We start from the raw sequence: 56,470 nt of genomic DNA on the forward strand, positions 1-56,470 counted from the left end.
CGGCACCGGGGGGACCAGCGCGGTGCTTCCGGTGGCCAGCACGACGGCGTGCCTCGCGGTCAGCACGCGTTCGGTGGTCTCCTGCCCGTCTCGCGTGGTCACTCGCACCCGCTTGACCCCGTCCAGCCGCCCCCGGCCCCGGACGAACTCGACGGGCACGTTCTTGATCCACTCAACCTGCCCCGAGTCGTTGTAATTCGACACGGCCTCGTCGCGCCGGGCGAGCACCTTGCTCACCTCGAGCGGGCCGAGCGACATGCCGGGCACCCGGCTCACCTCGGCGGCCAGGTCTATCGGGCGCAGCAGCGCCTTGCTCGGGATACAGGCCCAGTAGGAGCATTCGCCACCGGCCAGGCGGTCCTCCACGATGGCGGCGGTCAGACCACCGCGCACGGCTCTGGCCGCGGCGTTCTCGCCGGCGGGGCCGGCGCCGATCACTATGACGTCGAACTCGTCGGTCATGCCTACCTCTCCCGTAACGCTCGCCCCGCTACCGCGGCTCTCACCAGCAGTCTCCCACCGGCCCTCTGCCCTCTCGTCAAGGGGAGGCACCGACTGACGGGTTTCGCCCGGCCGCCCAGGCTGAGCGCCCTTGGGGACGGCCGGTAGTTGAGCGGACCAGTAGTCAGGGCTACCGGTTCTGCCTGGGCGCAGCGCCCCGGGCGGGCACCACCCCGGGCGGGCACTGTCTGGACGGGCACCCTTTGGATCACAGGTCGCAGGTCACAGGGCGCAGGGCGCAGGGCGCAGGGCGCAGGGCGCAGGGCGCCGGACGCCGGACGCCGGACGCCGGACGCCGGGCGCGCTGGGTCAGTTCTGTTCCGGTGCCGGCTCACTTGTCCGGTTCCGGTCGGGTACCGGTCCGGGCGGCCAGTGGTTCTCGGGCGTCGTACTGAGGGGGTCGGCGATGACGAGCATCTCGTTGCCACCGAAGTCGCCGACGACCTGGAATCCGGCCTGCGCGAGGATCGTGCGCAAAGCGAGCTGTACGGCGGTGCGGATGGTCTCGTACTTCACCATGTCGGCCTTGGCGAGATCGGGAGACGCCTCCCACGAGACGACCACCCCGCGACCAGGCTCGCGCCGGAGGCTGAGACCGCCTTCACCCGAGGGCCCCGACGACCCGGATGGCCCGTTTGACCTGGGCGGCTTCGGGGATTCAACGGTGAACCCCGCGTTGGTTAACTCTTGACGGATGAGATGTTCCAGGTTCGCGGGGTCGTACCGTGCGGGGTTCACGTGATCCTGCTGCCCCAACACCGCCTTCTCATGCGGGTTTCCCGTCGTGCGGCGGGTCGGCTGGCGCGACCGGTCAGAGCGGTGAAAGTGAAAGGGCCTGGGAGAACGTGCGGCCGGACCCGCCAACCCGGCTCCATCGCCGCGGGCTCGGCCAGAAGGAGGTTGGAGGTCGGGTCCGCCCTACCTTCCAACCTCGCCGTCAGCTTTGGCCGGACAGAGACGCTGAGGGTTTCTGGAGCTTTGGCCGGACAGAGGCGCTGAGGGTTTCTGGGATCACCTCGGTGTTTCTGGGATCACCTCAGCGCGGACAGGCCCCACAGTTCGGCGATGCGTCCGTCCTGCACCCGGAAGATCTCCAGCATCGTCGGCGGAGACTGCTCGACGACATCGGCCGGGAGCCCGTGCAGGGTCGTGCGTACGGCGACCTTGTCCCCGTCGATGAGCATGTCCTCGACGATCACCTGAACCTCGGGGAACCTCTCGTGGAACCGCGTCCACGCTCGGACGACGCTCTCGGCTCCGGTGGTGCCCAACGGGTGGCTGACGAAATCCGGAGCGAAGATCGTCTCGGCGGCCCCGAAGTCATGGGCGTTGAACGCCTCGTACATGCGCTGTCCGATAGCTCGCACGTCGTCGCTCATCTGCCTGCTCTTTCCTGGGGTTATCAGGGTTCTTGTGGGTAGCACGGGCCATCAGCCGACCGGGTCGATGCGGGCCATGTTGGCGCGCAGGTGCTCCAGGGCGCGCAGCACGATCTCCCGCTCTTGTGCGCTGATCCCGTCGAGCAGTCGCACCTGGTAGGCCTGGTGAGACCGCTCGAGGTCGGCGGCCGCTCGTTCGCCGGTGGATGTCAGGCTGGCCAGGGTGTAGCGGTTGTCCGCCGGATCGATGCGACGGCTGACCAGTCCCTCGGCCTCGAACTCTTTGATCAGCCGGGTGACGCTCGCCCCATCGAGGGACAGGCCCTGACGCAGGTCGCTGTGGCTGGTCTCCCCGTTCCTCCACAGCCGCATCAGCAGCTGAAGCCTTGAGGCGCTCATCCCCACATGCCGGGCGAAGGCCTGGCGCGTCTCACCACAGGCACCACCCAACTCGCGGAAGAACCTGTCTTCGGGAGTCTCCACACGTGCTCTCTCCGCTGTCGGCGCCCCCGTCCCCGCTGGAAGAGCGATCACCTCTACTCTTTCTATCAACAACTCTTGATGCCATCAAGAGTATGAGGCGTCAAGAGGCCACCGAAACGACGTGGTGCACGGACGTGGGATCCGCGGCCAGCGCGAGCAGGCAGTGGGCCGTGTCGGCGCGGGTCGTACTGAGGCCGCCCTTGATGTTGGTGTCCCACGCCGTGCGGTAACGGCCCGTCAGCCCGCGGTCGGTCAGGCGGCTCGGCCGCACGATGGTCCAGTCGAGGTTCGTCGCGCGCAGCCGCCGCTCGGCCTCCCGGAGGTCGGCGTAGGAGTGCTTCAAGAGCCGCTGCACGAAGAGCGGCTTGAGCACGTAGCGGGTGAACACCCCGTCGCCCGCGTCGGCCACCAGACCGCTGGCGCTGGTCATGAGCAGGCGCCGCGTACGGCCTCGCGCCATCGCCGTGGCGATGGCACTGATGCTGTCGGAGTACACCGTGGTGGGCCCCCGGCTGCCGGAACCCATCGCCGACAGTACGGCGTCGCGGTCCCTGACGGCGGGCGCGATGGCGTCCGGGTCCATCAGGTCGGCCTGGACGATGTCGAGGCCGGACGGCAGATCGGCGGGCAGCCGCCGGGGATCGCGGACCACGGCGGTCACCTCATGCCCGGCGGCGAGCGCCTGGCGAAGCAACTCGATTCCAGTACCTCCGGTAGCTCCGAAGATCGTCAGCTTCATGGGCCCTCCTCAGCTCCCGCCCATAGTGAGTGAACGCCCACTCACCCGTCAAATCAGAGAAACGGCCGGTCGTCAGGATGCGTAGGACACTCGCGCACTCGTGTCAGCCGCGCCACTCGAGTGCTCGGACCGCTCGGACAGCTTGGGCCGCTCGGACAGCTTGGGCCGCTTGGGCCGCTCGGACAGCTGCGTCAGCCGATGGAGCTCTTCGACGAAGTCCAGCCGCGGCTGGCTGTGCGGGGCTCAGGTGGTCCCGGCCGTGAACGAAAGCCCTCGCTGTCGGTCCAACAGGCGCCAGGGCAGGGGATCTCCGCTGTATCGCTCACGCTGTGCAGAATCCACGCCTCACGATGGCAAACCGCATCTAGGCCACCCCGCAGGTCGCTTCTACGTTCAGCGGAATCTGGCGTGGAACCCCGGGCGTTTACGCCCGGGGGAAACGACAGCGCGGGAGGGCCCCCAGGCCCGGGCGGTGTCGTGGCGGCCGGTTCATGTGAGCGGATCAGTCCGGCCGTTTCTGGTTGTCGATGTAGTCCTTGATGATCGACGGTGGAGTGCCGCCGCAGGAGGCGGCGAGGTAGGACGGGGACCAGAGGTGTCCGCCCCACAGGTGTTGACGCATGTGCGGGGCGAACTCTTTGCGCAGGAGCCGGGCCGAGGCGCCCTTGAGGAGTTGGCCAGGACTGACAGGGCGACTTTGGGCGGGTGGTGGACCAGCAGGTGCACATGATCGTGCTCGCCGTTGAACGCGACCAGGACGGCGCCGAAGCTGTCGCACACCTCGATCATGATGGCTTCACAGCGGCGCAGCATCTCCTCGGTGAACACATTCCGCCCGGTATCTGGGCATGAAGACCACATGGGCGTGGAGGCTGCAGACGACGGTGCGTCCCCTGCGGATATCGGGATCGGTTTCCCAGCGCGGTGACCTGGACAGAGCGATAGTGTGTTCGATTGTGAGGCTGGTGGTGCAGGTGAAGCTGCTGCCGACGCGCGAGCAGGCGGCGGCGCTGGAGGCGACCCTGCGCGCGGTCAACGCGGCCGCCTGCCAGGTCTCCCGCCAAGCCCACGCCCTGCGCACGTTTCGCAACTATGACCTGCGTAAGCACACCTACACGCAGATCAAGGACGGCTACGGGCTGGCCGCCCAGGCCGCGCAGCACGTCATCAAGAAGGTCGCCGACGCCTACGCCACCCTGCATGCCAACATCCGAGCCGGGAACCTGGGCAAGGCAGGCTCTGCCCGCCGGGTACGGGCCGAATCCACGCCGATCGTCTTCCGCGCTGAGGCCGCCCAGCCGTTCGACGACCGCTGCCTGTCCTGGCAGATCGACGCGCGGACGGTGTCGATCTGGTCGGTGGCCGGGAGGCTGAAGAACCTTCAGTTCACCGCGTCCGCCGAACAGCTCAAGACCCTGTCGGCACACCGCAAGGGCGAGTCCGATCTGCTCTACCGGGACGGCATGTGGTTCCTGATCGCGACCTGCGACCTGCCCGAGCCCCGCATCAAGGACCCGGACGCCTTCCTGGGGGTGGATCTGGGCATCGTCAACATCGCCACCACCAGCGACGGAGCCCGTCATTGCGGCAAGGGGCTGAACGCGGTCCGGCACCGCCACCGCGAGCTGCGCCGCCGGTTGCAGGCCAAGCGCACCAAGTCCGCCAAGCGGTTGCTCAAGCGGCGCCGTCGTAAAGAAGCGCGGTTCGCCGCCAACACCAATCATGTCATCGCCAAGCAGATCGTGACCGAGGCAGAACGCACCGGCCGAGGGATCGCTCTGGAAGACCTCCAGGGCATCCGGGACCGGGTACGGCTTCGCAAGCCCCAGCGGGTCACGCTGCATTCCTGGAGCTTCCACCAGCTGGGAGCGTTCATCGGCTACAAGGCGGCCCGGGCCGGGGTCGCCGTCATCCACGTCGATCCGGCTTTCACCTCCCAGCAGTGCTCCTCGTGCGGGCATGTGGACCGCAACAACCGGCTCGATCAAGCCTGTTTCTCGTGTACGTCGTGCGGCTTCGCTGAGCACGCCGACGTCAACGCAGCCCGCAACATCGCCGCACGCGGTGAGGCGGGCTGGGCAGTCAGTCACGCTGCCTGACGCGGACCAGACCATCGAAGCCATCGACGGCGAGGAACTGCAAGCTCGGTCGCTTACGGCTGAGAAGCTGACAGCATGCCCCTCAAACGCCTCGCCGCCGCAACCGGCGCCGCTCTGCTGGTCGTGGCCCTGACCGCTGCCCCCGCCCGCGCGGACGGATCACACGAGTGCTTCTCCGGCACCCGCACGTCGAACGGCGACTCCTTCAAGTTGAGCGGCTGGGTGTGCGGCGGCTCCGGCTTCTACCAGGTCACCGTCGTCATCAGGTTCGGTGAAGCCAAGGGCACCTACTCCTGCCCCAGCGTCTTCTCGTGGAATGGGGACCTGTCCGGGGACAATTGCCGCTTGACCTAGGCGACATTTCACGTAATGGCGGTCAACGAGCTCCTCGGCGGGACAGAGCCTTCGCGCGGCGCACCGCGAAGGTGCCGCATGAACCCATGCGGCACGGGCGAGAATCCCCGGGAGCGCGTCAAGCGCGGACGTCGAAGCCCAGTGCGGTGGCCACGACGGTCGCCTGGAAGGAGTCGATGATCGCCTTCTTCAGTGTGACCGTCGACGGGTCCAGGTCGGACAAGTCGCTGCCCCGCAGATCGCAACCCGTGAGGTCCGCGCCGCTGAGCCAAGCCCCGGAAAGATCGCTCCGTAGCACCTCGGCCTTCTCCAGCCGGGCGCCCGTCAGGTCGGCCTCGCGCAGCCGCACCCCATGAAAGGCGCTCCCCCGCAGGTCGGCGCCGGGCAGGCCGGTGAACGACCAGTCGCCGCCCTCGACCTTCAGCAGCCCGTAGGAGCAGCCGTCGAACATGCTGCCCGTCAGCTTGCATCCCTTGAACGTCGTGTCGAAGAACGAGCACCGCGAGAACGTGCAGTTGAGGAACATCGCGTCCTCGTGCACGGACACGTTGAAACGGACGCTGCTGAACGTGCACTCCTCGAAGACGCACCCCGTGTTGGTCAGCTCCGTCATGTCCACGTCGACGAACAGGACCCGATGGTAGGTCTCCTGGGTCAGCTCGCGACCGTCCCAGTCGGCCGAGCGGACCGTCGTGGTGGTCGGGGGCGCTGACCGGCCGTGCTTGCGGCCGGCCGTCATCCGGCGGCCTCCGTCGGCTCGACGACGACCACGGGCGACTCCACACGTCTCTGGTCCGGCCCGACGAGAAGTCGCCGCCGACCTACCTCGGCCTGCTCGGCCATCCAGCCCATCGGACCATCTGCGCGGGTGTCCACGTAAGCCCTCCTTCCGCGTCCCCGCGAGCCTCCCACGCGTCACCGACAGAATCCGCCGCACCGGCCCGCGCAACAAGACACCGCCGACCCGCGTAGCAAGGGACCGCTGGCCCGGGGGTTTCTTCGCGCCCGGTCCGCCGTTGGTGTCGGTCGTGATGTGCCAGCATGAGTCGGTGAACGAGCCATTGCCGCGGCCTGGCGAGGTCGGTCTTCTGGAAGTCGGCCGGCTCCGCCTGATCGAGGACGCCGCGCCGTGGGTGCCGCCTGCTGAGCGGGCGGCCATGGATCGCCTGTGGGAGGAGGCGGTCCAGGCCAACCCCTGTCTCTTCGATGGGCCGGTGGTAGCGTGCGCGGGGCTGGATCGGGATGGGCCGCACAGCTTGGTTCTCACCTGGGCGAGGACGACTTACCGGCACCGCGCTCTGGGGCGGGTTCCGGGGGCCACCTCGTGGCTGCCGTCTCTTTTCGTCACTGTCGCGCAACCGGCGACTGATGATGGGAGGCTGCTGGTGGGGCGGATGTCGGCGTCGACGGCCACTCCTGGTCGCTGGCAGCTACCTGGTGGAGCGGTCGAACCGCCCGCCGAGGGTGCGGGCCTCGATACGGCGGCCCTCCGCTGGCACGCCGCTCGGGAACTGGCCGAGGAGACCGGCCTCGGCACAGCGCCGAGTGAGCTGTCCCTGTGGCTGGTCGCGCGCTGCGAGAACGGGAGCGTGGGTGTGGTGTTCCTGGCCCCGCACCGGCCGGCGTCGCTGCTGCGCGAGCGGTTCGCCGCTCTGACGTCCGCCGAGGCGGCGCAGGGGCGCGATCCGGAACTGGAGCAGATCGCTTTCGTCCGCTCCCCGGCCGAGGTGGCAGGCCTCAAAGGCACGTACGTGGACTACCTGGGGCCGCTCGTCCGCCACTACGTCAACTCGGGCTCCTAGAAGCGGACGAACCGGGAGGCCACGGGCCGTTGCCGGCGCATTCCGCCGGAGTCCGGGCCGCGCCCAAGCTCAGGTGAAGTTGACGTCGCTGCAGATGTAGTACGTCTGGTCCATGTGCGAAGCCTTCCAGATCGTGTAGATGACGTGGCGGCCGGTGCGTCCGCCCGCGGTCAGGTTATTGATCATGTACGTCTGGCTGGGCGCGTACTTGGGGGTCTCGCGGACCAGTTCCAGGTGGTTCCAGCCCAGGGCGGTGGTCGTGGCGTTGTAGCCCTGGCGGGTGATGTAGACCCTGATGTAGTCGGCGCCATGGCTGGCCTGGTCGTTCAGGCGGATGTTGAAGGTGCTGCCGAGGTTCGTCATGGTCCAGGCGCCTGGCGTGTCCATGGACCGGTAGCGGCCGTCCTGGGTGTGGCCCGCGCTGCACAGTTGGCCGTTGGGGATGACCGCCTGGTGGTTACCGCCGACGTTGTCGCGGTAGAGCCCGTTCCAGTTCCACATGGCGTTCGTGTTGTCCTGCCATGCCTGCCAGCACATGGGGTCTCGCTGCTGCATGGCGGGGTTCTGGAAGTCGCTGCCCCAGCGCAGCCAGCAACCGTAGTTGCGGGATGCCGGGTCGACGACGGATCCATGCGCTGAAGCGGTGCCAGCCGGCGAGATGGCGTAGAGCGTCGCCGCGAACAGCAGTAGGGCCAGGGCGCGGAGCGCCCAGCGCGGTGTACGGACTCGGGCGTGGGGCATGGTGCGGTCTCCGTTTTCCGGTGGGGGTCTCGGTTATTGGGAGCGCTCCTGCATGGCGGCGACGGTAGATGACTGCATAAGTGAAGACAATGAAAGGTGAGAGTCAACATGGTCGCCGTCGCAGGCGTGCCGCGGTCGATTCGGGGGGCGAGCAGCGGAAAGGCAGTTCCGTGGCCGAGCCGGTGATGTTACGAGTTTGAGTGAAAGTTTCAGCCGCCGATCGACGCCCTCTCGTCGCAGTCCTGGAAGAAAGCGTCATGAAAGCTTTATCGGCGTCTTCTGGTGAATATCTGCCGCAAGATTTTCTTTCACCAGAATTGGCCACATAGACACCGAAAACTGCTCGCTGGTGCTCGGGTGGGCCAGGGGAAAGCAACAGTGCCTGCGCCGCGCATCGGGCCGCCAAAAGTGTCACGTGAAAGTTTCACCCGATCTCGGCTGTTTCCGCTGGTGCAAGCAGGCGGGCCGGGATGGGGTGGCGAGCGGGCAGGGGAAATGGCGGAGCGCTGGCCTAGAGTCGATATTGGGAGCGCTCCCAATATCGATCTCCAAGACTCTACGCACTGACCAAGAATGGCGGGCCATGAGAAACGCGAGCATGAGATGGACGGCGCGGGCGGCCGTGACGCTGCTGGTCGCCGCCGTGCTGGGCGTTCCCGGGGGACCCGCCACGGGCGCCGGGCCGGCCGTTTTCGCGTCGGCAGCGTACCCGTACCAGGATCCGAGCCTGCCCGTGCCGACCCGGGTGGCCGACCTGATGGGCCGGATGTCGCTGGAGGAGAAGCTCGGCCAGATGACGCAGGCCGAGCGCGGCTCGGTCAGCGCCGCCGACGTCACGACGTACCGGCTCGGCTCGGTGCTGTCGGGCGGCGGCTCCGGGCCGTCCCCGAACACGGCCGCGGCCTGGGCGGACATGTACGACAATTTCCAGAACGCGGCCCTGGCCACGCCGCTGGGCATCCCCATCCTGTACGGCGCCGACGCCGTGCACGGCCACAACAACGTCGGCGGCGCCACGATCTTCCCGCACAACATCGGGCTCGGCGCGACCCGGGATCCCGCGCTGGCGCAGCGGGTCGGCCGGGCCGTGGCCGAGGAGGTCTCCGGCACCGGCGTGGACTGGGATTTCGCGCCCTGCCTGTGCGTGGCACGCAACGACCGGTGGGGCCGCACGTACGAGTCCTTCGGCGAGACGCCCGAGCTGGCCTCGTCCATGGCCACGATCGTGACCGGCCTGCAGGGCACCGTCCTGAACGGTCCCGCCTCCGTGCTGGCCACGGCCAAGCACTACCTCGGCGACGGCGGCACCACGGGCGGCGTGGACCAGGGCGACACCCAGCTGTCCGAGGCCGGCCTGCGGGCGATCCACCTGCCGCCGTTCAAGGCCGCGGTGGAGCGCGGGGTGGGCTCGGTGATGATCTCGTTCAGCAGCTGGAACGGCGCCAAGCTGCACGGTAACCAGTACCTGATCACCACGGTGCTCAAGGGCGAGCTGGGCTTCTCCGGCCTTGTGGTCTCCGACTGGGACGGCATCGACCAGATCGACGGCGCCGCCGGCACCTCCGCGCTCGACGTGCGCACGGCCGTGAACGCCGGCATCGACATGGTGATGGTTCCGACGGCCTGGCGGCAGTTCATCGACCTGCTGCGGGCCGAGGTGCAGGCGGGCCGGGTGAGCACGGCCCGGGTCGACGACGCGGTCCGGCGCATTCTGACAAAGAAGTTCGAGCTCGGCCTGTTCGAGAAACCGCTGACCGACCGGTCCTACACCGCGACCGTCGGCAGCTCGGCGCACCGCGCCCTGGCCCGCGAGGCGGTGGCCAAGTCGCAGGTCGTGCTGAAGAACGGCGGGAACATCCTGCCGCTCGCCCGGGGCGGCAAGATCTTCGTGGCGGGCAAGAGCGCGGACGACATCGGCAACCAGAGCGGCGGCTGGACGATCTCCTGGCAGGGCTCGTCCGGCGCCATCACCCCCGGCACCACCATCCTGCAAGGCATCAGGAACAGCGCGGGCTCGGCCACCACCGTCACCTACAGCCGCGACGGCAGCGGCATCGACGGCTCCTACCGCGTGGCGATCGCCGTAGTCGGTGAGACGCCGTACGCCGAAGGCCAAGGCGACCGACCGGGCGGCCTGGGCCTGGACACCACCGACCTGAACACCCTCGCCACCCTGCGCGCGGCCGGGGTGCCCGTCGTGGTCGTACTGGTCTCGGGGCGCCCCCTCGACATCGCGGCCCAGCTGCCCAACTGGAATGCCCTGGTGGCCGCCTGGCTGCCGGGCACCGAGGGCCAGGGCGTGGCCGACGTCCTGTTCGGCACGGCGCAGCCCACCGGCAAGCTGCCCGTGACCTGGATGAGCGGCGCCGCCCAGCAGCCGATCAACACGGGCGACGGCAAGACGCCGCTGTTTCCGTACGGCTTCGGCCTGACATACGGGCAGCCGCAGGACGACACCAGCCCGCCCACCGCGCCCGGCACCCCGGTCGCGTCCGAGATCACCTCCTCGTCCACGAGCCTGTCGTGGTCCGCCTCGTCCGACAACGTGGGCGTGACCGGCTACGACGTGGTCCGAGTGCAGCCGACGGGCGAGACGACGGTGGCCACGGCCGCGACCGCCACGGCCACCGTCACCGGCCTGGCCGCGAACACGTCCCACACCTTCGCCGTCTACGCCAAGGACGCCGCCGGCAACCGCTCGCCGCGCTCGGGGACGGTCACCGTGACCACGCGCGCCGACGGCGGGACGGGCGGCTGCACGGTCACCGCGACGGCGCAGAGCCAGTGGAGCACCGGGTACGTCATCCAGGCGGCGGTGACCAACACCGGCACGAGCGCCGCGAACGGCTGGGGCGTCACCTTCACCTTGCCGTCCGGCCACCAGATCACCGGGTCGTGGAACGCCGCCCTGACGGTGAGCGGCCAGGCCGTCACGGCGGGCAACGCCGCGCACAACGGGACGCTGGCGCCCGGCGCGAGCACGTCCTTCGGCTTCCAGGCCAGTCGCCCGGCCGGCGACACTCACCTGCCATCCGGCTACGCCTGCGCGTTGAAAATTACATCGTAGGAGGCGACGAACGCGCAGCTCGCGGGGCAGGCACCGCGACAGGTGGTGGATCAGATCATTGTTGACGCGTCGAAAACTGCGTAGCGTACGAGTCCCCCGTCATTGACGATGATCTCGACAGATCGGTCAAGGAGCCCGCCATGCGCGCGCGAACGACCCCGTCCCTGATCATGATTCTCTTGGCCGCCGTGGGACTCGTGGTCACGAGCCCCACCGCCGCGCAGGCGATCGGCGGCTTCGACTACTCCCGGGCGCAGGCGTCCGCCACCGGCCTGCAGGTGCCGTGGGGGCTGGCCTTCCTGCCCGACGGCAGCGCGCTGGTCTCCGAGCGCGGCACCGCCCGGATTCTCCAGGTACGCCCGGGACAGACCCCGGTTCGGGTGGCCACCGTCAACGGGGTCGCCGCCTCCGGCGAGGGCGGGCTGCTCGGCATCGCCGTGTCGCCGACGTACGCCCAGGACCAGTGGGTCTACGCCTACTTCAGCACGAGCAGCGACAACCGGCTGGTACGGTTCCGGCTGACCGCGCCGCAGACCCAGAACGTCCTGTTCTCCGGCGTGCCGCGGGCCTCCATCCACAACGGTGGCCGCCTCGCCTTCGGCCCCGACGGCCAGCTCTACGTGTCCACCGGCGACGCCGGCAACACCGCCAACGCACAGAACCTGAACACCCCGGCGGGCAAGATCCTGCGCATGACGCCGAGCGGCGGCGTCCCGGCGGACAATCCCTTCGCCGGCTCCCGGGTCTACAGCTACGGCCACCGCAACGTGCAGGGGCTGGCCTGGGACGCGCAGGGCAGGATGTACGCCAGTGAGTTCGGCCAGAACACCCGGGACGAGATCAACCGGATCGTCGCGGGCGGCAACTACGGCTGGCCCACCTGCGAGGGCGTCTGCGGCAACCCGTCCTTCCGCGACCCGATCGTCACGTGGTCGACGGCCGAGGCGTCGCCGAGCGGGCTCGCGTACGCCAACGGCACGCTGTTCGCCGCCGCCTTGGGCGGGACCCGGCTGTGGACCGTCCCGCTGACGAGCGCCGGCGGGGCCGGGACGCCGGTCGCCGAACTGCGGGGCACCTACGGGCGGCTGCGCGCGGCCGCGGTGGGTCCGGACGGATGGCTGTGGGTGACGACGAGCAACCGCGACGGGCGCGGCGCCCCGGTGGCCCAGGACGACCGCATCATCCGCATTCCCCCCACTGGCACGCCCTGAGCGTCAGTGTCCGGCGTGCTCCTGGGGCTTGGCCACCACCCAGGCCCGCGCGGAGCCCACCTGGCGCTCCAGATCGGAGAGGAGGGCGGCCAGGTTCTCGTGGTCCATGTACGCGGTCTGCTCGATGCTCGATCGGTGTGTCTCCACCTGCCCCGCCAGGCTGTTGATCTTGCTCAGGGTGTCGCTGAGGTCCCGGCTTTCCTGCTGACTCAGATCGCACATGCCCTCACAGTAAAGACGGCCCCTCCCGCCGTACATATATCTGGCAAGTAGGTTGTGCGTGCCCCGAGGCTGGAAGGATGGGCGCATGCGCTTCGCCCGGGCTCTGGTCTTCGCGGTGGTGTGTGCCGCCGTGACGGCGGCCGGGCATGCCTTCGCGGGTGGCGCGGCGGTCGCGCCCGGCGTCATGGTCCTGGGCGGGCTGGGCGCACTCGGCCTGGCGTACGGCCTGGGCGGGCACGAGCGCGGCCCCGAGGTCGTGTTCGGCGCCACGGTGGGCACGCAGGTGGCGCTGCATCAGCTGTTCGGGGTGACCACGCCCAGCAGCGGGCACGCGCATCTGACCGTGGGCATGCCGCTGGTGCACCTGACGATCGCGGTGCTGACGGGCTGGTGGCTGCATCGGGGTGAGAGCGCGTTCTGGCTCATGCTGCGCCTGGCGGGCCGCCCCCGGCTCGCCCTGCCGCGCCCGCTTCGCCCGGTTCCCGCCCTCGCTCCGATACGCCGGGCTCCGGCGCGGGCGCCGCTGCGGCCGTCGATCACGGTCCAGATCGCGACCGCGGAGCCACGCAGAGGGCCTCCCACGAGGGGAGTCACCGAATCGCCAACACTTCCCTCGTCATGGAGTCCACCTTGCCTATCCTTCTTCCCAGAACCCTGGTGCTTCGCAGAACCCTCGTGGCGGTGATCGGGTGCGGGCTGTTCCTTGCCGCCACCGCGCCCGCCGCCCTCGCCCACGACAGCCTCAAGAGCAGCTCACCCGCCAAGGGCGCCACCGTGTCCGGCGTCGAGACGATCGAGCTGGAGTACTCCTCCCGCGTCCGCTTCCCGCTAGTGGTGCTGCGCACCGCCGCCGGCAAGACGATCCAGCTCGGCGAGCCGCAGGCCGACGGCCCCAAGGTGCGGACCGCCGTGCCCACCCAACTGGCGGGCGGCCCGTACGTCATCGCCTGGCGGGTGGTCTCGTCCGACGGCCACCCGATCGAGGGCGAGATCCCCTTCACCGTGAAGGGCGCCGCGGCCGGCACGACGGCGTCCGCCACCGAAGCCGCCCCGGCCGCACCCGCCACCTCGGCGGAGAGCACCCGACCTGCCGCTGCGGCGCAGGACGGGGGCGGCATCCCCGGGTGGCTCTGGGGCGGACTCGCCGCGCTGGTGGTGGCCGGCCTGGCGGTCTGGCTGCTGTCCAGACGAACCAGCGGCCCAAGCGGGCCCAGCGACCCTGACAGCCCCGTCGGCCCGGCCGGTCAGCCGACCGCACCGACGGAGCAACCGGACGTACCGGCGGGACCGTAGACGTACCGGCCGGACTACCGGGACGTACAGGCCGTAGCCGACCCACCCGGTGTCAGGGCACCATCCACCCCAGCACCGGCGTCGACTGCAGGAACACCAGCACGCAGAGGATGAGCAGCAGCACGGCGCTCCAGCCGATCACCCGGCGGAACAGGTTGCCCTCCTCCCCCACCAGGCCGACCGCGGCCGTGCCGATGGCCAGGTTCTGGGGCGAGATCATCTTGCCCATGACGCCGCCGGCGCTGTTGGCCGCGCCGAACAGCTCCGGCGGGATGTTCAGCTGGCCCGCCGCGGTGGTCTGGAGCTTGGCGAACAGGGCGTTGGCGCCCGCGTCCGTACCGGTGATCGCGACGCCGAACCAGCCGACGAGCGGTGACAGGAACGCGAAGAACGCGCCCGCGCCCGCCAGGAACAGCCCGAGCGTCTGGATCTGCCCCGAGAACTGCATGACGAAGGCCAGCGCGAAGACCGACAGGATGGTGACGATGGCCCAGCCGAACTGCCGGATCGTGGCCCCGTAGGTGGCCAGCGCCGAGGCCGGGCTGATCCGCAGCACGAGGAGCGTGAGCAGCCCGGAGACGAACAGCAGTGTCCCCGGGTGCGAGGCCCACGGCAGTTCGTAGACCACGGGCACGGCCTTGCCCGCCGGGTTCACCATGTCGAACCCGGGCCAGGCGGGCTTGACGGTGAAGCCGGCGAGGTAGGTCTTGATCGCGGGGATCTGCGCGATGGAGAACAGCGCGATGATGATCGCGTACGGGGCGAATGCCGCGATCTTGTCGCCGGTGGTGTCGCCGCCGGGGCGGCCGTGGGTGCGGACGAACGCCGGGTCGTCCACGGACCCGCCCGCGATCGGGGTGGGGGTCGGGGTGAACCCGACCGTCTCGGCCGGCTTCCAGATCTTGCCGAACGCGACCAGCACGATCGCCGAGACCAGGGCCGCCGCGATGTCGGTGAGCAGGTAGTTCACCTGGGACATCAGGATCTGCGTGACGCCGAAGCTGAGCCCGGCGACGAGCGCGGCGGGCCACGCCTGGCGCAGGCCGCGCCGCCCGTCGGCGACGAAGATCAGGATGAACGGCACGAGCAGCGCGATGAACGCGGTCTGCCGGCCCGCCATCGCGCCGAACGGCTCGGGCGGCAGCTCGGTGACGCTGCCCAGGATGGTGATCGGGTTGCCCATGCCGCCGAAGGCGACGGGCGCGGTGTTGGCGATGAGCGCGATGACCGCGGCGCGCATCGGCTCGAAGCCGAGCGCGATGAGCATGACGGCGCAGATGGCGATCGGTGAGCCGCCGCCGGCCAGGGCCTCGATGAGCGCGCCGAAGGAGAACGCGATGACGATGGCGGTGATCCGCTTGTCGTCGCTGATGCCCTGGAAGGCCCGGCGCAGCACCGCGAAGTGGCCGCTGCGCTCGGTCATCTTGTAGATCCAGATGGCGTTGAACGTGATCCACAGGATCAGCAGCACCGCCCTGGCCGCGCCGTACAGGGCGGAGTCGAGCGCCTGTGCGACCGGCATGCCGTACGCGAAGGGCAGGATCGCGATCAGGAAGCCGACGACCAGGCCGGAGATGCCCGCCCAGTGCGCCTTCCACTTGAAGACGCCCAGCAGCACCAGCACCGCGAGCAGGGGCAGGGCGGCCAAAAGGGCGGACAACCATAGGGAGCCGGTGGGGTTGAAGTTCTGCTGGTACACCGCGCGCCTCCGGGGGGTGGGCGTTCCATTGGATAGAACAGTGTTCCGTGTCTAGGATCGTAGGACGCCGAACAACCGGAGGGAAGAGATGGAAATACGGCATCCCACCGCACCCGACCAGATCCGCCATTTCGGCACCGCGGAACTCCGCGCCCGTTACCTCGTCGAGGGCCTGTTCGGGCCGGAGGTGGACGGTGTCTACACCCACCAGGACCGGATGGTCGTCGCCGGGGTCAGGCCGAGCGGGAAGGCCCGGCTGGCGGCGTTCGACCCGCTGCGGTCGGCGCACTTCCTGGAGCGCCGCGAGCTGGGCGTGATCAACATCGGGGAGACGGGCACCGTGGAGGTCGACGGCGTGCCGTACGAGCTGGACCCCAAGGACTGCCTGTACGTCGGCCGGGGCGCGCGCGAGGTGACGTTCGAGCGCGGCACGTTCTACCTGGTCTCCGCCCCGGCGCACGAGACGTTCCCGACCACGCACGCGCGGCTGAAGGACGTGGATCCGGTACGGCTGGGCAGCGCCGACGGCTCCAACGACCGGACCATCTACAAGTACATCCACCTCGACGGCATCCGCAGCTGCCAGCTCGTCATGGGCGTGACCGTGCTGGAGCCCGGCAGCATGTGGAACACCATGCCGTGCCACACCCACGACCGCCGTACCGAGGTCTACCTGTACTTCGACCTGCCGAGCGACGAGCGGATCGTGCACCTGATGGGCCGCCCCGACGAGACCCGCAACCTGATCGTGGCCAACGAGCAGGCGGTGATCTCGCCGAGCTGGTCGGTGCACTGCGGGTTCGGCACGCGCAGCTACGCGTTCGTGTGGGCGATGGCCGGGGAGAACCAGGCGTTCGACGACATGGACCAGGTCGCGATCACGGAGATGCGGTGACGGATGGAGCTGTTCTCGCTCACCGGCCGCACGGCGCTGGTCACCGGGGCGCGGTCGGGGATCGGCCGGGCGATCGCGGTCGGCCTCGCGCGGGCCGGGGCCGACCTGATCCTGCACGGCCATCGCGACGACCTCGACGAGACCGAGCGCCAGGTCAAGCCGCTCGGCGCAGACGTACGCAAGCTCGTCCTCGACCTGGGCGACCCGGCCGCGATCAGGCCCGCGCTGGAGCCGGTCCTGGCCCAGGGCGAGGTGGACATCCTGGTCAACAACGCGGGCACGATCAGCCGGGGCTCGACCAGCCTGGACGACTGGCGGCGGGTGATGGCCGTCGACGTGGACGCCGTGTACGTGCTCAGCCAGGCGCTGCTGGAGCACGGCACCACGAAGGTCATCTCGATCGCGTCGCTGCTGTCGTTCCAGGGCGGGATCAACGTGGCGTCCTACGCGGCGGCCAAGCACGCGGTGGCCGGGCTGACCAAGGCGCTGTCCAACGAGTGGGCGCCACGGGGCGCGCAGGTCAACGCCATCGCCCCCGGCTACATCGCCACCGACGTCACCACGGCCCTGCGGGAGGATTCAGGGCGCGAGCGGGAGATCCGGTCGCGGATCCCGGCCGGGCGCTGGGGCGAGCCCGCGGACCTGGAGGGGGCGGCCGTGTTCCTCGCCTCGCGCGCCTCCGACTACGTCACCGGCCACGTGCTCGTCGTGGACGGCGGCTGGCTGGCCCGCTGAGTATGCTTGATCGGGTGGACCCCAGGCCGAGCACCGCCATCGACAAGGCGCTTTGGGTGCTGGAGGCCCTCGCCGAGCACGAGAGCGTCACCAAGATCGCGACAGCGACGGGCCTGCCCAAGTCGACGACCCACCGCATCCTGCAGTCGCTGGCCGAGCACGGCTTCGCCCGGCCCGACGGCGCCGGCGGCTACCTGCCGGGTCCCAAGATCCTCACGCTGGCCGGCCGGATGCTGGCCCGCTTCGATCCCGTACGCCAGGCCTCGCCGGTGCTGCAGCGCCTGCACGACCAGACCGGCTACACCGTGCACCTGGCCGTGCTCAACGGCGACGAGGCCGTCTACGCCGCCAAGCTGGAGGGCCGCAAGCCCTACCAGATGCCCTCGCGCGTCGGCATGTCGCTGTGGCTGCACTCCAGCGGGATCGGCAAGGCGATGCTCGCGGCCATGTCCGACGACGAGGTGGCCGGCATCGCCAGCCGCACCGGGCTGACCCGGCGCACGCCCGCCACGATCACCACGCAGGCCGCGCTCCGCCGCCACCTGGCCCGGATACGGGAGTGCGGCTTCGCGATCGACGACGAGGAGAACGAGGCGGGCATCCGCTGCGTCGCCGCGGCCGTCTTCGACCACATGGGGCACGTGGTGGCCGGCGTGAGCATCTCGACGCTGACCCACGAGCTGTCGGTGGCGGACGCCCAGGAGCTCGGCCCGCTGGTCGCGGCCACCGCCCACGAGGTCTCCCGCACCCTGGGCGCCCCGATGGAGCTGTTCACCGGCTAGGCGGCCCGGTGGATATTCAGTCATAGCTGAGCACCAGGCTGGTGTGCCGCTTGGCGATGACGGCCGCGCCCTCCGGGGCCGGGCCGAGGTAGGCGTCGATGCGCAGGTCGCAGGCTTCCGGGCGGCCCGCCGCGTCCCACGCCCGGACGTGCGCGATCAGCTCCGCCGCCAGCGCCGCACCGCCGGGCCCGTACCCGCGGGCGCGCAGCTCCCCTTCGGCCGCCAGTACGGCCAGACCGTCCCGGCCGACGATGCCCACCGTCATGCCGTAGCCCCGGCTGGTCACCGGTGCCCACCGCAGCCGCCCGGCCAAGGATCCCCAGCGGGGCTCGTGCAGCGCCAGCCACAGGCCCACCCCGCCGCCCATCAGCGACAGGCGGGGCAGCGGCGCCACACCGTCGGCGGCCACCTCGGCGACGGGCTCGTCCAGCATCGCCAGGACGTCGCCCACCTCGCGCGGCTCGGGCAGCGTGAGCGCCAGGTCGGCATCGCCGTCCAGCATCAGCGTGACCTCGGGCCCGGCGGAGGGGCCGCGCATCCGCATGAAGCCGCAGGGCTCCACCGACCGGCTGGACCAGTGGTCGCCGGCGTCCTCCATGGCCACGGACACCTGCACGCCGCGCAGGTCCAGCGGCACCACGAGCCGGCCGCCGGGCGCCAGCTGCTCCAGCCAGGCCGGGGCCAGGTCCCACACGCCGACGGTGGCGATCACCCGGTCGTACGGCGCCGCCTCCGGGAAGCCGGCCGCGCCGTCGGCGCACTCGACGCTCACCTCGGGATAGGCGGCGGCGTCGAGATGCCGCCGCGCCGCCGCGACCACGTCGGCGTCGATGTCGACGCTGACCACCCGGCCCTCCGGCCCGGCCAGGTGGGCGAGCAGGGCGGCGTTGTAGCCGGTGCCCGCGCCGATCTCCAGCACCCGGTGGCCGGGCCGGACGTCGAGCTGGTCGAGCATGATGCCCATGATCGCGGGCTGTGAGGAGGAACTGATCGGCCGGCCCTCCGCGTCGCGTTTGGTGACGATGGGCTCGTCCCGGTAGGCCGCCTCCGGGTCGAAGTCCGGCAGGAACCGATGCCTCGGGACCAGCCGGAACGCCTCCGCGACCCGCTCGCTCACCTCCCCGCGTTCGAGCAGCTGGGCGACCATGGCCTCGCGGTACTCGTCGAACTCCATACCCGAGATGATTCCCGCGAGCGGGCAAGAATGCCTGGCAAAGAATTCGAGTCAGGAGGTTTGACCGGCCCAATGAGGGAAGGGCAGGCAGTTCATGTACGTCGATCGTGAGGAGGAGCCGTAGTGCTCACCCTGACAAACAACGCAGCCCAGGCGATTCGCGACTTGACCGCGGCCGCGCCCGAGCCTGCGCAGAGCGGTATCCGCATCTCGTCCCAGGGCGAGGGCTCGAGCTCGCTGACCCTTTCCCTGGCCACCGCGCCGGAGCCGGCCGACGAAGTCGTCGAGGCCGAGGGCGCGCGGGTGTACCTCGACCCGGTGGCCGCGACCGTCCTGGAGGACAAGTCTCTGGACGCGGGAGCGGACGACCAGGGCTCCGTGTCCTTCCTGGTGACCGACCAGCCCGTCTAGACGGGCCATATCGGCCTGGCGAGCGGCCAGGCCGGCTGAAACGGACCACCACCGGTCCGGTACGCACCTTTCGTCGGGCCGTACCGGACCAGTGGTTCGTCAGGCTGTACCGGTCAGGCGCCGGCGAACAGCTTGTGCAGGTAGCGGATCTGCTCCTCGTTCTGGAAGCCGCCGCCGCCCTCGTGGCCGTTCCACGGCCAGACGCTGATCTCCTTCGGCCCGCGCCAGTGGTTGTAGGCGGCGAAGACCGTGGACGGCGGGCAGATCTGGTCCATGAGCGCCACCGAGTAGAGCGCGGGCACCTGCCCGCGGGCGGCGAAGTTCACGCCGTCGAAGTACGACAGCGTGCGGAACACCTGGTCGGCACTCTCCCGCCGGGTGGACAGGAACCGGACGATCTCCTGGTACGGGTCCCGGTCGGTGATCTCCACGGCCCGGCGGAAGTGTGTCAGGAACGGCACGTCGATCAGCGCCGCCTTGATCGCCGGGTGCAGTGCGGCGGTCGCCTGCGCGATGCCGCCACCCTGGCTGCCGCCCGAGGCGACGATCCGCGAGGCGTCCACGGCCGGGTGCGCGGCGGCCACGTCGACCGCGCGGACCGCGTCGGTGAAGACCCGCCGGTAGTAGTACTGGTCGGGGTTGAGGATGCCGCGGGTCATCATGCCGGGGGCCTGGGCATGGTCGCCACCGTACGGGTCGCCGGTCACGCCGGGGCTGCCCGGGCTGGCGCCGCCGTGACCCCGGGTCTCCATCACGAACACCGCGTAACCCGCGGCGGGCCAGGTCAGGTGGTGGTGCGGGAAGCCGCGGCCGCCGCTGTAGCCGATGTAGTGCAGCACACACGGCACCGGCCCCTCCGCATCGCGCGGCACGAGGAACCAGCCGTTGATCCGATGGCCGCCCCAGCCCGCGAACGAGACGTCGTACACCTCGACCGAGTCGAGCGGCAGGTCGTACGGAGTGAACTCCGCCGCCGCGTCGAACTCGCGTGCCTCCGCGAGCGTGCGCGTCCAGAAGTCGTCGAAGTCGGCGGGCTCGTCGCGGTCAGGGAGGTAGGAACGGAGCTGCTCAAGCGGCAGGTCGAACAGGGCCACGTAGGTCTCCAACCTTCGTAGAGGGTGGAGCCATTTCATCGCATCTGTTGGTGTTCGCGCTATTTGGGCCCCTCTACGGGGTTGACTGGGCTTTGACGGAGTGGTCCCATCTCCAGTTGTTAGGAAGCCTTCCTAACGAATTCGGCAGAAGGGCCAGCCGTGCACTCTCCAGCTCGGGCTCGCTTGCGCTTACGCCCGCTGATCCTGCTCCCCCTCCTCACTCTCCTGGCCGCCACCCTGACCGCTCTGCCCGCGCGGGCGGCCACGGTCCGCTACGAGGCCGAGAACGCCACCGTCGTCCAGGGCGTCGTCGAGGCCAACCACACCGGCTTCTCCGGCACCGGCTTCGTCAACGGCGACAACGTCGTGGGCCCGTACACCGAGTGGACGGTCAACGCCCCCGCGGCCGGCACCGCGACGCTGGCCATCCGCTACTCCAACGGCACCACTTCGGCCCGCACCGCCGACGTCTCGGTGAACGGCACCGTCGTCTCGGCCGGCCGCTCCTTCGGCACCACCGCCAACTGGAACACCTGGGCCACCTCCACGCTCACCGCGACGCTGAACGCGGGTGACAACACGATCCGCGTCACCTCGACGAACGCGGGCGGCAACCCGAACCTCGACTACCTGGAGGCCACGGTCGCCGACGCCCCCGCCAACGAGTACCAGGCGGAGGCGGCCACCCTGTCGGAGGCCAGCGTGGCGACCAACCACACCGGCTACACCGGCACCGGCTTCGTCGACTACGTCAACGCCGTCGGCGGGTACATCGAGTGGAGCGTCAGCGTGGCCGACGCGGGCACCCACACCCTGACCTTCCGCTACGCCAACGGCACCACGGCGACGAGGCCGATGGACATCGCGGTCAACGGCTCCGTGGCCGCCGCCGGAGTGAACTTCGCCAGCACCGGCAACTGGGACACCTGGGCCGACGGCCAGGTCACCGTCACCCTGAACGCCGGCGTCAACACCATCCGCGCGACCGGCACCTCCGCCAACGGCGGCCCGAACGTGGACCGGCTGTCCGTCAGCGGCTCCGGCGGCCCGGACGGCCAGGCGCCGAGCGTGCCCGCCAGCCCCCGCGTGACCGGCACCTCGGCCAGCAGCATCTCGCTGGCCTGGAACGACTCCACGGACAACGTCGGCGTGACCGGCTACAAGGTCTACGAGGGCACCACCGTCGTGGCCACCTCGCCTACGGCCAGCGCCACGATCAGCGGCCTGACCTCCGGCTCCACCCACAGCTACACGGTCACCGCCGTCGACTCGGCGGGCAACGAGTCCGGCCACAGCGCCACGGTCACCGGCACCGCCACCGGCGGCACCACCGGGCCCACGGCCGACCAGCTGCTGGCCAAGGTCACGGCGTGCAGCCAGATCTCCAACGGCAAGTACAAGACCGACTCCGACGTCAGCACTTCGACGGTGGCGGTGTGCGAGAAGACCGGCGCGGTGTTCTGGAAGGGAGACATGGACATCGACTGCGACGGCGTACGCACGACGCAGTGCAACGAGGACACCGACTGCTGCTTCCAGAACGAGACGTTCTGCCAGACCAGCTCCGGCGGGCCGCTCAACGCGGCGCAGCTCGCCTACATGGTGGTGCCCAGCGCCAGCAGCATCTGGGACTACCGGACCAAGGGCATCGGCTGCGGGACGGTGGTGGCGATCGTCTACAACGGCCAAGTGGAGTACGCCGTCATGGGTGACACCGGGCCGACGGGCATCATCGGTGAGGCGTCCTACCGTACGGCCGCCGACCTCGGCATCAACCCGGACCCGAGCAACGGCGGCACCGACAGCGGCGTGACGTACATCGTGTTCACCGGCTCGGGCACCAAGGTCTCGACCATCGAGAACCACACCCAGGCCACCACCCTGGGCAGGACGCTCGCCCAGCAGTTCCTCAACAACAACTGAAACCGCGCGGCCGGGGTAGAGGCATCCGGGTGAACTATCACGTGATCAGGATCCCGGAAACCCACCTCTCCCCCGGCCTCATCCTCGACGCGCCGGCCGATCCGGTCGACTTCCTGCTGGTGTTCGGCGACGACGACGCGGAGTCGCGGGCGCGGCTCCTGACCGACGACACCGGGCGTCCGGTGCTCCGGGTGGGCGGATACGTGACCGGCCGGGGCACCGTCGTGCAGGAGCGGCTGTGGGCGGTGCGGGAGATGGCGCCACGCGACGGCCACCTCCGGCTCCGGCTGGGCCACTCGCTCTCCTGATCTGGGGTGCCGTTAGCGGTTTCGGCTGCCCGTACGGGCGGTTTGGGATAGTTTCGCCCTGTGCGTGCTCTCGCCAGACGGGCCGGTCGGCTGCTGACAGGACTCGCGATCCTGGCGCTGTCGCCGATCGCGGGCCTGGCGGCGCTGGCCGGCATGGCGACGATCGGCGCCCCGCCGGACGTCTTCGCCGTCACGGGGCTCGCGGTGTTCGCGTCGGTGCTCTTCCTCGGCCTGCTGCTGTGCGTGCCGAGACCGCGCCCGGTCTGGGGGCGCTGGCTGCGGGCCCTGGTCATCCTGTCGGTGGAGGCCGCCGTGGTCTGGCAGGTCACGGCCGCCACCCTGCACGCCCCGCCGGACGCCTCCGCCCCGCTGCCCGCCGTGGCCGGGCAGCGGGAGTGGCGGCTGGCGACGGGTTCCGAGCTGGCCTACGTACGGGTGGCCCCCAAGCGGGCCACGCGGCCGGATCCGGTGGTGTTCCTGCACGGCGGGCCGGGCGCGGCCGACCTGGCGGGCGACTCGGCGTTCCTGGCCGGGCTGAGCGCCGACGGCTACACCGTGTACGCCTACGACCAGCTGGGCGCGGGCCGGTCGGCGCGGCTGGCGGACCCGCGAGGGTACGGCCTGCCCCGCGACGTGGCCGACCTGGAGGCGGTACGGCAGGAGATCGGCGCCCGGCGGCTGATCCTGATCGGCCAGGACTACGGTGCCCGGCTGGCCGCCGCCTACCTGGCGGAGCACCCGGATCAGGTGGCCAAGGCCGTCCTCACCTCCCCGGCCCCGCTCGACGGCCAGGAGGCCGCCTCCCCCTTGCCGCTCAACCCCTCGGCGGCACCCGTCGGCCCTCCGGCGACGGCCTCCCCGTTGGCCTCGCAGGCGGCCTCCCTCCTCGGCCTCACCCCCCCGCCGTCGCCGCGGCTCCTCGCGGTCTACACGCTCCTGCGGGCCGACCCCCAGGCCGCGCACGCCTTCGCCGGAGACCGCGAGGTGGAGGCCGCCTACGGCAGCGGCTACGCCGGCCTGGCCCAGCGCGCCGCCCCGGACGGCCTGCGCCAGAGCCTGGCGGCATCGGCCGTGCCCGCCCTGATCGTCAAGGGCGTCCACGACCGCCGGACCTGGTCGGCCGCCGCCGACTACCGCGCCGCCCTCCCCCGGGCCGAGCTCGCCTACGTGGCGGCCGGCTCGTACCGGGGCAAGCCCTACCTGAACGTCCTGCGCGCCTTCCTGGCGGGCCGCCCGGTGCGGACCTACGACGGCGAGGGCCCGCCACCCGGCTACCTGGGCCCCCGCTGACGGCTCAGGCCTTGGGGCTGCCCGTGGCGCAATGTCCGACCCTGGTCCCCGCCACCTTCCACTCGGCGCCGGGGAACGGCGACATGAAGTGCGTCAGCAGGTCCACCGCGTAGTCGGGCACCTGGCCGCCGGGGTCGAGCAGCGACACCATCTGCGGACCGTCCGCGCCGCGCAGCGTGATCGAGTTCGTGCCGTTGGCGGCGAAGCCCGGTTTGGCGTCGACGGTCAGGCAGGCCAGCTGCACGCCCACCGCGCTGATCGCCTGCTTGGCGCCGATGCGGCGCATCCGCTGGTCGTAGCGGCGCAGGGCGAGGGAGGTCACCGGGCCGATGCGGACCGTGTCGTGGAAGATGTCGTTGCCGAGCTTGCGGCTCAGCTTGACGTTCACGTTGACGTCGGGGCGCAGGCTGACCCCGCTCGCGGCGAGGGCGAGGCGGCCGTAGTTCCCCTCGAAGCCGGGGGCGATGTAGCCCAGCGCGGGCGGCGCCTTCATCCCGAACGGGATCTTGCCCGGTCTGATCCGCAGCCACGCCATGCGGCGGATGTCCAGCGACAGGTCCTTGATCGTGCTCTTGCCGAGCCCGAACTCGCCGCCGACCTGGTAGGAGAGGAAGCCGGTGGTGTACGGGATCTCCTTGCTGACCGCGATGCGCTGCCGGGCGACCGGGTCGACGGTCAGCCCGCCGCGCACCTGCACCCGTCCTGTCGGCACCGGCCGGGACACCAGGTCGAGCGACTGGTCCGGGTTCAGCCGCACGGTGGTGTCGGCGGCCAGGTCGGTGACGTCGAGCGACACGTCGCCGAGCCGCCCCGTCCGGTCGATCAGCCCGCCTTCCACGCCGAGGTGGCCGTCGAGCGTGTTGACGCCGCCCAGCGCCTTGTAGGTGAGCGTGGGCATCCGCAGGTTCGCGCCGGAGGCGTCCGCGTCCACGCCGAATCGGGCCGGCACGTCGCCGAAGCGCAGCTCGCCGGTGCCCGTCCCGTCCACGGTGACCTTCGCGCTGAGGCGCTTGACGGCCGCGGAGTTCGTCACGCGGATGCGGGTCTGCGCGCCATAGCTGCCCTGTACGGCGACAGCCGCCGGGACCGGGTCGATGGCCACGTGACCCCGCAGGTTCCCCGCCTCGGCCAGCAGGTCGAGCGAGCCCAGCGTCGCGGCGGGCTCGATCCGGTAGTTCGCCTGTACGGCGTTGCCCTGCGTCACGTCGAACGGGCCGACGGACATGCTGGTGATCTTGGAGGGCAGTCCGGTGAGCGTGGCTCGCGCCTTGATCGGCACCGGCGCCAGGATCGTACTGGCCAGGTAGATGCCCAGCGAGCGGCGCTTGGGCGCGAATCCGGCGAAGGTGAACGCCTTCTTGGCCAGATCCACCGTGACCTGGTCCGGCAGGCCCGACACGTCGAGGTAGCCCTGGACGCCGAAGCAGCCGCGCTCCGTACAGAAGGCGCCCTGCCCGCAACCGGCGGACCCGGCGACGCAGCCGCCGTCCACCAGCGAGATGCCGCCGGGCACGGCCGGTGCGGCCGCCATGTTCTTGAGCGCGCCCGCCTTGCCGAGCCAGGCGCGGGCCGTCACGTCGAGCCGGGACCCTGAGTACGTGAGCGCGCCCCCGGCCGACGTGACCGCCAGACGGCCGGGCAGCGGGCCGAGCCTGCCGAGCAGGCCGAAGCGCAGGTCGCCCCGGGTGACGTCGGTGTCCAGGGCGAGGGTCTGCCGGGCCGCCTTGAAGTCGGCGGTGAAGCCCTGGTCCCCCGGGCTGAACTCGACCGTGCGCAGGCCCTTGACCCGCACACTCGCGTCGAGGTCGCCGGTGGCCTCGTCGTAGTGGGCCGACAGGTGCGGCCCGGTGGGCGCCTTGGCGCCGTCGTGGTTGGCGAACGCCACGGCCGCCGAGCCGACCGGGCCCGACAGCCCGCGGAAGCGGTAGCCCGCGCCGCTCCAGGCCGCGTCGAAGCGGGCGGGCACGCCGGTCACCTCGGCGGCGGCGGTGATGTAGCGGCCCGCCACGTTCGCGCGGGCCAGCGCGGAGACCGAGCGCACCGGGCCGTCCGAGGTCCAGGTCAGCGTCTTGGCGGCGGTGTCGGCCACCAGCTGGACGTGCTTGCGCACCCCCGCCACCTCGGCCTGGATGTCCTCGCCCTGGGGCTTGGTGACGTACGCCTTGTTGGCGTAGATCCGTACCTTGCCCAGCGTGGAGGAGGAGGCGATGTCGACCGTCGAGCGCTCCCCCAGCTCCCAACTGGCCTTGACGTCGTCGTGCACGCCCTGGATGGTGCCGTCGACCGTGGGCCCCGACCGGGTGTCGGTGTAGGCGGCCCTGATCTTGTCGATCACGCCGCTGGCCTGGTAGACGACCTTGCGCGCGGCCGGGTCGAGGGTCACGTCTATCTTGGCGGGCGTGTTGGAGATCTCCAGCCTGGCCAGGCGGGTGCCGTCGATGCTGGCCGCGCCGAGGAAGGACCGGCCGCTGGCGCCGACCTCCAGCTGGGCGTGGGGCGCGGCGCCGTACGTGACGTCGAATCCGGACAGACCGGTCAGCAGCCCGGACACGCCGACGGCGTCACCGTTTTTGATCATCGTGACGTGGCTGCCGCGCGGGCTGGAGACGGCGCCTCCGTCGCGCTGCAGCACGACCGCGAACCTGCCGATCTTCGAGCTGGTGGTGTGCGTCACGCGGTGCTCGGCCAGGTCGTTGACCAGGCGTACCTTGGCGGGCAGCCCGCTGAGCTCGGCCCGCAGGACGGTCTTGGCGGCGGCCCGGTCGAAGTAGAGCAGCTTGGCCGACCCGGCCCGCGGGTGGCCCGAGTCGACGGTCAGGATCTGCTTGCCGTTCGTGGCGGTGTAGGCGGCCGTCATGGACGGCGGGGCGCCGCGCACCTCGACGCTCGCCGCCCTGGCGAGGGCGCCGTCGGCGTAGACGTAGTTGTGCAGCTCGGCCCGGCGGATCGAGGTCGTGCTGCTGAAGCGGATCCGGGCGCCGTCCTTGCCCCGGATCAGCCCGATCTTGGCCTTGGTCGGCATCTTGTCCAGCGTCGCCTGGGTGTAGCGACTTCCGCTGACGGCCAGCGCGTCCAGCCTGGCGGCGGCCGAGCTGGTCACGTCCAGGGTGGTCGAGTCGAGGTCCACGTCGACCGCGAGCTTCTCGGTGGCGGGCGTCTGGCGCAGGCTCACCACGCTGCGGCCGGTCAGCCCGGCCACGATCGCGGCCGACGCGCCGGGATCGGTTCGCTCGACGCTCGCCTTCACCCGCTTGCCCGTGAGGTCGACGGTGAAGGTGCCCCAGTCGGAGCCGGACAGCGACGCGCCCCGGTGCAGCCCGTCGAAACCGACCGACACCCGGCCGTCGTACTCCGCCCAGACCTGCGCCTTGAGGTTCGTCTCGGCGCCGGGCAGCCGCCTGACCGCGAAGCCGAGCCCGACGGAGGAGTCCTTGGGACTGGCCGTGGGCACCAGGTCGGCGGCCAGGTCGGGCATGCTGTCCCCGGTCACGTCGGCGGCGGCGGGCACGCCCACCGGGCGGGTGACCGAGCAGGACACCGGTACGTCCTCGCTCTCCACGCAGAGCCGGTAGGTCAGCGCGGACACGACCTTCTGGGCCCCGAGCCGGTCGAACAGCCCGGCGACCGGGTTCTTCACCGCCAGCGTGGCCGCCTGACCGGTGTCGGGCAGCAACCGCTTGGGATCGGGCCGGCGCGCGCCGACGCGCTTGGCCGCCTCGGCGGTGATCTCGTTGACCAGCGTGGGTCCGGCGGGCGTCGTCACCTCCGGCGCCTGCGGGCCGACGGCCTCCGAGCCCGCGTCCCTGCGGGCCAGCGACGCCTCCATCGGCACGTTCACGGCCGCGGGCGCCGGCTGTCGTACGGCGGGCACCGGGCGGATCTTGGGCTCGGCCACCTGTTTGCCGTACGGCCGCTCGTACGACGGCGCTGCCGCGTGCGCGGTGACAGGCACGACCACCAGGGTCGCGCTGATCATGGAAGCGGAAACGAGCACGCGCCCCAAGGCGTGCCATGGATACCGCACGGAACAGTTACCCCCGAAGCGGTCTCAATCAACCCATCAGAAACATAAGTCACGAGACGACCACACTTCATCACTCACCGTCAAATCGGATCCGACATGGGACCCCAACCTCGGCAAATGTCCGGACTTATGTTCTGGCACAACCGGAAAACGTGCGCTGTCGGCTTTCGGGCACGCTGCCGTCGGTTTTCGGGCACGCTGACGAACAACGCGAGCGGCGGCCAGGGCCAGGACGGCAGCTCACGCTGTATTCGGGACGACACGCTCACGCTCTATCCGGACGGCGCGCTCTCTTCGGCGAGCCGGCCAGGAAAGACCTCTCCGAACTCGTAGGCGATGCCGTCACAGCCCGCGAACGGGCGGTCGAGGTCCTCGTCCGAAGGCACGACCATGGAGACCCAGGCGAGTCCGGCGGCCCGCTTGGGAAGCCCTGCTCGGACGGCGCGGTAGCCGGAAAAAATCGGTCGAGGAGCCGCGGCCCCGGTGGCTAGCGTGTGCGCGTGCACATCTACCTGGAGACCGACCGCCTGACCCTGCGCCGCTTCACCGCGGCCGACGCCGACGACCTCGTCGAGCTGCACAACGACCCCGACGTGATGCGCTACCTCAACGGCGGCAAGGCCACCCCGCGCGAGGTGATCGTCGGCGAGTCGCTGCCCATCTTCATCAGCAGCGGCCACTTCTTCGCCGCCGTCGAGCGGGAGACAGGCGGGTTCCTGGGCTGGTTCCTCCTGCGGCCGCCGAAGGGCGGCCCCGAAGACGAGCTCGAGCTGGGCTACCGGCTGCGCAAGTCGTGCTGGGGCAAGGGCTACGCCACGGAGGGCTCACTGGCCCTCATCGACAAGGCGTTCGCCGAGCTGGGCGTCCGCCGGGTCTTCGCCCTGGCGATGTCGGTGCACCGCGGCTCCCGGCGGGTGATGGAGAAGTGCGGGCTGCGCTTCGTACGGACGTTCTTCCAGGACTGGCCGGACGTCATCGACGGATCCGATCAGGGCGAGGTGGAGTACGAACTGCTCAGATCAGACTGGGTGGCCCGCCCGAAGCGCTAGGCCGTGATGGGGGCATCTCCAGCGTGGCGTCGCCGGCTCCGCCGTGGGCCGGAGTATCCGCGGGCCGGGTGGGGTACGTGATCACCTACTACAGCGGCCGCACGATAAGGAATCCCCCTGTGGCACATACCAGTCCACCCGGCCATCTCGCGACGAACAGCGGCGAGCAGCCCAGCCTGAAGCAGGTGATGGGCCCGGGGCTGTTGCTGCTGTTCATCATCGGCGACATTCTCGGAACCGGCATCTACGCGCTGACCGGCCAGGTCGCGGGCGAGGTGGGTGGCGCCGCCTGGCTGCCCTTCGCCATCGCCTTCTTCGTCGCGTTGATCACTGCGTGCTCGTACCTGGAGCTGGTCACCAAATATCCGCAGGCCGCCGGAGCCGCGCTCTACGTGCACAAGGCGTTCGGCACGCACATCCTGACCTTCATGGTGTGCTTCGCCGTGATGTGCTCCGGCATCACCTCGGCCTCCGCCGCCTCGCGGGCCTTCGCCGCGAACCTCAGCACCGGATTCGGGCTCGACGCCGGCAACGGCGTCATCCTTATGATCGCTCTGGCTTTCATGCTCCTGGTCCTGGCGGTCAACCTGCGCGGCGTCGGCGAGAGCGTCAAGATCAACGTTGTGCTCACCGCGATCGAGCTCTCGGGACTGCTGCTCGTCATCGTGATCAGCCTGTACTTCATCTCCGGCGGGCACGCGGACTTCTCCCGCGTCGTCGCCTTCGAGACCCCCGAGGACAAGAGTGTGTTCCTGGCGGTCAGCGCCGCCACGTCGCTGGCGTTCTTCGCGATGGTCGGGTTCGAGGACTCGGTCAACATGGCGGAGGAGACGAAGAACCCGGCCCGGATCTTCCCCCGCATGATGCTCACCGGTCTCGGGATCACGGGTCTGATCTACGTGCTCGTCTCCATCTGCGCCGTCGCCGTGGTCCCCGTCGGAAAGCTCGCCGACAGCGAGACGCCGCTGTCGCTGGTGGTGCAGACCGCGGCCCCCGGCTTCCCGATCGCCGACCTGCTGCCGTTCATCTCGATGTTCGCCGTCGCCAACTCGGCGCTGATCAACATGCTGATGGCCAGCCGGCTGCTCTACGGGATGGGCAGGCAGGGCGTGCTGCCGGCCTTCCTGTCGAAGGTGCACTCCACGCGCCGCACGCCGCAGGCGGCGATCCTTTTCACCACCGCCATCGCGGGCGGTCTCATCACCTTCGTCTCGCTGGACCCGGAGAGCCCGGTCGTGGCCCTGCTGGGCGGGACGACGTCACTGCTCCTGCTCGCGGTGTTCGCGCTCGTCAACCTGTCCGTGCTCGTCCTGCGCAAGGACCGGGTGCCCGAGAAGCACTTCAAGGCGGGCCGAATCCTGCCCGTGGTGGGCGCGTTCACGTGCCTCTACCTGGTGCTGCCATGGTCCTCCGGGCGTCCGGCCGGCCAGTACCAGATCGCGGGTGTACTGCTGGCGATCGGCCTGGTCCTGTGGATCGTCACCTGGTACGTCCGGCAAAAGGAAAGCGTGAACCGGTCCGCGTGATCTGAACCGGTCGGACAACTCATGCTGAGAGATCGAAGGCCCGTCCGTCCCCGGCGCCGACCCTCGAGACCTCCGCTGACGATCACACACCTGCGGAAAACGGAGCTAGAAGACCACTGAGGATCTTGTCCCAGCTCCAGTCGACGACCACGAACTCCGCCGAGCCGGAGTCCACGGTTGAACGGCTCGCGCGCGACCACTGCCCGCCGTCACCGCGCACCATCACAACGGGCCGCCCGGTCGCGGCCGTGACACGACCATGACGCGGCGCGCACGAGGTGAGGACACCGATGGCCGACAGTGGAGGGCGTTCCGGCGATGTGATCACGAAAGGGAGACGGCGTTGGCTGACGACGGAGGATGGGACAGGCGTTCGGTGTTGCGGGGCGCCGCGGTGCTGGCCGGCGCGGCAGCGACGGCCCCGCTGCTGGGCGGGGCGGCCACGGCGCTGGCCGCCGGCGGTGACGCGGACGCGCTGTTCAAGGCCGGGAAGTTCGAGCAGGCCGCCCGCGCGTACGAGGAGATTCTGAAAGCGGACCCGAAGAACCTGCACGCGGCCCGGCAGCGCGGCTACGTGGCGCTGCTGTCCAACCGGTTCCCCGAGGCCGAGAAGTACTTCAAGCTGGCCCTCACGCTGGCCCCCGACGACAAGGAGACCAACTCCTACCTGGGCGACTGCTACATCCGGCAGGACAAACTAGCCCTCTCCGCACCGCACTGGAAGGCGGCCGGCGAGGACAGCTCCGCCAAGTGGTTCGCGGCGGTCAGCGGCGAGGCGTACCAGATCCACGGCGACTCCGCGCGGCTGCCGATCCAGCAGATGGACCCGATCCCGCTGGTGGAGGGCTCGGTCAACGGCGGGCCGGCCAAACGCTTCATGTTCTATACCGGCGCCCCGAGTCTGAGCCTGCGGGGGTCGGTGGCCAAGGAGGCCGGGCTGAACCCCGTCGCCAGCCAGCAGATCGAGTACGAGAACGGCACCGTCTGGGCGTACTACGGCGTGCTGGAATCCCTCAAGCTGGGCGGCATCGAGCTGCGCAACGTGCCCGTGGGCTGGTCGACGACGGAGTCGGGCGAGGACGTCGACACCGACAACGACGGGCTGATCGGCACGTGGGTCTTCTACCACCTGCTGACCACCTTCGACTACGCGGGCCGGTCGCTGATCCTGCGCCGCAGAACCGCCGAAGCGGCCAGGAAGGCGCGCGCGGGCGCCAAGGCCCTGCCGCTGTGGCTGGCCCGCGAGCAGTACCTGCACAGCGTGGGCAGCTTCACCGGCAGCGCCGGCTCCCGCACCGGGGTGGTGGGCGTGAACTTCGGCGGGACCAGCGAGATCGCCGCCGGCCTGCGCGGGAAGACAGGCGAGGAGCTGGGGATCCGCGCCGACTACGACCGCGAGATCGGCACCTTCGGCAGCAGCCACCCGGCCGTCGTCTACCCCTGCTACCCGAAGGAGATCCGCCTCGGCGACGCCGTCGCCAAGGAGGTCTACTGCTACACGAACCCGAACTCGGCGATGAACGTGCCGTGGCCGTTCGGGACGGGGTTCGACGCGATGGGCTGGTTCTCCCACTGCTTCTGGAAGCCCTACAACATCACCGTCGACTTCACCGACATGAAGCTCTACCTCGCCCGCGGCAAGGCCACCTGATCACCGCTCCGGGCCGAGCCAGGTCGTGAGGGCCGCCCGGAGCGCGTCAGATCCGTCCGACCGCTCCGGGCGACCCAGGCGACGTACCCGTCGGGGCGGATGAGGACGGCCGCGTCCACGCGCTCCGCGCCCTGGTCCTTGGCCCACAAGATCTTCAGTGGTCTTCTAGGCGCTGAGCGCCGGTGTGCCGGGTCCGCGGCCGAGCAGCAGCGCCCCCAGCCACAGCACGGCCATCCCCACCGCGACCAGCGCCGAGTCACGGCCGACACCGAGCATCGCCACGGCCAGCACCACGACCCCGGCCGCGACGACCACGGCGCTGAGCGAGGTGACCCGGTGCAGCACCGCCATGATCCCGGCCAGCACCAGCAGGGCCACGAAGAACAGCTGGGCGCCCACCGAGTACACGACCAGCTCCACCCCGGGATACCCCTGCACCTGGTCGAACACCGCCCGCATCGCCGCCCCGTCCGCCGAGGTGAACCCGGCCACCAGGTCGATGACGAGCTGCGCCACGTTGGCCACGACGCTGAACAGCGCCACCCCCGTCGCCGCCCACACGGCCGCCTTCTGCCCGCCGGTCGTGGGCGCCGCCATCCGCCGCAGCTCCAGCACCATGACGCCGAACAGCAGGAACCCGAGCAACCACACGGCATGCGCGGCCGTCCACCACGGACCGGGCACGAGATCGCCGCCGATGGGACGCATGAGGAGCCAGCCACCGAGGAAGGCGGCGGGTCCGGCGGTGAAGGAGGCCCTGGCGACGCTGCTCATGAGGCTGTGCGTGGGGCTGTGCGCAGGGGTGTCGGTGGAGATCATGCCACCACGATGCCGCGCCGCCCCGGCCCGCATCATCGGTGATCACCCCTGACCTGTCCCTGGGAATCGCCGACACCATCTCAGGGGCAGACCTGGTGCACTGGTCAGACCAGTCGCTAGGCTGGCCGCCATGACGGCATACGAAGCGTTGTTCCGCCTGGATGGGCGGCGCGCCGTGGTGATCGGGTCGGGAAGCGGGATCGGGCGGGAGTCGGCGCTGGCGCTGGCCGCGCACGGCGCCGAGGTGGTCTGCGCGGACCTGGACCCCGCCGCCGCCGAGGAGACCGCTAAACGGTGCGGCGGGGCGGCCTCGCGCGGGGTCGATGTCCTCGACGCGGCGGCCGTACGGGCCCTCGCCGCCGAAGCGCCCGCCGACGTGCTGGTGTTCACCGCCGCCACGAACGTGCGCAAGCGACTGCTCGACTACTCCGGCGAGGAGTTCGAGCGGGTCGTACGCCTCAACCTGCGATCCTCCTTCGACGTGGTCCGCGCGTTCGGCGCGGGGATGGTGGAGCGCGGGCGCGGGTCGATCATCGGGTTCGCGTCGATCAGGGCGTCGGTGACCGAACCCGGCCAGGGCGTCTACTCCGCCACCAAGGCGGGGCTGGTGCAGTTGCTGCGCACCGCCGCCGCCGAGTTCGGCCCGTCCGGCGTGCGGGTCAACGCGGTCGCGCCGGGCGTGGTCGAGACGCCGCTGACCCGGCAGATCAAGGACAATCCCTCCTGGTACGACGCGTACGCCGCCAAGAGCGCGCTCGGCCGGTGGGCGCAGGCGGAGGAGATGGCGGGCGCCGTGGTCTACCTGGCGAGCGACGCGGCGAGCTTCGTCACCGGCTCCGTCCTGTACGTGGACGGCGGCTGGACCGCTGTAGACGGACGCTTCGACCCACCCAACTGAGCGGCCAGCGCCCTGGGGTCGGCATCACCAGGGCGGGGCCCGCATCACCCGGCCAGGACCGGCACCACCAAGTCAGGGCCGTCCGTCGCCAGGTCAGGGCTGGCAGAGTCGGCTGCGCAAGGTCTCGCCGATCCAGCTCTCCCAGCGCTCACGTGACCAGCCGCGCTCCTGGACGAACAGCAGGTACAGCTCCGGGCTGAGCAGCCCGTACAGCACATCGGCGATCTCCTCCACCGGCAGGTCCGCCCGTGCGCCCGGCTTGCCGGTCAGCGCCTTGGCCGCCCCTTGCTGGACGACGTACCGCGGGTCGACGTCGTGCGGCCACAGGGCCGCGACCTCGGGGTCGCTCGCGACCGCCGCCTCCAGCACCTTGCCGATCGGCGCGATCCGCTCCAGGACCGCGGTCGCGCCCGCGACGTAGGCGCGCAGCGTGTCCTGGGCCGTGTCGGCGGCCAACGCCGCTGTGTACCAGGGCCGGTCCATCGTGGCCACCGGCTCGTCATCACCCGCGATCGTCACGTCGACAAGTTCCTTCAGCAGGGCGCGTTTGTTGCCGAAGACGAAGTAGATCGTCTGCACCGCGACCCCGGCCCTGTCGGCGACGTCCTGCAGATTCGTCGCACCGTATCCGTCCTGCACGAACAGCTCCAACGCCGCCGTGCGGATGCGCTGGCGCGTCTCCTTCGCCTTCTCCGCCCGTTTGTTCGGCCGCTTGACATCGCTCATGGCTAGAGTCTATCTCTAGATTCAGTCGCTAGAAGTCAACTCTAGAGAAATGGTCCAGCCATGTCAGTCATCAGCGTCACCCGTTTCCAGGCCGATCCCGCCGAGGCCGACCAGGTTCGAGCTCGGCACGCGACCCTGGTCTCCGCAGTCAGGGATACTCTCCCCGGCCTCACCGAGGCACGCCTCGGCCGCCTCGACGACGAGACGTGGGTCGGCGTCTGGCGTTGGGACTCGGCCGCCAGCCTGCGAGCGGCCCGCCAGGCACTACCCGGCACCGCCGCGGCCACAGCGGCGTTCGGGGTGGCCCGCGAGGTCACCGCGGACGACATCGAGATCCTCGACGAACTCTGACCCCTGTCCCGACATCGCGATGCCGAGGATCTCTACGTCCCTCAAGGGCGAATGATCGCCATCCGGGTGACCGTGAGCTCCTCGATCGCGAACCGGGGACCCTCTCTCCCGGCGCCCGAGTCCTTGACGCCGCCATAGGGCATGTTGTCCGCCCGGAAGCCCGGCACCTCGTTGACCACCACGCCACCCGCCTCGATCCGGTCGATCGCGGCGAAGGCCGTGGCCAGCGAGCGGGTGAACACCGCGGCGTGCAGGCCGTACCTCGAGGCGTTGACGGCGGTGAACGCGGCGTCCAGGCCGGGCACCGAGCGTACGCACACCACCGGGCCGAAGATCTCCTCGTCCCAGGCGGCGGCCCCGTCGGGCACGTCGGCGAGCACGGTGGGCGCGATGGCCCGCCCGTCGAGCCCGCCGCCGGTGACGAGCGTCGCGCCCGAGTCGTGTACCCAGCCCAGCACCCGTTCGGTCGCGGCTGGGTCGATCAGTGGCGCCACCCGGGTCCGCGGGTCGCGGGGGTCGCCCACGACCACGTCCTTCATGCGTCCGGCCAGCAGCGACAGGAACTCCTCGCGCGCCGGCTCCTCCACCAGCACCCGCTGCACCGAGATGCACGCCTGCCCGGAGGCGTAGTAGCCGCCCCGCACCACCGCCGCGGCGGCGGCCTCCAGGTCGGCGTCGGCCGCCACCACGAGGGCGGCGTTCGAGCCCAGCTCCAGCAGTACCTTGGTGGGCGCCGCGCTCTTCGCGATGGCGTGCCCGGCCGCCGCCGAGCCGGTGAACGACACGGCCCCGATCCGCCGGTCCTCGACCAGCGTCCGGCCCACCTGGACGTCGCCGGTGACGAGCTGTACCCCGGCGGGAGGCAGCGCGCCCGACTCGCGAAGGAGATGAACGAGCCAGAGCGTCGCCAACGGCGTCGCGGGCGCGGGCTTGACGATCACCGGGCAGCCCGCCGCCACCGCCGGGGCGATCTTGTGCGCGGCCAGCAGCAGCGGGTAGTTGAAGCCGGTGATCCCGACCACCACCCCGATCGGCCGCCGCGTCCAGAACCCGATCAGCCCCTCCCCCGACGGCAGCAGGTCCAGCGGCACGGTCTCGCCGTGCAGCCGGGCCACCTCCTCGGCGGCGGTGAGGAGCGTGACGAGCGTCCGCGCCACCTCGACCTGGCAGTCGACCAGCGGCTTCCCGGTCTCGAGTACGAGCAGGCGCTCGAACTCCGTACGCCGTGCGGCGAGGGCGTCATGGGCGGCCATGAGCGCGGCGCGGCGGGCGTGCGAGGGGAGCGCGGCCATGGCGGGGGCGGCCGCCAGCGCGGCCTCGACGGCCTGCCGGGCCAGCGCGGCGGTGCCGACGGGGGCGGCCGTCACCACCGAGCCGTCGTACGGGAAGACCACGTCGGCGGTGTCCTCGACCTCGACCCACCCGTCACCCACGGGCAGCCCGCCAGGCCAGTCTCTGGACCAGTTCCCCGGCCAGTCCTGAAATGTCACGCTACTTCCCCCAAGCGCTTGGAAACACGTCTCGATACGCGGGCGCGCCGTCACGGCCGGTGGCGGCGAGCATGGCGTGCGCTACGGCCCGGCTGAAGACATCAGCCCCGGCGGCCAGCACGTCATGCAGCCCCGCGGCACCGGGCGCGTTCCGCCCGGCACCCACAGGCACCGGCCCGGCAGCGCCTTCAGGACCCCGGCTGCTTCCAGCGGCGCCTTCGAAACCCCGGCTGCTCCCGGCCGCGCCCTCGGAACCCCGGCTGCTCCCGGCCGCGCCCTCAATGCCCCGGGAGCTCCCGGGAGCGCCTTCGAAGCCCACGGTGCCGGGTTCGGGGTTGCCCGGCGTCGTGGTCCCGAGGAAGGGGAAGGGGAGGGCGCAGGTGGAGAGGCCGAAGATGGTGTCGCCGTCGACCATGGTGTGGGCGGGTCTGATCGCCCGGGCCAGCCCGTCGTGCGCCACACCGGCCAGTTTGCCGCACTGTGCCTTGGTGAGCGTCAGATCGGTGGCCACCACGCCGATCGTCGTGTTGAACGACGTCACCGTGGCGCCCGGCCAGGCCGCCACCTCGTCCTCGACCGGCTCGCGGAGGTGGTCGAACTCGCCGGGCAGCCCGTAACGGGTGCCGGACAGCCGTCCGCCGGTGGGGTCCAGGACGGACCCGACGGCGTTGACGACCGCCATCGCGGCCACGGTGACCCCGGAGGGCAGGACGACGCTGGCCGTGCCGATGCCGCCGGCCAGCCCGCCCGCCACGGCGCCGGTGCCCGCTCCGACCGACCCGCACGTCCATGGGTCCGGGCCGTGGGAGTGGGCGGCGGCGTCGTACGCCTCGGCGCCCAGTGAGCCGTCCGGGACGGCTCGGAACGCGCCGCCACGGCCCAGGTCGTAGATGACGGCGGCGGGCACGATCGGCACCACACCGCCCTCCACCGGGAAGCCGATCCCCGCGTCCGCCAGCCGGTCCATGACCCCGCAGGCCGCGCTGAGCCCGTACGCGCTGCCGCCCGTCAGGACGATGGCGTGCACCCGCTCGACCAGGTTGCGCGGGTCGAGGAGTTCGGTCTCCCGGGTGCCCGGCGCGGCTCCCCGCACGTCCACCCCGGCCACCATGCCGCCGGGCGGCGCGAGCACGACGGTGGTCCCCGTGCGATAACCGCCGCCCACCCGCTGCGCGTGCCCGACCCGCAGCCCGGCGACGTCCACCAGCGAGTTCGTCGCCCCGGCCGTCATGACAACGCTCGGCTGAGCCCCGGCAGCCACACGAACCGGGCCCGACTCGGCCGTCATGACAAGGACCGGGTCAGGAAGCGCCGGGCCGCCTCGGCGAACACGCGAGTGCACCGCACGATCTCCGCCACCTCGACATACTCGTCCGCCTGGTGCGCGATCCACTTGCCGCCCGGCCCGTACACCACCGACGGGATCCCGCCCCAGTGCGTCAGCACAGTGCCGTCCGTGGACCCGGGCACGCCGCCGTACACGGGCGCGGCGCCCGTCACGTGCTGGTGCGCAAGGGCCAAAGCGACCACCACGGGGTCGGAGACGGGTACGTCCACCGGCGGCCGGTCCACCAGGATGGACACCTCCGCCGCGATCCCCTCGAAGGCCGCCAGCGCGGCCACCCGCTCGGCCACCGGCTTGTGCTCCACACCGGGGATCGTCCGCACGTCGATGAAGACCGACGCGGTCGCCGGGATGACGTTCACCTGCTCCTCGGTCCCGGCCCGCACCACGGTCGGCGTCACGTACACCTCCCCGAGGTGCTCGTGCGCGGGGTACCGCCCCTGCAGCTCGGTCTCCAGCGCCCGCAGCGCCACCAGCAGCGCCCCGACCGCCTGTACGGGGTTGCGGCCGTGCTGCGGCATCGCGCCGTGCGCCATCTTGCCGGTGAAGTCGACCCGCAGCCGCAGCGCGCCCTTGGCCACCGCGCAGATCTCCCCGGCCTCGGGCTCGGCCACGATGGCGCCGTCCACGTCGGCGGCCAGGCCGGAGGCGACGAAGTGGTGGGCGCCGAGCATCAGGCCCTCCTCGTCGGCCAGCGCGCACACCTTGATCCGGCCGGGGAACGGCCCGGCCAGCTGCAGGGCACGCGTGGCGTAGAGGGTGGCGGCCAGGCCCGACTTCATGTCCGCGCTGCCGCGCCCCCACAGCCGCCCGTCGCGGATCTCCCCGCCGAACGGGTCCACGGTCCACGTCGACAGGTCGCCCTCGGTGACCACGTCGGTGTGTCCCTCGAACATCAGCGTCGGCCCGTCACCACCGCCGCCCTCGATCACGGCTACGACGTTGGGCCGGCCGGGCGCGGCCTCGTCCACGACCGGCTCCCACCCCCACTCGCGCATCTTGGCGGCGACCAGCTCGGCGGCGGGCCGCTCGTCGCGGCCGAGCGCCGGGTCGTTGGTGCTCGGGATGCGGACCAACGCCTGGGTGAACTCCACGACCCCGACCTCATCCACCTCGATCACAGCAATCCCTCCAATGTCGGTACGGCCCGCAGCAGCGTCCGCGTGTAAGCGTGCTGCGGCGCGGCCCAGACCTCGTCGACGGGCCCGGTCTCCACGATCGAGCCGTCGTTCATGACCGCGACGCTCTCGCAGACGTGCCGGACCACGGACAGGTCGTGCGAGACGAAGACCAGGGTGAGGCCGAGCTCGTCGACCAGGTCGGCCAGCAGGTTGAGGATCTGGCCGCGTACCGACACGTCGAGGGCGCTGACCGGCTCGTCGGCGACCAGCACCTGGGGCCGGGGCGCGAGCGCGCGGGCGATGGCGATGCGCTGCCGCTGCCCGCCGGAGAACTGGTGGGGGTAGCGGTCGGCGGCCGAGGCGGGCAGCCCGACCGCGTCGAGCAGTTCGCCCACCCGGCCGCCGACCGGCTCGCCGAGCGCGACCAGGGGCTCGGCGACGAGGTCGCGCACCCGCATCCGGGGGTCGAGCGAGCTCATCGGGTCCTGGAAGACGATCTGGAGGCTGTGCCGCAGGAACTTCAGCGCCCGCTCCGGCCGCCCGGTGATCTCCTGCCCGTCGAAGTGGATCGACCCGCTGGTGGGCTGGTCGAGCGCGCACAGCAGGCGCAGCAGCGTCGACTTTCCGGAGCCCGACTCGCCGACGATGCCGAACCGCTCGCCCCGCCGTACGGTGAGCGACACCTGGCGCAGCGCGTGCACGGCCTCGCCCTGCCTGGTGAGCGAGCTGCGGGGACGGCGGTAGACGCGCGTGAGGTCGCGGGCCTCAATCAGCGGGGTGCCAGCATGCGTGGGCATGGCCCTCTCCTGTCTGGCCCTCTCCTGTCTGGGCCGGTTCTGTCTGGGCCGGTCCCGTCTGGGCCGGTCCCGTCTGGGCCGGTCCCGTCTGGGCCGGGTCGGCCAAGGCCGGTTCGGTCTCGCACCGCTGGGTGGCGTGCGGGCAGCGGTTGCTGAACACGCAGCCCTCCGGGAAGCTCCCGGCGGCGGGGACGCTGCCCTTGATGGTGGGCAGCCGGGTGCCGCGCGGCGTCAGCTTGGAGGCGGCCAGCAGGCCCTCGGTGTAGCGGTGGCGGGGCCGGGTGAAGACCTCGCGGATCGGGCCGCTCTCGACGACCCGCCCGCCGTACATGACCAGGACCCGCTCGCACACCGAGGCGACCACCGCGAGGTCGTGGGTGATGAACAGCAGCGCGGGGGCGACCTCGGCGATGAGCTCCAGCATCTGCTTCTGTACGGTGACGTCGAGCGCGGTGGTGGGCTCGTCGCAGATGAGCAGGCCGGGCTCGTTGGCCAGGGCGATGGCGAGCATGACGCGCTGCCGCTGGCCGCCGGAGAGCTGGTGGGGATAGGAGCGGGCGAGCTGGTCGGGGCGCGGGAGGCGTACCCGGTCGAGGAGTTCGACCGCGCGGGTCCTGGCCTCGGCGCGTGGGCGGCCGTGCAGGGTCATGACCTCGGCGACCTGTGCGCCGACGCGCATGAGCGGGTTGAGCGCGGTCATCGGCTCCTGGAAGACCATCGAGACCTCGCGCCCGCGCAGGTCCTTGATCCGCCTTTCCGGCACGCCGACCAGGTCGCGCCCGCCCAGCCGGGCCGTGCCGGAGGCGCGCACGCCTTCGGGCAGCAGGCCCATCAGCGACAGCGCGGTCAGCGACTTGCCCGAGCCGGACTCGCCGATCAGGCCGACCCGCTCGCCGGGCGCGATGTCGAAGGACACCTCGCGGACCAGCTCCACCGCGTCGGCGCGGACCGTGAGCCCGTCAACGCTCAGCACGGATCCTCCTGAGCTTGGGGTCCAGATAGTCGCGCAGGCCGTCGCCGAGGAGGTTGAACCCGAGTACGGCCAGCGCGATCGCCAGGCCCGGCCACAGGGCCAGGCGCGGGGTGGAGAAGAGCAGTTCCTGCGACTCCTGCAGCATGCGGCCCCACGACGGGATCGGCGGCCGGGTGCCGAAGCCGAGGAACGACAGCGCCGCCTCGGCCAGGATCGCGATGGCGAACGACACCGACGCCTGCACGATGAGCATCGAGCCGATGTTGGGCAGCACGTGCCGTACGGCTATCGCGACGCGTCGGCGCCCGGCCGCCCTGGCGGCCAGGATGTAGTCGGTCACCATGACCTGCATCGTGGCAGCCCTGGCCACGCGGGCGAAGGCGGGCACGGTCGCCACGCCGATGGCGATCATCGCGGTGAGCGTCCCGGCCCCGTAGACGGCGCCGAGCATGACGGCGAGCAGCAGGGCGGGGAAGGCGAACACGAGGTCGTTGACCCGCATGATCAGCTCCGACAGCCAGCCGCGCGGCGTCATCCCCGCGATCATGCCGAGGGGCGTGCCGATCAGCGCCGCGATGCCGACGGCGACGATGCCCACGTAGAGCGTGGTGCGGGCGCCGACCATGAGCTGGCTGAAGGTGTCGCGGCCGAACTTGTCGGCGCCGAGGAGGTAGCCGCCGCCGGGTTCGCGCAGCTTGCCGGCGGCGTCGACGAGCGTGGGGTCGTGCGGCGTCCACACGAACGACACCAGCGCCGCCAGGACGACGATCCCGACCAGCACGGCCCCGGCGATCAGCCCGGCGTTCACGCGGCCCCTCACCGCAGCCCCCTCATCGCAGGCCCTTTCATCGCAGCCTCGGATCGAGTACGGCGTAAGTCACGTCGACCACGAAGTTGATCAGCAGCACGGCCACCACCAGCACCATCACCACACCCTGGACGAGCAGCAGGTCACGCCCGGCGACGCCGTTCAGCAGCAGGTCGCCCAGCCCCGGGATGACGAACACCCGCTCGACCACGACCGCCCCGATGAGCAGCGTGGCCAGTTGCAGGCCGAGCACGGTGACCACGGGGACGGAGGCGTTGCGCAGGCCGTGCCGCCACAGGGCGCCCATCCGGCCCCGGCCCTTGGCGCGGGCGGTGCGCAGGTAGTCCTCGCGCATCACGTCGAGCACGGCGCTGCGGACGTACCTGGTCAAGACGGCGCCTTGCACCAGGCCGAGCGAGAGCCAGGGCAGCAGCAGGCCGAGCAGCCACGCCTGGGGGTCCTCCGCGATGGGCACGTAGCCGCCCGACGGCAGCGCCTGCGCCTTCACCGCGAAGACGAACACCAGCAGGATGCCCGCCAGGAACGCCGGGATCGCGATGCCGACCTGACTGGCCGCGCTGATGGCCACGCCGAGGGGGTTGCGGTGGTGGACGGCGGCGAACGTGCCCGCGGGCACCGCGATGAGCAGCGCGATGACCATGCCGCCGAGCACCAGCACCGCCGTCACGCCGAGGCGGTCACCGATCTGCGGGCCGATGGGCGAGCTGGTCACGTAGGAGGTGCCGAAGTCGCCGTGGACCAGCCCGCCGAACCAGTCGGCGAACTGGGCCGGCGGCGGCCGGTCGGTGCCGAACCGCTCGCGCAGCGCGGCCACGGCGTCGGGCGTCGCGTTGACGCCCAGCGCGATCTCGGCCGGGTCGCCGGGCAGCAGCGCCATGAAGGCGAAGACGGCCACCCCGGCGACGGCGGTGCTCGCGATGAGCACCGCCAGCCGCTTCAGCAGGTACAGGATCACTGCTTGGCGAGGGCCGTGAAGTCGAAGGCCTCCGCGATACCGTTCTTCGGCAGCCCGGTGACGCCCTTCTTCGCCACGATCAGGTTGGGGAAGAGGAAGAGCCAGTCGGCCGCGGCGTCGTCGGACAGCAGCTTGGCGGCCTTCTTCAGATCGTCGATCTGCTCCTGCTCGGTGCCCTGGTCGGCGGCGGCGAGCAGCTTGCCGTACTCCGGATTGTCATACCTGAAGTAGTACGATTTATCCGCAAAAATCCCCATATCGCGGGGCTCTACGTGGTTGATGATGGACATGTCGTAGTCGCCCTGCTTGAACACCACGTCCAGCCACCGGGCCGGGAACTCCAGCGGCTCGATGTCGGCCGTGATGCCCACCTGGGCCAGCTGCGACTTGACCACCTGCGCGCTCGCGACCGCGTAGGGCAGGTTGGGGATGCGCATCTTGACGGTGTACGTCTTGCCGCCGAGCAGTTCCTTGGCCTTGGCCACGTTGAAGGGGTAGTCGCCGGTGCGGTCCTCGTACCAGGGGTCGGTGGGCGGCACCATCGAGCCGATCAGCTGGCCGCGCCCGGCCCAGGCGGTGTCGAGCAGCGCCTTGTGGTCGATGGCGTAGCGGACGGCCTGGCGTACCTTCTTGTCGTTGAACGGCGGGCGGCCGTTGTTCAACGACAGCACCACCTCGCCGTTCGTGGTGCCCTCGACCGTCTGGAAGCGGTTGGGGTCGGCGAACTGCTGGAGCGACTCGGGCGCCTGGACGGCGGAGATGACGTCGATGCCGCTGGTCAGCAGCGCGTTGTTCATCGCCGTGGCGTCCTTGAAGTACTTCAGCGTGACGGCCGGCAGCTTCGGCTTGGCGCCCCAGTACTTGGGGTTGGCGCCAAGGAGGATGGAGTCGCCGCGCTTCCACGAGCCGAGCTGGTAGGGGCCGGTGCCGACGGGCTTGTTGGCCAGGTCGGCGACGCCGGTGCGGCTGAACATCGCGCCGAGCCTGGTCGCCATCGAGTAGAGGAAGCCGTTGCTCGGGTGCTTGAGCGTCACGATGACGGTCGACTCGTCCTCCTTCTCGACCCGGTCGACCACGTCGAGCTGCGCCTTGATCTTGAGCTGCCAGTCCTTCTTCACCCGGTCCAGCGAGAAGATCACGTCGTCGGCGGTGAAGGGGGCGCCGTTGGTGAACGTGACGCCCTTGCGCAGGGTGAAGGTGTAGGTCTTGCGGTCGGCCGAGACGTCCCATTTCTCGGCGAGCAGCGGCTGGATCTTTCCGTCCTGGTCCAGCTTGACCAGGCCCTCGTACACGTTGACCAGCAGGGCCTGCGGGATCGCGGCGCCCTCGGTGGAGGTGAAGTCCAGGTTGGCCGGCTCGGCCACGAACCCGACCGCCAGTGAGGCGGCCTGCCCGCCGCTGGATCCGCCCTTCGAGCCACCACCACCGCCGCCACAGGCGGCCGTGGCCAGCAGGAGACCGCCCACCGCGATCCAGGTGCCGATTCGCCTCATGTCTTACAGCCTCCTGGCTAGTGCACTGGTCGGACCAGTAGGCTACGCAGATTGCCAGTCCGCGACGGCTCGGGTCAAGGGGGCTTCATGGGTGGTCCACGGTTCGAGCCGGTGCGTACCGTACGCGCCTACGAGCGCATCGTGGAGCAGGTCGAGGAGGCCATCGAGAGCGGCGCGCTGTGTCCCGGCGAACGGCTGCCGAGCGAGCGCGACCTCATGGGCCAGTTCTCGGTGAGCCGCTCGACGGTACGCGAGGCGCTGCGGGTGCTGCAGGCGCGCGGCCTGGTCAGGTCGCGGCCCGGCGACCCGAACGGCGCCGAGGTGCAGCCCTTCTCCCCCGCCGCATTACACAAGTCGATGACCACGCTGGCCCGGGTGGAGGAGCTGTCGCTCGGGGAGCTGGTGCAGTTCCGCATGGTGCTCGACGCCTCGGCCAACCTGCTGGCGGCCCGGCTGCGCACCGACGAGCAGCTCGCGGAGATGGACGCGGCCATCGCGGCCATGCGCGCGGCGGTGGAGGTGGGCTACGACGCCTTCAGCGCCGCCGACATCGCCTTCCACGACGCGGTGGCGCGGGCCAGCCGCAACAAGCTCATCCAGATCTGCACGGACGTCGTCCGCTCGATCGTCCTCGGCCTGGTCTCCGGCAAGATCGCCGCCGCCGCCGACCGGGAGGCGCTGATGCGGCAGAGCATCGGGCATCACGAGGAGGTGCTGGCCGCCGTCCGGGCCGGCGACGGCCCGCTGGCCGCCCGGCTCTCCCGGCAGACGATGTACGACTATTACGTGGGGTACGTCCCGGAGGGCGAGCGGCCCGCTCTGCGTGCGCTCCTGGAGTAGCCAGGTGTTATGTTGCGGTCGTGGCGCGCGAGGATCCCGACGGACTGACGGAGGCGTTCCTTCGCGAGCCCCGGCGCTACACCAGCCACCAGGTCGCCGACATGGCCGGCGTGCCCGTCTACCGCGCCCGCAGGTTCTGGCGCGCCCTGGGTTTCGCGAACGTCGCCGACGACGCCGTCGAGTTCACCGACTCCGACGTGGCGGCCCTGCGGACGCTGCTCGGCATGGTGAGCGACGGGGTCTACGACGAGGAGCACGTGCTCCTGATGGCCAGGTCGCTGGGCCGGGCGACGGCGCGGCTCGCCGAGTCGCAGGCCGAGCTGGGCGCCGACGCGCTCGACCAGGCGGGCGTGCCGCTGAGCGAGCGGCCGAGGGCGTGGCGCAGGCGGGCGGATCGGGTGATGCCCGACCTGGCCCGGCTGCTGGTCTACGCGTGGCGGCGCAACCTGGCCGCCTCCGCCCACCGGCTGGCCGAGCAGGAGACGAGCGCGGCCCGGCTGACGGTGGGGTTCGCCGACCTGGTCGGGTTCACCAGGCTGAGCAGGCAGATCACCGAGACGGAGCTGGCCGGGCTGGTCGACAGGTTCGAGGGCCGCTCGGCTGATGTGGTGACCTCGGGCGGCGGGCGCATCGTCAAGACGCTGGGCGACTCGGTGCTGTTCGTGTCCGGGAAGGCACACGAGGCGGCGGAGATCGGCCTGCGCCTGATCGAGACCCACGCCAAGGACAAGGGCATGCCGCAACTGCGCGTGGGCCTGGCCGTGGGGCCGGTGCTCGGCCGGATGGGCGACGTGTTCGGCACCCCCGTCAACCTGGCCAGCCGGCTGACCGCGCTGGCCTATCCGGACACGATCCTGGCGGGCCCGGAGATGGCCGAGGAGCTGGAGGGCGACCGGGCCTTCGAGTTGCGGCCGGTCAGCCGCCTGTCCGTACGAGGGCTGGGCGAGCTGGTGCCCTTCACGCTCAGCCGCCAGATGGACGGGGCAACCTAGGCCCGCACTCGATGCGTCCCTACCGTCGACAGGCGACGACAGGAGGCGGTACGTGGCGGACCGGGGGATATATCAGGACTTCGTGGTCACTCGATCGGATCGGCTGTTACGCACGGCGTACCTGCTGACCCACGACTGGGCGAGCGCGGAAGACCTGCTCCAGGAGTCGCTGGCCAAGGCGTGGTTCGCCTGGGCCCGGGTGGAGGAGCCAGAGGCGTACGTACGCAAGGTCCTGGTGACCACCTACACCTCGTGGTGGCGCAGGAGATGGCGACGTGAGCTGCCGAGCGACGACCTGCCGGACACCCCGACAGGCGACCCGGTCTCCGACGATCGCGACGCGCTGTGGCGAGCCGTCGGCCGGCTCCCGGCCAGGCAGCGGGCGGTGGTGGTGCTGCGCTTCTACGAGGACCTGCCGGTGACGGAGGTGGCCCGGCTGCTGGGCTGCGAGCCCGGCACGGTCAAGAGCCAGTGCGCCAAGGCGCTGGCCAAGCTACGCGTGGACGAAGCCATTGTGAAGGAGCTGCACCGATGACCGTTCACGACCTGCGGGACGTCCTGCGCGAGCACGGCGACGGCCCCTCCCCCGCCAACCCGGCCCGGCACGAAGAGATAGCGGCCCGCATCCGGCGGATCCGCCTGCGCAGGCGGGCGCTGGGCGGCGGGGTGGCCGCGGTGGCGGCGGCCGTCGCGCTGGGCGTCTCCCTTCTCCCCGGGTCCCTCTCCGGGCCGACGGAGCCGCTGCCCGCGACCGCCGCCGAGGCCACTCTCGTCCCCAAGCAGCTGGCGGACTTTCTGCTGCCGCAGTTCACCGCCTCGGACGGCACGAAGTACCGGCGGATCGCCACCGCGTCGATCAAGCGGACGGGGCCGACCAAGGTGTCCGTGACGATCCCGGTCTCCGGCAAGCCGCTCGACGTCGCAGCGGTCTGCGCGGGGCCGAACAAGGGCGGGGTCAGGGTGTCAACGAGTGCCGACGGGCCCGCATCCGCAATCTTCACCAGGTGCTCGAAGCGCATGGAACTGCGGCCGCTACGGGTGCCCGGCTCCACGAGCGGCACGAAGCTCACGGTCACGTTCGACGCGATCGACTGGGACTGTACGTCGCGAAACGGCAAGTGTGTGCAGCCGAAGACCGTCCCGGGCGCCTGGTCACTGGCCGTGTACGAGTGGACGCCACCCGCGCGGCCGGTTGAGCCACCGCCGTTCAAAGACCTGCCGGACCACGTGGGGAAGGCACAGCTCGCGGAGAGGAAGACCGGCGTCTGGCCGCAGGAGGCCTCCGCCACGTTCAAGGTGCGAGGCAAGGCCGGCTTCGCCGCCGTGTGTACCGGAGACCTGGCCGGGCGCCTGCTGTTCAGCTTCGAGGTGGACGGCCGGAAGCAATCCGGCAGTCGCTCCTGCTCGTGGGAGGGCAGCGCATTCCCCCTGGCGGTGAGCGACTTCGCCAACCCCACGGACCGGACGACCACTGTCAAGGTCACCTGGATGCTGCTGGGCAGCGGTACCAACCGCCCGGTCCGCTGGTCGTTCGGCGTCTACCGGAAGTAGCCGCGCCCCGGCGCTGTTGCCGACATATGTGATGAAGCTTTCGATCCTCGATCGCTCCCTCGTCCGCGAGGGGCACGACCCGGTGACGGCGCTGCGCGACACCGTCAGGTTCGCCCGGCAGGCGGAGGAGCTCGGCTACCACCGGTTCTGGGTATCGGAGCACCACAGTGTGCCGGGGGTGGCCGGCTCGGCGCCGACCGTGCTGGCCGCCGCCGTCGCCGCGGCCACCGACCGGATCCGGGTGGGCACGGGTGGCGTGATGCTGCCCAACCACCGGCCGCTGGTGGTGGCCGAGCAGTTCGGCGTGCTGGAGGCGCTGAACCCGGGCCGCGTCGACATGGGGCTCGGCCGCTCGGTGGGCTTCACCGGCGGCATTCGCCGGGCGCTCGGCCATGGCAAGGAGGACGCCGACGAGTTCGGCGGGCAGCTGGACGAGCTGCTCGGCTATTTCACCGGGGACCAGCGGGGGCATCCCGGTGTGCACGCGCTGCCCGCCGAAGGGCTGCGGCCGCAGGTGTTCGTGCTGGCCATGGGCTCCGGGGCGGACATCGCCGCCGAGCACGGACTGCCGATGGTGATCGGCGGCGGCGGGGCCCGGCTGCGGGAGGCGATCTCGCGCTACCGCGCCGGGTTCCGCCCCTCGGCCTGGGCGGCGGGGCCGTACGTCATCGTGGCGGCGAACGTCGCGGTCGGTGAGACGGCCCGCGAGGCGGAGCTGCTGCAGGTGCCGGAGGCGTGGGCGACCGCGCGCTCGCGTACGAGCGGCGCCTTCCCGCCGCTGTCCCCCGCCGAGCGGGTGCTGGCGACGGCGATGACCGAGCGGGAGCGGGCGCTGTTCGAGGAGTCCCGCAAGGGGCAGATCCACGGCACCGCGCACGAGGTCGAGATCGAACTCGGCGCGTTGGTGGAGCTCACCGGCGCGGACGAGGTCCTGGTCACCATGAACAGCTTTGACCTGGAGCGGAGGCTCGATTCCTACCGGCGGCTGGCTCGGATAGCCGAGCGAGTACGAATTCGATAAAGCTTTTTGGCAATTGACTTACTTGCGCGCCCATCGCTTGGTCAGATAGTCACATTTTGTCACCCTCGCTGACCACTCCAAGGGGGCTTCATGGGGCGCACCCGATTCATCGGAATCGCGGCGTTAATCATGGCATTACCATTTTTGTCCGCTGTGCCGGCGCAGGCCGACCCGAAGGCCCCGCCGGCCGGCGACATCCGAGAGCTCTCCCGCAAGGACTTCAAGCTCGACGGCAAGCCCGTGGACGTGCCCGCCAAGTACGAGGCCAAGACGCGGGCCAAGACGAAGGCCGCCGCCGACACGCCGCCGGTCGGCACGGTCCGGCAGTGGCTCGGGCTGGACGACTTCAACGGCACGCTCTACCGCAAGGACTACACGCTGCGCGGGGTCGGCAACAACATCGAGGTCTGGGTCGCCAACGACCTGTCCTTCCCCGCCGGTGACTGCCGGGCGCAGATCGCCAACTCCACGCAGGTCACCGACGCGCAGGTGGCGGACCTGGTCACCCAGTTCGACACCAACATGTACCCGAAGGAGACCGCCACCTTCAGCACGCCGCCGGACCGCGACGGCACCAACGCCGTCCTCGGCCCCGACGCCAACGGCAACGGCGGCGTCTACACCGGCGGCGGCAACAAGACCGTCACCCTGGTCGACAACGTCAGGGACGACAACTACTACAGCTTCCCCGCCGCTCCGACGTACATCGCGGGCTTCTTCTCCAGCCAGTTCAACGAGCTGCTGGACCGCAACGTCATGACGATCGACGCCTTCGACTGGGCGCACCGCACCGGCGCGAACCCGCCCGACGAGCCGACCGCCGACCTGTGCACCTCACGCCCGGCCCGGCCGCGCCAGTACGAGGGCACGTTCGCGCACGAGTGGCAGCACCTGGCGCACTACTACACCGACCCGCTCGAGACCACCTGGATGAACGAGGGCCTGTCGGACTTCGCGATGTCGCTGGTCGGGTACTCCAACCCCAAGGCCACCGTGTCCGAACGCGGCACCGACACCCACATCTACTGCTTCCAGGGCTTCGGCATCGTCCAGACGCCGTACAACACCAACCCGCGCGACTGCGGCGGCCCGGAGAACTCGCTCAACATCTGGGGTGAGGGCGCCAACGCCAACGGCGTGCTGGCCGACTACGGCAACGCGTACTCATTGATGGTGTTCCTGTACGACAGGTACGGCACGGCCTTCATGTCGGCGCTGCACCGTGACGGCACGCTGCAGGGCCTGGCCAGCCTGAAGGCCAACCTGGCGGCGGCGGGCGCCAAGAACATGTACCAGGTGATCCACGACTTCCAGACCTCCACCCTGGTGGACCGGATCGTCGGCGGCACCAAGGGCGTCATGCTCGGCGTGCCGAAGAAGCGCGTGACGACCGCCAGCCTGAACTCCACCGTCAACCTGGCGAACCCGGCCACCTACAAGACCGCCGGTGCCGCCCCCAACGGCGCCGACTACGTGCCGCTGCAGAAGGCGGACGGCAAGTTCCTGCGCGGGGCAGACCTGCGCTCGCTGTCGTTCGAGGGCGCCAAGACCCTGCCCGCCCAGCCGCTGACCTGGACCGTCGTCTCCGACGACCCGGACCGCGCGGGCAACCCGGTGCTGTTCTCCGGCAACGCCAGCAACACCAACGCCGCCGCCGTCACCAAGGTGACCGTCCCGGCCGCCGACCCGACGCTGCGCTTCCTCGCCAAGTACGGGGCGGAGCAGGGATTCGACTACGGTTACGTGATCGTCTCCACCGACGGCGGCAAGACCTACACCTCGATCCCCGGTGACAAGACGGTCACGGGCCCGCTCGGCCCCGGCGTCAACGGCACCACGACCGGTTTCCAGCCGCACACCTACAGCCTGTCGGCCTACTCCGGCAAGGAGATCCTCCTCGGCTTCCGTTACGTCAGCGACGGCGGGGTCAACGAGGGCGGCTGGAAGATCGACGACGTCACGGTCGGCGCCACGGCGGTCAGCGACGGCTCGTCGCTCGACCCGTTCGACTCGCCGACCGAGGTCTTCCCGACTCCGGTCGAGAACTGGAACGTCCGGCTGATCGGCCTCGACGAGAAGCACTCGGTGGCGCTGCAGCTGGAGTCCAACGGCAAGAACAGCGTCAGCCTCAACCGGCTGCAGCTGGCCACGATGCTGCCGTTCCCGACGGTGGTCGCGGTCGTGGCCTACGACGACTCGACGGAGCAGGTCGGCCAGTACGCGCCGTACACGCTCAAGGTCAACGGCGTCGTCCAGCCCGGCGGAAAGTGACGGTATGACCTGAGGGCGCCCGCCGCGTCTCGCGGCGGGCGCTTTCGCGTCCCCGCCGAGGGTTAGGATCACCGAACATGGTTCGGTGGAGAGGATTCGCCCATGACGACTCGCCAGCATGCCCTCGGCGACCTGCTGCGGCGCTCGGCCGCGCGGTCCCCCGCCAAGACCGCGATCGTGTACGGCCAGACGCGGTGGACCTACGCCGAGCTGGACCGGGTGGTGAACCGCACGGCCAACGCGCTGGCCGCCCGGGGCGTGGGCAAGGGCGACAGGTTCGCCCTGTTCAGCCATAACAACGACGTTTTCGTGGTGATGTACTTCGCGCTGGCCCGGCTGGGCGCGATCTCCGTGCCGATCAACTTCATGCTGGGGGCCGAGGAGGTCTCCTACATCCTGCGGCACGCGGGGGCGACGGGCCTGCTGGTGGAGGAGGCGCTGCTGCCCGTGGCCGAGCGGGCCGTCTCCGACGGGGTCGCCGTGCGCGGGGTGATCGGGCACGCCGAAGGGTGGGAGCCGGTCACGGACTGGCTGGCGCACGACGACGACGCCGAGCCCCAGGTGGAGATCGCCGACGACGACCCGATCCAGCTCATGTACACCAGCGGCACCGAGTCCAGGCCCAAGGGCGCCACGCTGTCCAGCCGCGGCCTGATCGCCCAGTACACCTCGTGCGTGATCGACGGCGAGATGAGCCCCGCCGACGTGGAGGTGCACGCGCTGCCGCTCTACCACTGCGCGCAGCTGCACTGCTTCCTCACGCCCGGCCTCTATCTCGGCGCCACCAACGTGGTCCTGCCCGGCGCCGATCCGGCGGCGATCCTGGCGGCGATCGAGGCGGAGGGCGCCACCAAGCTGTTCTGCCCGCCGACCGTCTGGATCGGCCTGCTGCGTCACCCCGACTTCGACCGCCGTGACCTGTCGTCGCTGCGCAAGGGCTACTACGGCGCGTCGATCATGCCGGTCGAGGTGCTGAAGGAGATCGCCGCGCGGCTGCCCGGGGTGCGGCTGTTCAACTTCTACGGCCAGACCGAGATGGCGCCCGTGGCCACCATCCTGGGCCCGGACGAGCAGCTGACCAGGCTCGGCTCGGCGGGCCGGCCCGCGCTGAACGTCGAGACCCGGATCGTCGACGACCAGGACGAGCCGGTGCCGCCGGGTGTGGTCGGCGAGATCGTGCACCGTAGCCCGCACGCCATGCTCGGCTACTGGAACGACCCGGACAAGACCGCCGAGGCGTTCCGCGGCGGCTGGTTCCACAGCGGCGACCTGGGCGTGCTGGACGCCGACGGCTATCTGTCGGTCGTGGACCGCAAGAAGGACATGATCAAGTCCGGCGGCGAGAACGTGGCCAGCCGGGAGGTCGAGGAGGCGATCTACCAGCACCCGGCCGTCGCGGAGGCGGCGGTCTTCGGGGTGCCCGATCCCCGATGGATCGAGGCGGTGACGGCCGCCGTCGTCCTGCGCGAGGGCGCCGGTTTGACCGCCGACGAGCTGATCTCCTTCCTGCGGGTACGGCTGGCGGCCTTCAAGACGCCGAAGACGGTGGTGTTCGTGGAGTCGCTGCCCAAGAACGCCAGCGGCAAGGTGCTGAAGAGGGAGCTGCGTGACGCGTTCTGACATCCAGGGCCGGGTACGGCTGGCGGCCGAGCGAGAGGGGCCGGAGACGGGTTCGGTGGTGGTGGGCACCTGCTCACCCGGGAGAGCCTGGACGGGTTCGCCGCCGACGCCGACCTGTCGGCGGTCAGAGGGCCACCTTGAGGAGGTGGCCGCGCGCGGACTGGCCTGGCTCGCGCGGCACTGCCCGGCCTGAGCGGCACTGCCCGGCTCGACTATTTGCCGAGCAGGTCGGCGGCGATCTGCCGGATGACCACGCGCTGGATCTTGCCGGTGGCGGTCTTGGGGAGTTCCTCCAGCACCAGCACCTCGCGCGGCCGTTTGAAGGCGGCCAGCCCGTCGCGGCAGAAGGCGATGAGCTCCGCCGCGTCCACCGTCTTCCCGGCGGCGGGCACCACGCAGGCGACCGGCTTCTCCAACCCGTCCGCGTCGGTGAAGGCGACGACCGCGGCCTCGCCGACCGACTCGTGCTGCAGCAGCCGGGACTCGACCTCCATCGGCGACACCCAGATGCCACTCGCCTTGATCATGTCGTTCGAGCGGCCGAGGCACTGGTAGACGCCGTCGGCGTCGCGCACGTAGGTGTCGCCGGTGCGTAACCACTCCCCCTGGAACACCTGCCGGGTGGTGTCGGTCCGGCACCAGTAGCCGGTGGCGATGGAGTCGCCGCGCACGTACAGGTGGCCCGGCACGCCGTCGGCCACCGGGCTGCCGGAGTCGTCGAGCAGCTTGCACTCGTAGCCGGGTACGACGGTGCCCGAGGTGCCTGGCTTGACCTGGCCCGGACGGTTGGAGATGAAGATGTGCAGGGCCTCGGTCGAGCCGATGCCGTCGATGATGTCGACGCCGAACCTCTCGGTGAAGCGCCGGTAGATCTCCGCCGGCAACGCCTCTCCCGCCGAGGTGGCCAGCCGTACCGAGGAGAAGGTGTCGTCGGGCGCGTCGGAGGCGAGCAGGCCCGCGTAGAACGTCGGCCCGGCGAAGAACAGCGTCGGCCGCTCGGCCACCACCCGCGCGACCACCCCCGGCGGGGTGGGCCTGAAGGGGTCGAGCACCGTCGTCGCGCCCACCGACAGCGGGAAGAACAGCGAGTTGCCGATGCCGTAGGCGAAGAACAGCCGGGCGACCGAGAAACACCGGTCCTCCGGCGTGATGCCGAGGACCTGGCGGCCGTAGGTCTCGCAGACGTCCCTGATGGCGCCGTGCCGGTGCATGGCCGCCTTCGGCGCGCCGGTCGTGCCCGAGGTGTAGAGCCACAGCGCGGGCGAGTCCGTCCAGGTCTGGTACGGCTCGCCCACCGTACGGCCGGCGTCCACCACGTCCGCCAGCGAGCACACCGGGACGCCGGTGCCCGCCTCGGACGCCGGGGCGACGTCGGCCGCCCGCTGGCCCACGTTGCCGGTCAGGACGAGCAGGGCGACCTCGGGCGCGTTGGCCAGCGCCACCCTGACCGCCGGCTCGTACTCGGGCGTCGCCACCACCACGCGGGCCCGCGAGTCGCGGATCAGGGCGCCGAGCTCCACGCCGTTGTACATGGTGGACAGCGGCACGGCGACGCCGCCCATGCGCATGACGGCCAGGATGGTGACGAGCGTCTCGGGGCGGTCGGACATGACGAGCGCGACCCGCTCCTCGGGCCGGACGCCGAGCACCCGCAGCCCGGAGGAGAGCTCACCGACGCGGGCCGCGAGCTGGGAGTATGTGAGTGTGCCGGCCGAGCCCGCGACCGCGATGCGCGCACCGCGACCCGCTTCGACCTGACGATCCACGAGATAGAGACTGGCGTTGAACGACTCCGATGACATGGTCGTCCTTACAGGGAGGGAGACACGCCGTACGAGAATCTTCTATACAGAATTGATGCATCGTCAACTACTTGTAGCATTGAATCAGACTCCCGCTCCGAAAGGACAATAAATGGCCAGGCTCCCCCGCCACCATCAGTCGAGCGCGAGGTCGATGCTGCTGACGGTGCTGGGCGAGCACGTGCTGCCCTCCGATGAGCCGGCGTGGACGTCGGCGTTGCTGCACGTGATGGGCGGGCTCGGGGTGGAGGAGAAGTCGGCCAGGCAGGCGCTGGCGCGGATGGCCGCCGACGGGTGGATCGTCTCGGCACGGTCGGGGCGGCGGGTGCGGTGGTCGCTGACGCGGCGCGGCCGCGAACTGCTGACAGAGGGGGCCGAGCGGATCTACGCGTTCGGCCGTGACCGCGAGCCGTGGGACGGCCGCTGGGTGGTGCTGATCGCGACCGTGCCCGAGTCCAGGCGCGAGCTACGCCACCGGCTGCGCACCGGTCTGACGTGGGCGGGCTTCGGCAGTCCCGTGCCCGGAGTGTGGGTCAGCCCGCACGCCACCCGCGAGGCCGAGGCCAAGCAGGTGGTCGAGGGGCTGGGGCTGGATGTGGCGGTGTTCTCGTTCAACGGCCCCTACGCGGGGATCGGCTCCGAGCGGACGCTGGTGGAGCAGGCCTGGCATCTGGGGGAGCTGGCGGCGCACTACCAGGAGTTCATTCAGGAGTTCGCCGGGATGCGGCCCGAGCCGGGCGATCCGGTGCTGCTGGCGCAGGTCCGGCTCGTGCACGAGTGGCGGCGCTTCCCGATGCTCGACCCGCGCCTGCCCTTGGAGCTGTCGCCGCCGAACTGGATCGGGGTGCGCGCGGCCAACGTCTTCAACGACCTGCACGGCACCTGGCTGGCGGGGGCGCGGCGGCGGTGGGACGAGCTGCGGGACATGTGACACTTCCCTTGCGGGGCGTCAGGATAGTGTCAACTCTCTGCGGATCAACGTCGATGTCCACGCGGCCGTAGGCCATCGTCAACCCTCCGCAGGCCACCCGTACAGCGCGAACGGCTCCTCCTCCAGCACCCTGGCGATGGCCTCGGCCGGGTAGCCGATCGTGTCGTCGGGCAACTGGCCGAGCGGCCGCCAGGCGAGCGCGGCGCACTTGTGCGGCTCGGCGTTGTAGGGCTCGCCGGCCCACTTCCTGGCGAGGAAGAACAGGCCGACGCGGTCGGGGGCGCGGTGCATGACGTGGGCGAACTCCAGGTCCTCCGGCCGGATGGTGACGCCGACCTCCTCGCGGGCCTCCCTGACGGCCGCGCCGACCACCGACTCACCGGGCTCCAGGTGCCCCGAGGGCAGGTGCCATCGGCCGTCGCCGTAGCCGGTGCCAGACCGTTTGCCGAGGAGCACCGTGCCGTCACGGACGAGCATCACGTGCACGTCGACGATGGCCCGGAACCGCTCGGGACGCGCCTCACCGGCGGCCTCCAGACGCGGGCCCCCGACGGTTTTCGCATCCGCCTCCCCGAGGGCTTCCGCAATTTTCGCATCCGCCTCACCGACGGCCTCCGGGGCCGTCTCGCCGGGGCCCGACCGCGGCTTCCCGGTGTCCTCGGGGCGGCGGTCGAGTGCCTGGGCCCATTTGACGGCGACCGCGGCCACCTGGATCAGCTCGGTGCGCAGCGCCTCGGGGTCCGACTCGGCGAACGCCTCCAGAACCTCCTCGCGCAGGATGTGCCGCCAGGTCAGCTCCCCACGCCGGGCCGCCTCCTCCGTCTCCCGCCGCGCTCCGTCGGCCTCGGCCACCGCGCCCTCGGTCCCGGTGCCGTCGGGCACGGCCTGCATGCCCCACCTGGCGTCCTGCGCCGCCCGCTCGGCCGCCACGTCGCCGAGCACCCGGGCCAGCGACCCCGGCACACCCGCGTCGCCGTCGTGCGCCACTGCGGCGTCATCCCTCGTCATGGACGACGATTCTGCCCGATCCCCCCGACAGAACCCACCGGCGAAAACACCGGGCGGTCCTCACACCGGGCGGTCGTCCTCCTCCTCCGCCGACAGGTCCACCCCCGGCAGGAGCCGCCGCCAGCTCGCCCCGGAATCCTGCTCCAGTACGGCCAGCAGATCGCAGAACGCCTTGAACGTCGCCC

At 70.8% G+C, this 56,470-nt stretch carries 55 protein-coding genes and 1 pseudogene (2 of these 56 only partly in view); 28 read left to right on the top strand and 28 right to left on the bottom strand.

The genetic code is table 11. The features are described 5' to 3' along the window. From AB0B61_RS19200 to tnpA, 6 genes and pseudogenes are all read right to left on the bottom strand, one after another. A protein-coding gene (locus AB0B61_RS19200) for an NAD(P)/FAD-dependent oxidoreductase (RefSeq protein WP_358433197.1) crosses the window boundary here: on the bottom strand, nt 1-462 show its 5' portion. The gene continues 963 nt to the left of window position 1, outside the view; the window shows 462 of its 1,425 coding nt (coding positions 1-462); the start codon lies at nt 460-462; its stop codon lies off the left edge, out of view. Nucleotides 463-810: 348 nt separating this feature from the next. Beyond that, entirely contained in the window at nt 811-1,065 is a 255-nt protein-coding gene (locus AB0B61_RS19205) for a hypothetical protein (protein WP_358433199.1), read from the bottom strand. A gap of 467 nt (nt 1,066-1,532) precedes the next feature. Beyond that, on the bottom strand, nt 1,533-1,880 hold the full coding sequence (locus tag AB0B61_RS19210; RefSeq protein WP_358433202.1) for a nuclear transport factor 2 family protein: 348 nt from the start codon (nt 1,878-1,880) through the stop codon (nt 1,533-1,535). Nucleotides 1,881-1,931: 51 nt separating this feature from the next. Continuing rightward, nucleotides 1,932-2,363: a MarR family winged helix-turn-helix transcriptional regulator gene (locus tag AB0B61_RS19215; protein WP_358433204.1), complete on the bottom strand. Its 432-nt coding sequence runs from the start codon at nt 2,361-2,363 to the stop codon at nt 1,932-1,934. 100 nt (nt 2,364-2,463) lie between these two features. Continuing rightward, nucleotides 2,464-3,102: an SDR family oxidoreductase gene (locus AB0B61_RS19220; RefSeq protein WP_358433206.1), complete on the bottom strand. Its 639-nt coding sequence runs from the start codon at nt 3,100-3,102 to the stop codon at nt 2,464-2,466. Nucleotides 3,103-3,604: 502 nt separating this feature from the next. Then, a pseudogene (gene tnpA, locus AB0B61_RS19225) lies at nt 3,605-4,039 on the bottom strand (IS200/IS605 family transposase). Nucleotides 4,040-4,058: 19 nt separating this feature from the next. Between tnpA and AB0B61_RS19230 the strand changes: the two are divergent. Next, nucleotides 4,059-5,201, top strand: a complete 1,143-nt coding sequence (locus AB0B61_RS19230) for a transposase (RefSeq protein WP_358433208.1) — start codon at nt 4,059-4,061, stop codon at nt 5,199-5,201. 75 nt (nt 5,202-5,276) lie between these two features. After that, nucleotides 5,277-5,555, top strand: a complete 279-nt coding sequence (locus tag AB0B61_RS19235) for a hypothetical protein (protein ID WP_358433211.1) — start codon at nt 5,277-5,279, stop codon at nt 5,553-5,555. A 118-nt stretch (nt 5,556-5,673) separates the two neighbouring features. Here the strand turns inward: AB0B61_RS19235 and AB0B61_RS19240 are convergent, their stop codons facing one another. Both AB0B61_RS19240 and AB0B61_RS19245 read right to left on the bottom strand, forming a co-directional pair. Further along, complete coding sequence (locus AB0B61_RS19240) at nt 5,674-6,294, bottom strand: pentapeptide repeat-containing protein (protein ID WP_358433213.1); 621 nt, start codon at nt 6,292-6,294, stop codon at nt 5,674-5,676. Beyond that, nucleotides 6,291-6,431: a hypothetical protein gene (locus tag AB0B61_RS19245; protein ID WP_358433216.1), complete on the bottom strand. Its 141-nt coding sequence runs from the start codon at nt 6,429-6,431 to the stop codon at nt 6,291-6,293. The genes AB0B61_RS19240 and AB0B61_RS19245 overlap by 4 nt, the downstream gene beginning before the upstream one ends. A gap of 173 nt (nt 6,432-6,604) precedes the next feature. Here AB0B61_RS19245 and AB0B61_RS19250 point away from each other — a divergent pair, with 173 nt between their 5' ends. After that, nucleotides 6,605-7,357, top strand: coding sequence for an NUDIX domain-containing protein (locus tag AB0B61_RS19250; protein WP_358433218.1), 753 nt, complete (start codon nt 6,605-6,607; stop codon nt 7,355-7,357). Between the two features lie 69 nt (nt 7,358-7,426). On the opposite strand, the gene AB0B61_RS19255 is transcribed toward AB0B61_RS19250, so the two are convergent. Continuing rightward, complete coding sequence (locus tag AB0B61_RS19255; RefSeq protein ID WP_358433221.1) at nt 7,427-8,098, bottom strand: lytic polysaccharide monooxygenase; 672 nt, start codon at nt 8,096-8,098, stop codon at nt 7,427-7,429. Nucleotides 8,099-8,681: 583 nt separating this feature from the next. Here AB0B61_RS19255 and AB0B61_RS19260 point away from each other — a divergent pair. Beyond that, complete coding sequence (locus AB0B61_RS19260; protein ID WP_358433224.1) at nt 8,682-11,165, top strand: glycoside hydrolase family 3 N-terminal domain-containing protein; 2,484 nt, start codon at nt 8,682-8,684, stop codon at nt 11,163-11,165. Nucleotides 11,166-11,305: 140 nt separating this feature from the next. Beyond that, nucleotides 11,306-12,376 carry a PQQ-dependent sugar dehydrogenase gene (locus AB0B61_RS19265; protein WP_358433226.1) on the top strand — a complete coding sequence of 357 codons (1,071 nt, stop codon included), beginning with the start codon at nt 11,306-11,308 and terminating at the stop codon, nt 12,374-12,376. Nucleotides 12,377-12,379: 3 nt separating this feature from the next. Here AB0B61_RS19265 and AB0B61_RS19270 read toward each other — a convergent pair whose 3' ends face one another. Further along, the gene (locus tag AB0B61_RS19270; RefSeq protein WP_357957222.1) at nt 12,380-12,598 is read right to left on the bottom strand and encodes a hypothetical protein; all 219 of its coding nucleotides are present in this window, start codon (nt 12,596-12,598) and stop codon (nt 12,380-12,382) included. An 85-nt stretch (nt 12,599-12,683) separates the two neighbouring features. On the opposite strand from AB0B61_RS19270, the gene AB0B61_RS19275 reads away from it, so the two are divergent. Together AB0B61_RS19275 and AB0B61_RS19280 are read left to right on the top strand one after the other, a co-directional pair. Continuing rightward, nucleotides 12,684-13,283, top strand: coding sequence for a hypothetical protein (locus AB0B61_RS19275; protein WP_358433229.1), 600 nt, complete (start codon nt 12,684-12,686; stop codon nt 13,281-13,283). Beyond that, nucleotides 13,256-13,891: a copper resistance CopC family protein gene (locus AB0B61_RS19280; protein ID WP_358433232.1), complete on the top strand. Its 636-nt coding sequence runs from the start codon at nt 13,256-13,258 to the stop codon at nt 13,889-13,891. Before AB0B61_RS19275 ends, AB0B61_RS19280 begins: the two co-directional genes overlap by 28 nt. A 52-nt stretch (nt 13,892-13,943) precedes the next feature. Here the strand turns inward: AB0B61_RS19280 and AB0B61_RS19285 are convergent, their stop codons facing one another. Next, nucleotides 13,944-15,590: an L-lactate permease gene (locus AB0B61_RS19285; protein ID WP_358433234.1), complete on the bottom strand. Its 1,647-nt coding sequence runs from the start codon at nt 15,588-15,590 to the stop codon at nt 13,944-13,946. An 88-nt stretch (nt 15,591-15,678) separates the two neighbouring features. Between AB0B61_RS19285 and kduI the strand changes: the two genes are divergently transcribed. From kduI to AB0B61_RS19300, 3 genes are read left to right on the top strand one after another with little or no spacing between them, the layout of a single operon-like run. Further along, a complete protein-coding gene (gene kduI, locus AB0B61_RS19290) occupies nt 15,679-16,485 on the top strand; it encodes a 5-dehydro-4-deoxy-D-glucuronate isomerase (protein WP_358433237.1) in 807 nt (268 codons plus the stop codon). A gap of 3 nt (nt 16,486-16,488) precedes the next feature. Then, complete coding sequence (locus tag AB0B61_RS19295) at nt 16,489-17,220, top strand: SDR family oxidoreductase (protein ID WP_358433240.1); 732 nt, start codon at nt 16,489-16,491, stop codon at nt 17,218-17,220. Between the two features lie 14 nt (nt 17,221-17,234). Next, entirely contained in the window at nt 17,235-18,002 is a 768-nt protein-coding gene (locus AB0B61_RS19300; RefSeq protein ID WP_358433243.1) for an IclR family transcriptional regulator, read from the top strand. Between the two features lie 16 nt (nt 18,003-18,018). Here AB0B61_RS19300 and fxlM read toward each other — a convergent pair whose 3' ends face one another. After that, complete coding sequence (gene fxlM, locus AB0B61_RS19305) at nt 18,019-19,176, bottom strand: methyltransferase, FxLD system (RefSeq protein ID WP_358433246.1); 1,158 nt, start codon at nt 19,174-19,176, stop codon at nt 18,019-18,021. A gap of 123 nt (nt 19,177-19,299) precedes the next feature. On the opposite strand from fxlM, the gene AB0B61_RS19310 reads away from it, so the two are divergent. After that, a complete protein-coding gene (locus AB0B61_RS19310) occupies nt 19,300-19,587 on the top strand; it encodes a Fe-S cluster assembly protein HesB (protein WP_358433249.1) in 288 nt (95 codons plus the stop codon). A gap of 113 nt (nt 19,588-19,700) precedes the next feature. Here the strand turns inward: AB0B61_RS19310 and AB0B61_RS19315 are convergent, their stop codons facing one another. Further along, nucleotides 19,701-20,681, bottom strand: a complete 981-nt coding sequence (locus AB0B61_RS19315; protein WP_358433252.1) for an acetylxylan esterase — start codon at nt 20,679-20,681, stop codon at nt 19,701-19,703. Nucleotides 20,682-20,864: 183 nt separating this feature from the next. On the opposite strand from AB0B61_RS19315, the gene AB0B61_RS19320 reads away from it, so the two are divergent. From AB0B61_RS19320 to AB0B61_RS19330, 3 genes are read left to right on the top strand one after another with little or no spacing between them, the layout of a single operon-like run. Then, nucleotides 20,865-22,604 (top strand): glycoside hydrolase family 75 protein, encoded by a 1,740-nt coding sequence (locus AB0B61_RS19320; RefSeq protein ID WP_358433255.1) that lies wholly within the window; start codon nt 20,865-20,867, stop codon nt 22,602-22,604. 29 nt (nt 22,605-22,633) lie between these two features. Then, nucleotides 22,634-22,912 (top strand): hypothetical protein, encoded by a 279-nt coding sequence (locus tag AB0B61_RS19325; RefSeq protein ID WP_358433259.1) that lies wholly within the window; start codon nt 22,634-22,636, stop codon nt 22,910-22,912. 60 nt (nt 22,913-22,972) lie between these two features. Continuing rightward, nucleotides 22,973-24,202, top strand: a complete 1,230-nt coding sequence (locus AB0B61_RS19330; RefSeq protein WP_358433262.1) for an alpha/beta hydrolase — start codon at nt 22,973-22,975, stop codon at nt 24,200-24,202. Nucleotides 24,203-24,206: 4 nt separating this feature from the next. Here the strand turns inward: AB0B61_RS19330 and AB0B61_RS19335 are convergent, their stop codons facing one another. Continuing rightward, the gene (locus AB0B61_RS19335; protein ID WP_358433265.1) at nt 24,207-28,178 is read right to left on the bottom strand and encodes a hypothetical protein; all 3,972 of its coding nucleotides are present in this window, start codon (nt 28,176-28,178) and stop codon (nt 24,207-24,209) included. A gap of 548 nt (nt 28,179-28,726) precedes the next feature. On the opposite strand from AB0B61_RS19335, the gene AB0B61_RS19340 reads away from it, so the two are divergent. The 3 genes from AB0B61_RS19340 to AB0B61_RS19350 all read left to right on the top strand — a co-directional run bounded on the left by AB0B61_RS19340 (nt 28,727) and on the right by AB0B61_RS19350 (nt 32,452). After that, the gene (locus tag AB0B61_RS19340; protein WP_358433267.1) at nt 28,727-29,275 is read left to right on the top strand and encodes a GNAT family N-acetyltransferase; all 549 of its coding nucleotides are present in this window, start codon (nt 28,727-28,729) and stop codon (nt 29,273-29,275) included. A gap of 119 nt (nt 29,276-29,394) precedes the next feature. Continuing rightward, nucleotides 29,395-30,801, top strand: a complete 1,407-nt coding sequence (locus AB0B61_RS19345) for an APC family permease (protein WP_358433270.1) — start codon at nt 29,395-29,397, stop codon at nt 30,799-30,801. Between the two features lie 343 nt (nt 30,802-31,144). After that, nucleotides 31,145-32,452, top strand: a complete 1,308-nt coding sequence (locus AB0B61_RS19350; RefSeq protein ID WP_358433272.1) for an aspartyl protease family protein — start codon at nt 31,145-31,147, stop codon at nt 32,450-32,452. On the opposite strand, the gene AB0B61_RS19355 is transcribed toward AB0B61_RS19350, so the two are convergent. After that, nucleotides 32,425-32,721 (bottom strand): hypothetical protein, encoded by a 297-nt coding sequence (locus tag AB0B61_RS19355; protein ID WP_358433275.1) that lies wholly within the window; start codon nt 32,719-32,721, stop codon nt 32,425-32,427. The two genes, AB0B61_RS19350 and AB0B61_RS19355, sit on opposite strands and share 28 nt — an antisense overlap. Next, on the bottom strand, nt 32,618-33,271 hold the full coding sequence (locus AB0B61_RS19360) for a hypothetical protein (protein WP_358433278.1): 654 nt from the start codon (nt 33,269-33,271) through the stop codon (nt 32,618-32,620). Before AB0B61_RS19360 ends, AB0B61_RS19355 begins: the two co-directional genes overlap by 104 nt. Nucleotides 33,272-33,401: 130 nt before the next feature. Here AB0B61_RS19360 and AB0B61_RS19365 point away from each other — a divergent pair, with 130 nt between their 5' ends. Beyond that, nucleotides 33,402-34,169, top strand: coding sequence for an SDR family NAD(P)-dependent oxidoreductase (locus AB0B61_RS19365; RefSeq protein ID WP_358433281.1), 768 nt, complete (start codon nt 33,402-33,404; stop codon nt 34,167-34,169). A 93-nt stretch (nt 34,170-34,262) separates the two neighbouring features. Here the strand turns inward: AB0B61_RS19365 and AB0B61_RS19370 are convergent, their stop codons facing one another. Continuing rightward, entirely contained in the window at nt 34,263-34,895 is a 633-nt protein-coding gene (locus tag AB0B61_RS19370) for a helix-turn-helix domain-containing protein (protein WP_358433284.1), read from the bottom strand. Nucleotides 34,896-34,955: 60 nt separating this feature from the next. Between AB0B61_RS19370 and AB0B61_RS19375 the strand changes: the two genes are divergently transcribed. Next, the gene (locus AB0B61_RS19375) at nt 34,956-35,246 is read left to right on the top strand and encodes an antibiotic biosynthesis monooxygenase (RefSeq protein ID WP_358433287.1); all 291 of its coding nucleotides are present in this window, start codon (nt 34,956-34,958) and stop codon (nt 35,244-35,246) included. A gap of 41 nt (nt 35,247-35,287) precedes the next feature. On the opposite strand, the gene AB0B61_RS19380 is transcribed toward AB0B61_RS19375, so the two are convergent. From AB0B61_RS19380 to AB0B61_RS19415, 8 genes are read right to left on the bottom strand one after another with little or no spacing between them, the layout of a single operon-like run. Further along, on the bottom strand, nt 35,288-36,736 hold the full coding sequence (locus tag AB0B61_RS19380) for an aldehyde dehydrogenase family protein (RefSeq protein WP_358433289.1): 1,449 nt from the start codon (nt 36,734-36,736) through the stop codon (nt 35,288-35,290). 1 nt (nt 36,737) lies between these two features. Next, nucleotides 36,738-37,967: a P1 family peptidase gene (locus tag AB0B61_RS19385; RefSeq protein ID WP_358433291.1), complete on the bottom strand. Its 1,230-nt coding sequence runs from the start codon at nt 37,965-37,967 to the stop codon at nt 36,738-36,740. 53 nt (nt 37,968-38,020) lie between these two features. Further along, the gene (locus AB0B61_RS19390) at nt 38,021-39,202 is read right to left on the bottom strand and encodes a M20 family metallopeptidase (protein WP_358433294.1); all 1,182 of its coding nucleotides are present in this window, start codon (nt 39,200-39,202) and stop codon (nt 38,021-38,023) included. Next, the gene (locus AB0B61_RS19395; RefSeq protein ID WP_358433297.1) at nt 39,199-39,999 is read right to left on the bottom strand and encodes an ATP-binding cassette domain-containing protein; all 801 of its coding nucleotides are present in this window, start codon (nt 39,997-39,999) and stop codon (nt 39,199-39,201) included. The genes AB0B61_RS19390 and AB0B61_RS19395 overlap by 4 nt, the downstream gene beginning before the upstream one ends. After that, on the bottom strand, nt 39,968-40,972 hold the full coding sequence (locus AB0B61_RS19400) for an ABC transporter ATP-binding protein (protein ID WP_358433300.1): 1,005 nt from the start codon (nt 40,970-40,972) through the stop codon (nt 39,968-39,970). Before AB0B61_RS19400 ends, AB0B61_RS19395 begins: the two co-directional genes overlap by 32 nt. Then, nucleotides 40,959-41,792, bottom strand: a complete 834-nt coding sequence (locus AB0B61_RS19405) for an ABC transporter permease (protein ID WP_358433302.1) — start codon at nt 41,790-41,792, stop codon at nt 40,959-40,961. Before AB0B61_RS19405 ends, AB0B61_RS19400 begins: the two co-directional genes overlap by 14 nt. A 25-nt stretch (nt 41,793-41,817) precedes the next feature. Further along, nucleotides 41,818-42,756: an ABC transporter permease gene (locus AB0B61_RS19410; RefSeq protein WP_358433305.1), complete on the bottom strand. Its 939-nt coding sequence runs from the start codon at nt 42,754-42,756 to the stop codon at nt 41,818-41,820. Beyond that, complete coding sequence (locus tag AB0B61_RS19415) at nt 42,753-44,249, bottom strand: ABC transporter substrate-binding protein (RefSeq protein ID WP_358433308.1); 1,497 nt, start codon at nt 44,247-44,249, stop codon at nt 42,753-42,755. Before AB0B61_RS19415 ends, AB0B61_RS19410 begins: the two co-directional genes overlap by 4 nt. A gap of 87 nt (nt 44,250-44,336) precedes the next feature. Here AB0B61_RS19415 and AB0B61_RS19420 point away from each other — a divergent pair, with 87 nt between their 5' ends. The 8 genes from AB0B61_RS19420 to AB0B61_RS19455 all read left to right on the top strand — a co-directional run bounded on the left by AB0B61_RS19420 (nt 44,337) and on the right by AB0B61_RS19455 (nt 52,737). After that, nucleotides 44,337-45,089, top strand: a complete 753-nt coding sequence (locus AB0B61_RS19420; RefSeq protein WP_358433310.1) for a GntR family transcriptional regulator — start codon at nt 44,337-44,339, stop codon at nt 45,087-45,089. A gap of 20 nt (nt 45,090-45,109) precedes the next feature. Continuing rightward, nucleotides 45,110-46,081: an adenylate/guanylate cyclase domain-containing protein gene (locus AB0B61_RS19425; RefSeq protein ID WP_358433313.1), complete on the top strand. Its 972-nt coding sequence runs from the start codon at nt 45,110-45,112 to the stop codon at nt 46,079-46,081. Between the two features lie 52 nt (nt 46,082-46,133). Next, nucleotides 46,134-46,616: a SigE family RNA polymerase sigma factor gene (locus tag AB0B61_RS19430; protein ID WP_358433316.1), complete on the top strand. Its 483-nt coding sequence runs from the start codon at nt 46,134-46,136 to the stop codon at nt 46,614-46,616. Beyond that, nucleotides 46,613-47,632, top strand: a complete 1,020-nt coding sequence (locus AB0B61_RS19435; RefSeq protein WP_358433319.1) for a hypothetical protein — start codon at nt 46,613-46,615, stop codon at nt 47,630-47,632. Before AB0B61_RS19430 ends, AB0B61_RS19435 begins: the two co-directional genes overlap by 4 nt. Nucleotides 47,633-47,663: 31 nt before the next feature. Then, nucleotides 47,664-48,653: an LLM class flavin-dependent oxidoreductase gene (locus tag AB0B61_RS19440; RefSeq protein ID WP_358433322.1), complete on the top strand. Its 990-nt coding sequence runs from the start codon at nt 47,664-47,666 to the stop codon at nt 48,651-48,653. A gap of 153 nt (nt 48,654-48,806) precedes the next feature. After that, nucleotides 48,807-50,924: a choice-of-anchor J domain-containing protein gene (locus AB0B61_RS19445; RefSeq protein ID WP_358433893.1), complete on the top strand. Its 2,118-nt coding sequence runs from the start codon at nt 48,807-48,809 to the stop codon at nt 50,922-50,924. A 102-nt stretch (nt 50,925-51,026) separates the two neighbouring features. After that, nucleotides 51,027-52,544: an acyl-CoA synthetase gene (locus AB0B61_RS19450; RefSeq protein WP_358433325.1), complete on the top strand. Its 1,518-nt coding sequence runs from the start codon at nt 51,027-51,029 to the stop codon at nt 52,542-52,544. Further along, nucleotides 52,531-52,737, top strand: a complete 207-nt coding sequence (locus tag AB0B61_RS19455; protein ID WP_358433327.1) for a hypothetical protein — start codon at nt 52,531-52,533, stop codon at nt 52,735-52,737. Before AB0B61_RS19450 ends, AB0B61_RS19455 begins: the two co-directional genes overlap by 14 nt. 19 nt (nt 52,738-52,756) lie before the next feature. Here the strand turns inward: AB0B61_RS19455 and AB0B61_RS19460 are convergent, their stop codons facing one another. After that, a complete protein-coding gene (locus AB0B61_RS19460) occupies nt 52,757-54,346 on the bottom strand; it encodes a benzoate-CoA ligase family protein (protein ID WP_358433330.1) in 1,590 nt (529 codons plus the stop codon). Between the two features lie 112 nt (nt 54,347-54,458). Here AB0B61_RS19460 and AB0B61_RS19465 point away from each other — a divergent pair, with 112 nt between their 5' ends. After that, the gene (locus AB0B61_RS19465) at nt 54,459-55,277 is read left to right on the top strand and encodes a PaaX family transcriptional regulator C-terminal domain-containing protein (RefSeq protein ID WP_358433332.1); all 819 of its coding nucleotides are present in this window, start codon (nt 54,459-54,461) and stop codon (nt 55,275-55,277) included. A 78-nt stretch (nt 55,278-55,355) separates the two neighbouring features. On the opposite strand, the gene AB0B61_RS19470 is transcribed toward AB0B61_RS19465, so the two are convergent. Together AB0B61_RS19470 and AB0B61_RS19475 are read right to left on the bottom strand one after the other, a co-directional pair. Beyond that, complete coding sequence (locus AB0B61_RS19470; RefSeq protein ID WP_358433335.1) at nt 55,356-56,285, bottom strand: NUDIX domain-containing protein; 930 nt, start codon at nt 56,283-56,285, stop codon at nt 55,356-55,358. Nucleotides 56,286-56,345: 60 nt separating this feature from the next. Continuing rightward, nucleotides 56,346-56,470: the 3' end of an ATP-binding protein gene (locus AB0B61_RS19475; protein ID WP_358433337.1), read on the bottom strand. The gene runs 1,135 nt beyond the window's last position; the window shows 125 of its 1,260 coding nt (coding positions 1,136-1,260); its start codon lies beyond the right edge, outside the window; its stop codon occupies nt 56,346-56,348.

Origin of the sequence: Nonomuraea sp. NPDC049158 (assembly GCF_040648335.1) — a bacterium.
Lineage (GTDB): Bacteria > Actinomycetota > Actinomycetes > Streptosporangiales > Streptosporangiaceae > Nonomuraea.

What these genes read in the sequence shown, in the direction of transcription:
- AB0B61_RS19240 (WP_358433213.1), bottom strand. Translation starts at nt 6,294, where the DNA reads ATGACGGCCGGCCGCAAGCACGGCCGGTCAGCGCCCCCGACCACCACG.
- AB0B61_RS19470 (WP_358433335.1), bottom strand. Translation starts at nt 56,285, where the DNA reads ATGACGAGGGATGACGCCGCAGTGGCGCACGACGGCGACGCGGGTGTG.
- AB0B61_RS19450 (WP_358433325.1), top strand. Translation starts at nt 51,027, where the DNA reads ATGACGACTCGCCAGCATGCCCTCGGCGACCTGCTGCGGCGCTCGGCC.
- fxlM (WP_358433246.1), bottom strand. Translation starts at nt 19,176, where the DNA reads ATGGAGTTCGACGAGTACCGCGAGGCCATGGTCGCCCAGCTGCTCGAA.
- AB0B61_RS19465 (WP_358433332.1), top strand. Translation starts at nt 54,459, where the DNA reads ATGGCCAGGCTCCCCCGCCACCATCAGTCGAGCGCGAGGTCGATGCTG.
- AB0B61_RS19335 (WP_358433265.1), bottom strand. Translation starts at nt 28,178, where the DNA reads ATGATCAGCGCGACCCTGGTGGTCGTGCCTGTCACCGCGCACGCGGCA.
- AB0B61_RS19370 (WP_358433284.1), bottom strand. Translation starts at nt 34,895, where the DNA reads ATGAGCGATGTCAAGCGGCCGAACAAACGGGCGGAGAAGGCGAAGGAG.
- AB0B61_RS19440 (WP_358433322.1), top strand. Translation starts at nt 47,664, where the DNA reads ATGAAGCTTTCGATCCTCGATCGCTCCCTCGTCCGCGAGGGGCACGAC.
- AB0B61_RS19270 (WP_357957222.1), bottom strand. Translation starts at nt 12,598, where the DNA reads ATGTGCGATCTGAGTCAGCAGGAAAGCCGGGACCTCAGCGACACCCTG.
- AB0B61_RS19415 (WP_358433308.1), bottom strand. Translation starts at nt 44,249, where the DNA reads ATGAGGCGAATCGGCACCTGGATCGCGGTGGGCGGTCTCCTGCTGGCC.
- kduI (WP_358433237.1), top strand. Translation starts at nt 15,679, where the DNA reads ATGGAAATACGGCATCCCACCGCACCCGACCAGATCCGCCATTTCGGC.
- AB0B61_RS19435 (WP_358433319.1), top strand. Translation starts at nt 46,613, where the DNA reads ATGACCGTTCACGACCTGCGGGACGTCCTGCGCGAGCACGGCGACGGC.
- AB0B61_RS19395 (WP_358433297.1), bottom strand. Translation starts at nt 39,999, where the DNA reads ATGCCCACGCATGCTGGCACCCCGCTGATTGAGGCCCGCGACCTCACG.
- AB0B61_RS19295 (WP_358433240.1), top strand. Translation starts at nt 16,489, where the DNA reads ATGGAGCTGTTCTCGCTCACCGGCCGCACGGCGCTGGTCACCGGGGCG.
- AB0B61_RS19365 (WP_358433281.1), top strand. Translation starts at nt 33,402, where the DNA reads ATGACGGCATACGAAGCGTTGTTCCGCCTGGATGGGCGGCGCGCCGTG.
- AB0B61_RS19360 (WP_358433278.1), bottom strand. Translation starts at nt 33,271, where the DNA reads ATGATCTCCACCGACACCCCTGCGCACAGCCCCACGCACAGCCTCATG.
- AB0B61_RS19210 (WP_358433202.1), bottom strand. Translation starts at nt 1,880, where the DNA reads ATGAGCGACGACGTGCGAGCTATCGGACAGCGCATGTACGAGGCGTTC.
- AB0B61_RS19420 (WP_358433310.1), top strand. Translation starts at nt 44,337, where the DNA reads ATGGGTGGTCCACGGTTCGAGCCGGTGCGTACCGTACGCGCCTACGAG.
- AB0B61_RS19460 (WP_358433330.1), bottom strand. Translation starts at nt 54,346, where the DNA reads ATGTCATCGGAGTCGTTCAACGCCAGTCTCTATCTCGTGGATCGTCAG.
- AB0B61_RS19255 (WP_358433221.1), bottom strand. Translation starts at nt 8,098, where the DNA reads ATGCCCCACGCCCGAGTCCGTACACCGCGCTGGGCGCTCCGCGCCCTG.
- AB0B61_RS19220 (WP_358433206.1), bottom strand. Translation starts at nt 3,102, where the DNA reads ATGAAGCTGACGATCTTCGGAGCTACCGGAGGTACTGGAATCGAGTTG.
- AB0B61_RS19235 (WP_358433211.1), top strand. Translation starts at nt 5,277, where the DNA reads ATGCCCCTCAAACGCCTCGCCGCCGCAACCGGCGCCGCTCTGCTGGTC.
- AB0B61_RS19275 (WP_358433229.1), top strand. Translation starts at nt 12,684, where the DNA reads ATGCGCTTCGCCCGGGCTCTGGTCTTCGCGGTGGTGTGTGCCGCCGTG.
- AB0B61_RS19375 (WP_358433287.1), top strand. Translation starts at nt 34,956, where the DNA reads ATGTCAGTCATCAGCGTCACCCGTTTCCAGGCCGATCCCGCCGAGGCC.
- AB0B61_RS19265 (WP_358433226.1), top strand. Translation starts at nt 11,306, where the DNA reads ATGCGCGCGCGAACGACCCCGTCCCTGATCATGATTCTCTTGGCCGCC.
- AB0B61_RS19385 (WP_358433291.1), bottom strand. Translation starts at nt 37,967, where the DNA reads ATGACGGCCGGGGCGACGAACTCGCTGGTGGACGTCGCCGGGCTGCGG.
- AB0B61_RS19260 (WP_358433224.1), top strand. Translation starts at nt 8,682, where the DNA reads ATGAGAAACGCGAGCATGAGATGGACGGCGCGGGCGGCCGTGACGCTG.